The following is a 57,671-nucleotide window of genomic DNA, read 5'->3' as shown; positions in this document are numbered from 1 at the left end:
CCACGCGATGCGGTCCGGGAAGCCGGCGTCCGCCAGGTTCTTCCAGCACACGTCCTGGAATGCCTTGGACCGGTTGTTGGTGCCCATTCCGTCGATCTGAACGACGACGAATCCGAGTTCGGCGAGCGTTCGGGACGAGGCGGAGGCGTTGAACTGCTTGGGGACGAAGGAGCCCTGGGGACCGGCGTAGATTTCCTCCAGGACCGGGTACTTTCGGCGAGGATTGAAGTTCGAGGGCAGCGTGAGTATCCCGTAGATGGGCGTCTCCCCGTCCCGGCCCGGGGCCGCGAAGCGTATGGGGTATTTCCAGCCGGTACTCAGGAGCGCGGAGGCATCGCCGCGCTCAAGGTCCAGGACCTTCACACCGTCTTCCGCCCGCCTGAGAACGGATACCGGAGGCAGGTCCACGCGGCTGTAGGTATCAATCAGGTATTCGTTATCCGGCGAGAACACGGCGTTGTGATTGCCGTCGCCTTCGGTGAGCGTCACCAGCCCCGTGCCGTCGAAGTTCACGCGGCAAAGGTGGACATAGTATGGGTCCTGCGAAGGCACGATTCCGCCCGCGTGGAACCAGATGCGGCGCGCGGCGTCATCCACCCTGACGACGTCCCGAACCACCCATGAGCCCTTTGTGATCCGGCCGATCACGCTGCCTTTGGCCGTGTCATATAGATACAGGTGGTTCCAGCCATCGCGCTCCGACATCCAGATCGCCTGTTGAGCGCCATCCACGTGGTGGAGGTAGACCTTGTTCGTCCAATCGATGAACGTTTTGGCGCGTTCATCGATCACGGTAGCCGCCCTGCCGGAGTTGGCATCCACGGCGATGAGGCGCATCAACTGATGGCCGCGCTGGTTGTACAGGAAGGTGAATCGCCGGCCACTCGGATCCCAGCGCATCTCGCTGATCTCCCACGGGTTCGGGAAAAGGTCGTCTTTGACCGGGATTTCCTTCCCCGCCGCCACATCGAAGAGGTGAGGGCGTGGGTGGGCGATGACGTCGCCGGGCTTCAGATAGTCGTTCTCGTGCAGACGGGGCTCCAGCCGATCGGAGGGTGACGATTCAACGAAATAGACAGGATGTTTCTGGGCGGCTACGGTTTTCAGGGCGACGAGCCGCCGGCTGTCCGGCGACCAGTACACGGGCAAAGAGTAGGCGTCGTCGGGGGTTCCGTCCAGGGTAAGGGCCTTTTCCTCCCCTGTGTCGAGGTGTTTCAGGAAGATGTTGTTATCCCTGATGGCGGCCCTGAACTGCTTGTCGGGTGACTCGGGAGCCGAGTCCGCGGGGCGATCGGGCGCTTTGGGCGTAGTGCCGGTGATGGCCGCAATGTTGGCGGTACTATCGGCAACGAAAGTCACGATCGGCGACCCATCCGGCTTCGTAACGAGCCAAACGTGACCGACGAATGTGTGCTGCGTGCGTTCCTGGCCGGGGAGAATCGTGCCGTACGGTGTGCGTTTGCCGTCGGTGTCCAGCCAGAACAACGCCACGTCCGCGTTCGATCGGTTGGCAAACGTGAGATTCGTCTCCTCCGCCGAAGTGGGCGAGGAATCGGGCGCGAAGGCCGGATTGAGGGGCCGCGCGTCGCCGAAAGCCCCCCCGGATTTCCGCAGACCATAGGATTGCGGGTCAATATCATAGGCAACGCCGCGCACCTGGATGGTGATTGCGTTCGGGGTGTTGCCGATGTGGATGTCCTCGACCGGCAAGCGGTCGGCCGTCACGGGTTCATCGAGGATCGGCTTGAGCGACGCCGCCAACCGCGCGTGATCGAAGGCGGGACGTTTCGCGGGGACGGAAGGATCCACCATTACGAATTCCCATTTTCCACCCGGCAGGTCGCTCTTGTACCAGAAGCGATTGCCGGGGAGCCAATGCGGCTTCACGGAGGCGTGGGAGACCAATCCTGTCACCCGCTGCCTGAGCGAGTTGGCGCGGATATAATCGGCAGCCGTTCCCTGACCGTGAACGGCGCCCGCAACGGCGAGAGCCGAAGCCAGCGCGAGGGCAAAACGAGGATTCATACGGTTTGAGGCCATCCTTCTTCGTAGTGGAGTGCGCGGTACGCGGCCGCTCCCGCGATGATTATATATGCTTGTGCCGCATCACCGCATCCCGCGGCATCGACGAAATCAAAAACAGGCAAGCGCGCGAGAGAGTTATCCCCGGCGGGAGATCTCAAGTACAACCGGATGATCGCTCAGCGTCAGTTTGACCGAAACGGCGTTTCGGTTGGTCGCAGTCGGCGTCGTGCCGAGAGTTGGATCATAGACCTTGACCGATGCGCGCCTGGCGCCGAGTTCGACCTTGATGTTGTCCGAGCCTCCGGTGAACCGTTCATCCCATACCACCAAATCGAAGGTCCGGTCGCTCTTCTGAAGGAGCATATCGTGCACCGTCGGTGGCTGGTCCGGAATGAAGCAGGCGAGCGTGTCCGGTTGCTTCAGAGAGCCTGAATCGGCCAGGACCGTCGTCAGATTGTGGAGATAGCGCGCCGCCTGTCGCGGCGTGTAATCCTTCGCGTAAAGGCCGAAGCTCTGGTTCCCGGCCTCGTCCGAGCGATCCCTGAGCAGGTAGATCGAGGTGTACTTCCAGCCCCGCTTGAACTGATCCAGGTAGACGCTCAGATAGAGCAACGCCTGGACGTGTTCGGAAAACGGCCCGTCGATGGTGACTCCGGTTTCCGTCGTAACCTTCGGCAGCGTGGTGAGCGCGGAAAGAGGGTATCCGGAGAAATGGCGCGCCCAGGTCGATCCGTAGTTGCCGTACAACCCGTCCACCCTGCAGGCGGAGGAGGGATCCGCGGCAACCCACGTCTGGTTGTCATGCAGCCCGGCCCAGCTCGGGTGAATCATGTAATTGTGGCAGTTCGCGTAGTCGGCATACCGGGTCCCGTCCGGCATCACGGCCCCGGCGCCGTTCGGGATGGTGAGGAACTGGAGCCCTACGTTGTCCGTTTCGGCACCGTTCTCAGAAATGCTCCATACAGGAATCTGCTTCAACGCGGGATCGCTCTTCACCGAGCTGTAAAGGTCCCGCTGGAGTTTGGCGACCGCCAGCCACGACTTGTCGCGGCCACCGGCCTCGCCCTGGTAGGTAACGCCCCAGTTGTTCGACTCGTTGGCGCCCTCGAAGGCAAGCAAGGCGCCACGGGCGGCCAGCCGCCTTCCACCATCGAGGAGCCGGGCGAGATCGGAGCCGCCGCTCATCAATCCGAAACTGAAGCGAACGCCGGCCTGCCTGTGCAGTTCGAGCAGGTCTGCCAGGGGGATATCGCTTTCGTAGCCGGCCCGAATCCACCGCAACCCTGTGTATTTGACGGCCTCGGCGGTATGCGCCAGGTCTTCCCCCCGCCTGGAGACGGCCGAGACGACGCCGATGCTGTTGAGGAAATCGGACACCCTGACCGCGGCGACGGGGCGCCGGGCAGCCGAAACCGGCGGCGCGGCGAGTCCGGCGGCCAGAGCGAGACATGCCCGAGAGAAGAGCGCCTTCCCAGGGAATCGCAAGGCCGCGGTGTGCGCCGCTCGGATGTCCATCATCGCACCGTCTCCTTCCAACGGGAACGTGGTCGCCCGGAAGCCGGTCGTCCAGGCGCCGAACAGCCTAGCGGCCAGCCTCTTATATGATTTGGCACATTCATTGCCTAGTCGTATAGTATGGCGAGATCCTCTCGTCGATGTAAGAAAGCTCCGCAGAGAGCGAAGGAAGCGTGAACCATGAATCTATACAGAATGGCTACCCTGGCCGGCTTGGCGACGGTCGTTTTGACCTACACGGCAAGAGCCCAATCGGGATTCGGAGCGGTCCAGACAACGGATGTCACAGGCGCGCGAACGAACGTAAATGAGTATCCGAGCCTTGCCGACGTGTATTTGAACGGCGGCGGAGCGGGCAGCGGGAATATTCTGGACCCCGGCTGCTACGCTTATGCCATTACCAACACCAGCGAGAGCACGCTGGTGACCACGATCGGTGACTTCTACCGGACGCTTGCGCAAGGCAACGTGGACAAGGCGTTTTTCAACATCCTGAGCGGTGTTCCTTCACCGTTCGCGCCGTTAACCGAGCAAGGGGGCTCCGGCACGACCGTAATCAACGCGCCGACGCCCAACGGCGAATACAAACTGGTCGTCTGGCAACTCCTGGCCGGCGACCCGGGACCCGGCGGCATCAACTGCCCGACGACCCCCACTACGCTGGACGCTCTGCGTCAGTTCGGGAAGAAATCTGACAATTTCCGGATCAACGCGACAACCACCGGCACCGTTCCGGAACCCGCCAGCGCCGGTTTGCTGGCCGTGGGCGTCCTGCCCGTACTCGGAATGCTGCGACGCCGCAAGTAACCCGCTGCTCAACTCCGATTGTTCACCCCGGACGGGGCGCTGCCATTCGGCAGCGCCCCGCCTTTTTGTAAGGCTGTCCGGGCAGGCGGAACGAACATGAGTCATCCCGAATTTTGGGCGTACTCGGCGCTTGTCCCGGCGACTAAAGTCACGGCTATGAAGAGCACCAAGTCGGCCTTCGCCGACTGCGGAATCACCCTACGCAGGCGGGCTTCATGCCGGTCAGCGCCGCCCGTACGGGCCGGAATCAAAGTAACATCCCGTTACAACCCTCCCGGATTTCGAGTGCGTGACAGGACGTACTCGGCGCTTGTTCCGGCGACTAAAGTCACGGCTATGAAGAGCACCAAGTCGGCCTTCGCCGACTGCGGAATCAGCCTGCGCAGGCGGGCTCCGTGCCGGTCAGAGCCGCCCGTACGGGCCGGAATCAAAGTAATTACCCGTTACCACCCTCCCGAAAATTCAGGATGACTCTTGCCTAGCCCTTGACGCCACCCAGCGCGATGCCGCTAACGAAATAGCGCTGACCGAGCAAGAACACGACGATGACGGGGAGCGTCACCAGGACGGTGCCCGCCATCAGAAGATCCCACTGGGCGCCATATTGGCTCTGGAAGACCTGCAGGCCCACCTGGAGGGTCTTCATGGACTCGTCGCTCATGATGAGCAGGGGGCCGAGGAAGTCGTTCCAGCGGGCAGTGAACGCGAATGTGCCCAACGCTGCGAGCGCGGGCTTGGAGAGCGGCAGGATGATCCGCCAGAAGATGATGGACTCGGTGGCGCCATCGATGCGGCCGGCATCCTCCATCTCACGCGGGAGGGTTTGAAAGAACTGGCGCAGCATGAAGATCCCGAACACTCCGGCCGAGCCGGGGACGATGAGCCCCAGGAAATTGTTGAGCCAGCCGTGCCCCCCGGAACCCAGGAGGTTGTTCCCGCCGAACAGAGGTATGTGCCTCAGGATGATGAACGATGGGATCATCGTGACCTGGGCGGGAATCATCATCGTGGCGAGCAGCACGATGAAGATCGCCTGACGCCCGGGAAAACGGAGGCGCGCGAACGCGTACGCCGCCATCGACGAGATGACCAGCATCAACGAGGTCCCGCCCACCGCTACGACCACCGTGTTGAAGAAATAGCGCCCGAACGGGGCCGCCTGCCACGCGCGGCTGTAGTTATCCCAGCGCCAGTGCGAGGGCAGGATGTTGTGTAGTGTGATCGTCTTGGCGAAAATCTCCGACTCGGGCTTGACGGACGTGAGGATCATCCACAGGAACGGGAAGATCATGGACGCCGCGCCGGCGGTAAGTACCAGGTAGAAGAGGGAGGTCTTTACGGTTTTCATTTGGGGGAGGGAGGAGGGAGTAGTCAGTAGTCAGTAGACAGTAGACGGTAGACAGTAGTCAGTAGACAGTAGTCAGTAGACAGTAGGCAATAGTCAGTAGGCAGTAGGCAGTAGGCAGTGGTCAGTAGGCAGTAGGCAATAGGCTGTGGTCAGTGGTTGATAGGCAGTAAATTGCGGGAGGTAGGCGTTGGCCAGGGCGATAAACCGGATGTGGATGCTTTATCGATCGCCGGGCCTCGGTTGATTCTGCGGCGCGGCCTTCGGCAGATCCGCTACGAATGGGCTTGGCTTTCCCGACCACGTGACATATAGTTCATCGCGGGCGCGCGTCAGGCTTACGTAGAGGAGTTGCCGCTCCTGCTCCACCACGGCGCTCCGATCGGATTCGTCCAGGGCGTTCCTCAGCGCTTCGGGTTGCGGGAGAGCCGTGTTCGTGGCGTTCGCAACAAAGACAATCTTGAATTCGAGGCCCTTGGCCCTGTGCATGTTGCCGACGTTGACGAAACCGTCGGGCGCCGTCCCGTTCTCGTCCAACACATGGCAGCGCAGGCCGGCATCCTTCAACGACTGTGCCAGCCCCTTCGCCGCGCTGTTTGAACGCACGAAAACCGCAACCTCCTCCGGCGCAACGCCCGCTTCCAGGTAGTTGGCGATGCGGGCGGCAAGGAACTCGGTCTCCTGCTCCGTCGTCGCAAAGCCCTTTACCGTCGGCAGGGGGCCATGCACGAGGCTGCGTGTCCCATTGCGGCACTCGCGCCCGCCGTCCAGGTCGTCGGACTCTTCGCCCAGCAGGCGGTCGGCGGTGTGGCGGATTTCCTCCGTCGTCCTGTAATTGATCCGCAGCACATGGGATCGCCCTCGCACCTCGATCCCGAGCGATCGCAGGCTGCTCGCCCTGGCGTAGATGCGTTGGCCGCCGTCGCCCGCAAGCATCAGCCTGTCCGGCCCATCGCCCGCCAACGCGTGAAGGAACGCGATCTGCCGCGGCTGCAGGTCTTGCGTTTCGTCCACAATCACCGCGTCAAACGGACTCTCGATCCGTCCCGTCTGAAGCAGTTCGGCGGCCCGGCGGCACATCCCCTGCGCGTCCAGCCCATTGCGGTCGCGCATCGCATCAAAGACCCCCTGGAACACCGTCCAGAGCGGCTTCCGTTCTTTCACATCCAGGCGGGTTGCGCGTCCCGTACGCCGAGCGTTCCGGTAAGCATCCCACGAGGTGATGCCCTGGGCCTGGACCACTTGCTGCCATTCCGCAGCCACGAAACGGGCGTCGAAGGGGCAGCCCTGCGCCTGTCGGCAGCGTTCCAGAATCCCGGCGAGTTCGGCGTCTTCGATGAGGCCTATGCCTTTGTCGACCTTGGCCACTATGCGGCGCGCCTGGCTCACGACGGTATTCACCTTGATGTTCTGCAACTCCCCGGGCCCGCACAGCAGGCCGAGGTTCCGCTCCAGGATGCGGCACAGCGTGGTAACGTAGGTGGTGAAGAACACGCGCTTGCCCTGACGCGCCAGGTGGCGGGCACGGTGCATGGCAACGACGGTCTTTCCCGTCCCCGCCGAACCCGTCACCTTCACGGGGCCGTTGAACGAGCCTTCGGCGAGCAACCGCTGGGAGGGGTGCAGAAAAGTGATCCAGCGATGAAGGGGTGCGAGAAGGGCCTTTGCCAGGTCGTCGTCGTTCTCAACGACGATGAAGCGCCGCAGCGTGTCCGGGTTGCCCAGGGCCGGGCGAGGGGCGGCGGCCGGCTCCGGCGGCGCGACGACCTCGCCGGTGGCGACCATCAACAGCCGTTCCACAACCTCCTCGGGCAGTTTTCCGAGGAACCCCAGCACCTTCTCGACGTCGCGGACATAGCGGACAACAGGCAGCCAAACATCCGGCACGCCCAGGGCAAGGAGATAGGCGTCGGAACACCCGGCGAAGACGAGCGGAGGCGCTTCCATGCCGCGCGGCGCATCGGGCGTGTAGTCCACGGCATCCGGCAGATCGATCACCTGGATAGCACCGGTCATCGTGTCCCGCCGCACCGTCCTGTTCCTCGCCCACTTGTAGGCCGCGTCGTGGTGGGCGGCGAAGAGAAGCGCGTAGATGCCTTCGCCATTGTACACGATCGCGCGCAGATCGTCCGTGATCCGGCCCGACCATATATCGGGGTCCTTCATACTCTCCGGCTTTTTGAGCCGGATTCCGGGGTTCCTCGGGTCCTGCAGGAACTTCCCGATAAAGTCCGTCGCGCGGCCCTGGTCCTCGGCGCCGAGGCGTCGCACGGATTCTCCCCAGGAATCGGCAATCAGCACCGGCATCTAACAGTCTCCCTCCAAGGCGGACCTGATGGCTTCGTCGGCTCCCGCGATATCGCCCGCACTTACGGCGACGACCCGAGCGCCCCCCGCGATCAGAGCCTCGCCCATTTCGGCGCCTTCGGGACAATCGCCGTTCACTACGGCGATTCGGCGGCCCGCGTGTGATATGAGCGCGACGGTCGTCCCCAGGGAGATGTCACCCGCAACGATCTCCTCGCCGCCATCGACTACGAACCCGGCGTCGGCCAGCGCCCGAACGAGGGGCCGCCACTCGGGGCCGAACAGGTCGAAGTCAGGCTCCCTCAACCCGCGTTCCTCAGCGGCGCTCGCGCCGTTTTCCGCGTGCGGACAGACATCGCGGTGCGCGCAGTAACCGCACTCTCGCCCTTCCTTTGGAGCAGGCATCCCCGGACCGGCCAGCACGGTTGCGATATTCTCACACGCCTGCGCGAACCGGGCGTCCAAGCCCTCGCTAACAAGGTCGAGTTCGTGCTCTTCGCAGCCTTCCGGACGGATATGGATGATCTTCCCGGCCGATGAAGTCTCCAGGCCGTCGGCCGCAAGCGCTTTCCGGTATACCGCCATTTGCAGGGCGTATGCGTTCAGGTTTTCATCGCTCAATTCGCGATTGGTCTTGTAGTCCACGATCTGCAGGGTGGGTCCGTTCCATACCAGAGCATCGACGAAACCATTGAGGATCACGTCGCCCCGCGGAGTCGAAACTGCGAATTGCACCGCACGTTCCTTGTCAACCGCCGGCGGCGCGCCGTGCTCCCGAAAGGCCGTCCAGAGCGCGCGCACCCGGTCCCGCACGTCATCGGTGTCCCGTGGATCGAAGAGACGTTCAAGGTCCGGTTCGCCGCGCTCGATGGCTTCATGTACGAGTATGCCGATCCGCCTTCCGGAACCGCCACCTCCCACGCCCGCCGCTTCCGGCAGGCGCCAGTGACGGTCAATCCAGAGGGAGACCGGGCAGTGCTCCATCGCTTCAATCGCGGTGAAACTGGCGGTGAACGGCCCCGCGGCGGGCATGGGTGTTGCCGCAGATATTCGCGGCCTCGCAGGCTCCGGCCGGGAAACGTTCACGGTGCAGGTATCGAGCGAAACGAGCAGATCGGACAGGGTCGCGTGTTCCGGCAATTCCGGGGGACGCGCCGGGCGGCCCCTCTGATCGTTGATGCTGGTGACGACGAGGGTTTCCTTCGGGCGGGTTGCCGCAACGTACCAGCAGCGCGCCTCTTCATCGGCGCCCTCCTCCCGGCGCGGCCTCAGCCATTTGGCGATGACCGATTTGGCGGCCCCATCGGGTACCGCCGGGATGACCCCCCAGTTGTCGTCCCAGATCCAGCCGCTCCCCGCCTTCGGCTGCTCGCCCATTCCGATGACGAAGACGACAGGGAATTCCAGCCCTTTCGCCTGGTGGACTGTGAGCACGTGGACGCCGTCCATCACCGATTCCGACGACGCGGCGGCGAGGCGGCTGTCTGTGGCGTAGAACTCGATCGCGTCCAGGAAATCCCGGACGTCGAGACCGGCTCCGTCCTCCTCGAGCGCGTCGGCGATCGCCTGGAGTGTCGCAAGTGTGTTCGCCCACGCGGCCCTGTCGTCCGCCCCCCACGCGTCCCAGAGACCGGCTTCGAGCGGCAGGCGTTCCAGGAGATCGCGGACCGGGAGCGCGACCTGCAGAGCCGCCAGCGTCTCCAGACGAGCGCCGAGGGCGCACAGCCTTTCCTTTGGATCAGCGTCCAGGCGCTCGTCCTGAGCGCTGAGGATGAGCGGAAGGAACGCCCGCAGCGACGGCCTCGGACCCCGGCCGACCTGTGACAGCGCGTCTTCCGTGTAGCGCATCGACACGAGATCTCGGTCGGAAAGCCCAACCGGAGGACGTTTCAGTACCCGGACCAGATGCAGGTCATCCAGGGGATCGGCGATGGCATGCAGATACGCAAGGACGTCCTTGCAGGTAGGCTCTTCGAGGAGGCCGGTTGCGCCTTCGCGAACGTAGGGGATTCCGCGGTCCCGGAAGGCGCGGCGCAACTCGGCGAACAGGCTGTTCTTGCGGATAAGGACGCCGATGTCGGCATACCGTCGCGACGCGTTCTCCCGAATCAGATGCTGGATGCACTCGGCCACATAGTTCGCCTCGACCCTCCGGGCGTCGGCCTTTTTCCCGCCAGCGAACGATTCGGGCGCGTGGACAACGGCAGGCTCCGTCTTCGCGGTCCAGGTGTCGGGGTCGCCGGGTTCGATGCGAAGGCGGATCGCGTTGGCTACCTTGAGTATCCCGGGCCGTGACCGGTGGTTCTGGGTCAGGTTGACGACCCTCGTATGGGCGGCGCAAGGCAGGATATCGTCCATGTTCTCGCGTCTGGCGTTCCTCCAGGCGTATATCGCCTGCTTCTTGTCGCCAACGATCGTCAAGTTGGCCGGCGCCTCCGCCGGGCAGTTGCCACAGCGCGAACGTTCCGGCATCGGCGTGATGACGGCGCGGATGAGCTCCATCTGCATCGGCGATGTGTCCTGGAACTCGTCTACGAGGATGTATTGGTAACGCTGGCGCGCGCGGGCACGGATTTCCGGTTCGCGGAGGAGCGCGACGGCTTCATTGACCAGGTCGTCAAAATCCAACGCTCCGAGGGCCTTCCGCTCGGCCTCGTAAAGCCGATAGAATGCCTGGCCCGCATCGATGAATCGCTGGGTGACCTGCCGCTCGTTGTCCAGCGCGGCCGCGATGTCCGTCCGAGGTTCGCTTCTCAGGGGATTCGTGAACCAGAGCTTGCGAACGTCCAGGCAATCCTCGAGGTCCCTGCATGGGAACAGACTTGCCAGCCTGCCACGAATCGCCTCGCAGAGCGCCCCCTTCTTTTCGCCGCCGTATGACAAGGCATCGTCGGGCGCGGGAAGCGCGGTGTAAAACCGCCCCTCAACGGCCAAAGCGCGCTCGCGGAATTCGTCCGGCGACCAGCCTTTCCCCTTCGCCGTGTAAAGGATCCCCTGCAAGGCGGACTGAAGGTCCGCGAGGCCGGATGAGGAAAGCTCCGCGAGGCGTTCCGGCGCGAGGGACGGCTCATCAATTTCACCGTTGCAGAGGCGCTGGAACAGGCGGTCGAGGAAGAGGCGCTGGCGTACGTCCGAGAGCATTTTCGGGTTTGGCGGCAGCCCGAGACGGTAGCAGTTCTCCGTGAGGATGGTCCGCGCAAATCCGTGAAATGTGTGAACGGCGAGCGGCGCTTCCGGCTCCCGGTCGGCTTTGGTGAGGGCGGCGCGGATGCGCGATTTCATCTCGGCAGCCGCTTTCTCAGTGAACGTGACGGCCAGGATGCGCGCCGGGTCAAAGTGGTTCTCCTCCACGAGCCAGCGGAAGCGGCGCGTGAGCGTTTCCGTCTTTCCCGTCCCGGCGCCGGCGATGACCTTCACCGGCCGGTCGATTTCGGCGGTGACGATCTCACATTGTTCTGCCTGCAGTCCCTCGAGGATGTCCAGCGTCGTTCTCCTTCGTCAGTCGCAAATCGCCTCACAGGGGCATCCGGCGTTCCACCTGCCGCACGAACCGTCGCGCGGGGAATCGAGGAAGGTGCCGCTTTTGATGGCGCGGGACAGATCCGCAACGTGTCGCTCGAGCGTCGCCAAGCCTTCCGGAGTGAGAGCGCCGCCTTCTCCCGTTGCGAGCGTAACCGTCCTGCATCCCGAGTGATGAACGTACTCGAGGACGATGGCGCCCACTGTCACGGGATCCGCCTGCCGTCCGAGGCCGATGGCGTAGAGCGGGAGCTGAACAGACACATCTTTCCCGTTTGGAAGCGGTCCATCCTCAGTTTCCGACGGAATGCGGGTAAGCCATGCCTTCTCCGCTTTCGCGGCGCTGCCCTTGAAGTCCACGACTTCCACCCCGCCCGCCGTACTCCGCACAAGGTCAACCCGACCGACGAACGGATGCCCATCGCCCTCGGAGTCCTTGAGGGTGAAGCGCATGGAGCGCTCGGCCTGAAGCACCTCGTAATCGAGGACAAGTGCGGGGTTGGCGAGGAAGGTGTCGAGAGCAGAAAGGGTTTGCCGCTTCTGGAATCCGAACGCCGCCTTCGTTGAGAATTCGGCCTCCGAGTCCCGCAAGGCGGACTGGAAGCACGCCCGCAGCGCCTCCGGGGTGCGGTCCACACGCGCCAGCTTGTGGAAAGCCTCGAACGCCCTGTGCAAGAGGTTCCCGCGCGTGAGGTCGTCGCCCTCGATCTGGACCACCTTCAGGATGCGTCCGAGGAAGAAGCCTCTGGGGCATTCGCAGTATGCCTCGATATCCGAGGCCGACAGCGGCCAATCGGGCGTCAGAGCCGGAGGACCCGTTTGGGCGGACGGGACATCGTCCGGCCGCGCCTCGAATGCGTAGGGCGACGCGGCGATCGACCCCACCCTGCCTGCGCAACTCGCCACGAGGCAGTCAGCGCAGGAGGCGAGGCCCGCATCGGAATCGGGGAGAGAGCGGCCAAGCACACATTGCCAGGATCCGGCCATGTCCCGCGGCGCAACCGCCATCCCAGCTGGGAGGCAGTGCAGAAAGAACGCGGACGGAGCGGCATCGTTGGCGCCTTCGCGCAGGCGGCACGAGAGAATCAGGTCGCCCTTCGTCCGAGCCAGGGCGCTGTAAAAAAGCCGCCTTTCCTCCGCCATCGTTTCTGCGGCGCCACGCTCGAACCGGCCCAACGCGACACGCTCGCCCTCCGGGATCCTCGAACGCAGCCAGGCTTCCATCTCGGCGACGGTCTCATCGGTGAAGAACGGAGACGGAACGGCCCACTGGGGAAACTCCCCGTCGTTCAGCCCGGCGATCGCCACAGTGCTCCACCGCCGTCCGGACGCCGACGTCGGGACAAGCACTTCGACGGCGCCCCGGCTCTCTTGGGCATCCGGCAGCGTGAGCAGCGTGTCGAGGACGGCCAGGGCATCGCCCGGTGTCAGCACGTTTCCGCAGGCCGCGTGGACGGTCTGCAAGCGTTCCAACCGACCTAACGCGGCGCCATAACGCCCGACGATGGCATCGATGTTCAGGCCAGGCACGACGTGCGGGCGGACGGCAAGGAAGAGACGGTGCACCTGCGCGGCGACCCCATCTTCGAGCCGGGCGGCGGTGAGCCATTCCTTCACGGCGGAGAGGGGTGGCTCGAGGTGCAGGTCCAGAAGGCAGGAGGCGGTGCTGTCAGCCCTTTTCTGTTCTTCCACCGCCCGGGCGCGTGACTGGAGGTCGGAGCGGGTGGTGCAGAGGAGGCGGACCGTTGCAGCGTTCACGGCGGCGTGCTCATCGACAACCGAGAGCGGTTGGCTTGCGCCGTGTTTACCATCGCTCCGGTGGGCCAGCATCCGGAGGGCGTCCGCCACGAAGCGGCGGACGAGACAAGCTTCGGCCGTTTCCGGGGGCTCGACCGGAATGCCCCGCGCGGCGAGGCGCTCGGTCATCGACTGCACGGCTTGCGAAGATCGGACCAGGACCGCCACGGAATCGATCGTGCCTTTGAGAAGACCTGCGAGCCTGTCGGCCTCGTCGTCGGCATCCCGGGCGACGATGTGCCGGAGGCTTCCGGCCTCACCGGACCCGGCCGCCGGCTCTCCGGGGGTACCGTACGCATTATGGAAGCGCGCGAGCGCATCTACGGCCACGGCCGGCAATGCGCCGCCGCCGGCCGGGCGTCGCAAGGCCGCCGGAGTGCCCATGGCGCGTTCCAGCTCCGCGACGGCATCCTGGCAGGCGCCGCGATACGCCTGGGTTCGCTGCGATGGATCGACGGCGGCGAGGACCCGACCGGTGGCGCCGGCGGACCGTGCCAGAAGGGCCACCTGCAAGGGGTCCAGATTCTGCGCCTCGTCCACATAGAAGAGGGCGTGACGGGCCTGGACGCGGCCCAGGGACTCCTGATCGTCGAGGGATCGCAGGACGCCGCGGCCGAGGCTGTCGTAATCGTAGAGCGCCGCGGCGGAGAGCGCATCGGTGTATTCCCGGTAGATGCCGGCGAGGCGGCCCATGTCCTCGCGCTGGTGGGCCGCCGAATCGGCGAAGGCTTTCAAGTCATCCGGGCCGAGGTTGTGCCGTTGGAACACACCGATGACGGCGGCAACGTCTTCCGCTATTGAGTCCGCGATCCTCGCCCACGTCGATTCCGGATTTCCTGCGATCAGATGGGCGAGCAGCAGGCGCCGCTCCGCTTCGTCGAGGGGGCTCGGAACGTCGTTTCCACGCAGCAGGCGGAGGAGAGAGCCGGCGAACTGGGAGAACGATACGGTGCGGGGCATCGGCCGATCCGGCTGAAGTCCGCGGATCCAGACAGAGAGTTCGCGGGCTGCCGCAGGCGTGGCAGTGAGCAATACCGCTCGCCGCTGCTCCTCGGGCTGAAGCGCGAGAAAGGCATTGACAAGCGTCTGGGTCTTTCCTGTCCCCGGCCCTCCGACGATAATGCTGAGCCTGGCGCCGTCGTTCACAACGTGCTCTCCTGGTGGGATTCTCGGAACCGCCTCCGACATTCCTTTATTCGGCGATACGCTTATTAGCTTGCAGATGGCGGGCGCCTCAATGTCAATATCGAGCCGACCCCTCAGCGGCCGCACGACGAGGAGACTGCATCAGAAAGATCCTCCGGCCTCGGATTGGCCACCGGTTCACCAACGGCTCACCCTGTGCCACCGGAACTGCATCCTGCCCGCCTCTTTGCTACAATCCGGTTGGTGTTTTACAGTCAGGCAGGGCACTCGCCTTCTTTCGCGAACGCATTACGCAGGTCCGGCTCCCAGCCGGCATAAGGAGCGCCGATATGAACCGCACCGCCCGCATGGTTCTGACCGCCTTGAGGCCGGCGTGGTCGTCGCTGATCACGAGTTGAACACCGGCAAGCCCGCGTTCCGCCAGGGACAGCAGGAAATCCCGCCAATGCACTTCGTGCTCACTCAAGGATACCGAAACACCCAGTACCTGGCGGTAGCCTGAGTTGTCCACGCCTACCGCAATCAGCACAGTGGCGTCCTGCACACTGCCGTTGCGGCGCACCTTCTCATACCGGGCGTCCAGGAACAGGTACACAGACGTCCCCAAGGGTCGGTCTCGCCACGCCGAAAGCGCGGAATCCAGTTCTGCTGCGGCTCGGGTCACACTTCGGCTTCGCTCAGTACAGGTTCTGCGTGCTGGTAACTTCGACTCCGCACAACTCCTCGGTGATCCTCGCCACCTTACGCGTGGAAACTCCCTGCACATACATCTCCGCCAGCGCCAGCTTCAACGCACGCTCCGACCGCAGTCCTTTCTCAAGAGCCTATGGGTAGAAGCCGCCCTCCCGGACCTGCGGCACGGAGAACGTTACTTCACCCACCCGGGTCTGAACCGTCTTCGGCTTGTAGCCGTTCGCGTGACCCACCCGGCCCGCGTGACGCTCTTACAGACCGGCATTCACATGCCGCTCGCGCTCAGCTTGCATCGCCGCGTTCACCACGATCCGAATCGCTTCGCCAATCCCGTCCAATCCTTGTTCACAAATCTGTTCCAGAAACCCCTCTGGCAGGCTAAAATCCTCTCGGTAGGCTACGGGTGTACTGCTCCTTTCTTGGTCTCGATAACCGAAAGGATACACCCGGGCCTGCCACCTGGCGCTACCGGGCAGACCGCAATCCCAATTTGCAGCAACACTGTCGCACTACTGTCCCATATCAGCTCGGGAAGGAAAGGGAATGCTGTGACCACCACCGATCTGGCGACCGGTCTATTGAACGGGCTCGCATTACAGCCGGCTGACGAACGGCACCTTGTGGGGATTACCGGGTGTCCGGCCGCCGGAAAGAGCACTCTCGCATTATCCCTGGCGCGCGAGGTGAACCACATTGCTGGAGCCGAGATCGCCGCCGTTGTTCCGATGGATGGATTCCACCTACCGAATGACATCCTGGAATCTCGCGGCATCCGGCATCTGAAGGGGGTTCCGGAGACGTTTGACCCAGAAGCCTTCGGTCAACTCCTGCGGCGTCTGCGCCGCGAGACGCGATCCACCGTTCTGTGCCCGGAATACAGCAGGGTTTTACACGCCGCCGTGTCCGGCGCTATCTCCATCCGGCCCAATCACCGGGTCCTCGTTGTAGAAGGTAACTACCTCCTCCTTGACACCGGTAGATGGTCGGACATTCGTCCTCTCCTCAATGAAGTGTGGTATGTGGAAGTGGATGACGGGCGCATGCGAGAGCGGTTGCTGGAACGGCATATTGCCGGTGGCCGCACACTGGAGCAGGCTGTGGCCAAGATGGAGGAAACAGATATCCCCAACGCAGAAATGGTCCGTGCCAGAGCCCACTCGGCTGATCGCATCATTCGTCTAGTCGCCTAACCGAAGCAACCGGGCCATCTCCTGCGGTCTGTGAAGCAAGCCATCCGTATCAAAGCCATTGAACGACCTCCGATGCGCTCAAAGAGCACGTTGAGTAAGGTTAGTTCGTGCCCTGTCGGTTACCGGTTGATGACCGGGTGACTTGCGGCGGTATGGTGACGATTACGCCGTATTACATCGCCCGCAGCTCCTTTGCTCGACTCGGAACAACGAGAGGAGTCTGTTTTCCTGCGTATCACTTCCTTCGAGCTTTCACTGATTCAGACACTGTCGACCTTAAGCTAAACACTATGGGTTTCATTTGCTTATATGTGCTATAACTTCAGGTCAGCACCGGCTGAAGATGAACCGGCAGCCTGCCATCGCGGCGCTTGTGACTATAAGCCGCGTTCCAGCCATCCGGCTCAATTCCGTCGGGAGGGCGTTAGCGTGGAATAGATGGTTATTTAGCACTTTTCCCACAAACGTCTCACGTCTGGACAGTGATGCTCTGCCATGAAACTCGGAGAGCAGTACTCGAAAGGAGGTTCGCGAGGTGCGTATAACCAGATGGCCGGCCCTCGTTCTGGCCGGCGCGGCATTTTTCACAGTGTGCCGACCCGCACAATGCGGCACAGTGGGCGCCGAGTGGGCAAACTGGGACACTAACGGCGACCCATTTCTCCCCAACACCGGCAGTAATGCCTCCGACTTCTACTATACGATGTCCGCCTTCGGCCACGCCGGCAAGTTCCTGTCCGGCAACAGCAATTTCTGGAAAGGCGATACCGTCGATCCGAACGTTTCCGGTTCCTGGGACCAGTGGTACGCGGACAACGCAAACATCTACTTCTTCAGCACGCACGGAGGATCTAACCCCAACGCCTTCGTCATGTCGGCCGGCCACGACAACGTAGTGGACGGCGACGCAGGCCACCTGTCCTGGACCAACAGCGGAGGCCACCAGTGGTGGATACTTGGCAACAAGGACCTTCGCATCCTCGGCATGGTATCCTGCCATTCCCTTCAGTTGTCCGACATCCCGCATTGGGACCCCGTGGCGGCGGGGCTTCACATGATCACAGGCGGTGACGGCCTGATGTATGACAACGCCGGTCGCGGCCGTGCCTGGGCGCTCTGGGGTAACTTTCCGGGCATTTCTGTGAAGCAGGCGTGGTTCATGGCTTCGCCGGACAGCCGCGAGCGTCCCGTGGTTCTCGCCTACGGCGTTAACTCGGGAGACGCGTTGAGCCGCCTGAACAACGAGCGTTTCGGTTCCAGCATGTCGCGCCTCGGAACGCGTACCTACCGCTGGTGGGCCTGGGTGAGATAGGAGGATCCCACCGTGAAAATGAGATATGGCACGTTCGCAGCGGTCCTTCGTTGGAGCTTCGCCGCAGCCGTCCTGTCGGCGCCATTCACCGCGCGCGGCACTACGGTGGCGGCGGAGTATTGCACCACGGACGCGTGCGGTAACCCAACTCTCCCCAACGCCAGTGGCAACGCCACCGGCTGGATGGGCGTTATGCAGGGTTTCGGGTACACAAGACGGTTTGTCTATGGTAACTCCGCCTTCTGGCCGGACGACCTGGTGAGCTGTTCGGTGCCGGGCGGCAAGGCGTGCATCTACGACGATACTGCCAACCTGGTATTCCTGGAATCGCATGGTGGTTCCGATGCGGACAAGTTCCGAATCACCACCGGCGTTACGCATACGATCGACGGCGTGTCCACTTGCAGAGCTTGGACCCGAAACCCGGGCACCCTCAACCAGTGGTGGGCGATCGGCGCCAACAGCATGCGCATCCTGAGCATGGTGTCCTGCCACAGCCTGGAACTGACCGACCTGGCACATTGGGACGGAGTCACCCCCGGCCTCCATATGATTGCGGGCGGCGACGGCGAGCTGTACGACAACCCCGGCCGCGGCGGAAACTACGCCTTCTACGGCACCATGCCGTTCTTCACGGTGAAGCAGGCGTGGTTTGCAGCCCACGATTGGGGCCATGAGACCGCAGTTGTGATGGCGTACGGCGTGGACGCCGGCGATGCGGTGAACCGCCGGGAGAACGAGCGGTTCAACTGGGGCATGTCTCCTCTCGGCCCGCACACTTACCGTGCGTGGTCCTGGATCCACTAGGAGAATTCCCATGAGAAACCAGATTCTATCGCTGCTTCTGTGCGGTGCACTCGCCGGGGCCGCTTCGGGGTCCGGAATTCACTTCCTGGCCGACCCTCCTGCGGCTCCCACGACGGCTGCGGTCATCATGGTCGCCAACAACCCCCTGTCGGTCGACATGGTATTGCGGCGCGGGGCTGAACTGGGACAGACATCGACATTCCAGCGGGTCAAGACGCCATCAGGCGTTGGTGTTCAGTGGTCCAGTCCGGCCAGCGGCTTCACCACAACCCTGTATCGCGACCAGTTCGGAACGGATATATACGCTACCAGCCTGATGGCGGCGGAAACGCCCGGCGCGATTCCGCCCATCGCCGATACCGAGGCGACGCGGATCGCGCAAGACTTCGTGAACACGCACCCGGGTCTGTTGCAGGCCCGTGAGGCGGCGATCACCGACATCAAGCACCTGATCCATCAGGGCCAGGACCTTGACACCGGCGGGATAACCCCGGAAACGCAGGACGAGACCATCGTCCGGTTCTCCCGCACCTTGGCTGGAATCCTGGTAATAGGACCGGGAGACCAGGCAGAGGTGCATGTCGCGAACGACGGCAGCGTCACGGGAAGCATCGCACAGTGGCGAAAGGTGATGGTCGAGACGCCGACCCAGCAGATACTACCGTACAGCGCCGTGCAGAACAGCCTGATCGCCCAGTTGACCCGTGAACTGGGGAACTCGCCCGATGATGCGAACATTACGGAAATCCGCTTTGGATACTACTCGCGTGCGGGCGGTCAGCCACAGCGCTTCTATACGCCTGTGTATGACTTCGTTGTTTCGTTCTTCAATCCCGAACTCCAACAGGAAACGGGAGCACGACACGTCTACCTGCCCGCCGTGGATCCGGCGATGATGCAGGAACCGCTGGACCCACCATCCACCGTTGCGCCACAGGGCACCCCCGCCAGCATCACGTACCAGGCGAGCCCTCCCACCAACGTTCCGCAAGCCGTTCCGCTCTTCCAGGTGCTGCCCACGAACCTCAATTCTGACCTCATCTCAAGACGAGCTCAGGCCTTGGGACTAAAACTTCCGGCGATCCAATCCCAAGTCCGCGGCTTCCAGGCGACGGATGCCGCGAATATGATGCTCCTCGCACAGGATACGATGGGAGCGGAGTTCTTCGGGCATATGGACCGCTACTTGAGCGAAAAGCCGGGCGAGGCGAGCCCCATCGCCGACGGCGCGGCGCTGCAATTGGCATTGACGTTCCTCAACAGCATTGGCGGGTTTGATTCGTCGCAGTTCGGCCCGCCCATCTTCTCCCACTTGTTCAACCAGGGCTTTGACACTTCGGCGAACCGCCTGGACAACCAGACGCAGGACGAGACGATCGTCACGTTTCCCCGACAGATTCCCACTGACTTCTCACCTACGCCCGTTCCCCTCCTCGGCGCGAACAGCGGGATCCAGGTCCACGTTGACAACTCAGGCGTGGTCACAGGGCACCACGCTTTGTGGAGAGGCACTCAGATGATCGCGGGAGTCGTTGCCCAAGTGCAACCCTACGAAATGATACTGCCGCAATTCGAGCGAATCGCGGCGTCCCTGGCCGGGAACTCGAGGATGATCGTGACAAATATCGCGTTCGGCTATTATGAGCGGCCCGAGGGGGTTGCGCAGGGATTCCTGCAGCCGGCGTTCGTCTTCGACGCTTCGCTGATCGATCCCGATGATCCAAAAGGGCAGGCGACCGGGCACATCACGATACCGATAGCCGCCTCACCCACTCTGTTCGAGCCGTTGGACGATGAGACCTCCAGCCCCAATGACCCGATTCTGACCGACGACGCAAGGGATCAGGTCCCAACCGTTTACGGCGACTGGAACGGAGACGGGGCAGTCGATCTCAGCGACGTAATCGGCGCCATCCATGGGATTGGCGGGCTTTCGGACGGGATCGTAACGGCAACCCAGGTGGCGTCGTGCGACGTGGCTCCTTCATCGCTGGCCGCGTGGCCGGGTGGCGATGGAATCATCGGAGTAGATGACTGCCTGCGCATCCTCCGCAGCATCTACAAGCTGGACAGCATCGCGGACGGTCCGTAATTCCGCCGAAGCGCGCGGCACATCTGAGCCGCATGACTGGACGCGCGGGATTGCTTCAGGGGCGGGAAGCTCAGACTACCTGCCCCTGAAGCATCCGCCGGCCGCGGAGTTGCAGACGGGCGGCCGGCACCGCCGGAACGCAGAACAGCTCCCGCTGTCATTCGACTGGCTTGCGACGTGCCGGCGCGTTGTCTCGTCGTCATATCCTTGAGCAAGGACTCGAGCCCTCACGTCCCGGTCCCTTGACTCTCTTCTGGAGAATATGTGCGCTAGCCTGAATCGCGACTCATGAAGCGCTGGATAGTTCTTCCGATTCCCCTGGGACCAATGGCAGCAGGAGGCCTGAATTTATGGGATTTCGTCGTGGTTCATTGTTCGCCTTAGCCGCCGTTCTCGGTATGTTCAGCCACTGCGACGCCCGTGGCGCAATAGACCGCAACGGGATGTTCAGAGATCGAGCCCACCTGAATTCAATCGGCCGCACCACTGTCGCTCGGGGCGCAGCGGGCAATTCCCCCGGAGTCAGGAGAGGCACAACATTGATCGACACACCACTGACGGTCCGGTCGGAGCGGATGCCGGCCGTCACTCTGAACGGGCTGCTGCGCGAAATGGTGGATTATGACGCCGTCGCCCGCTGGCCGGAGCTGGCGTTCACCGTTCGCCAGGCCAGCAGTCATGACCGGGATCGCATTGCGCCGGACGCCGTGGTGGTTTCGGAGAAGTGACCGTTCCGCGGACGCGGCGACCGACAATTTCGGCGGTGGCAAACTGGCTGGCGACGCCATGGCGAAGGCGCTGAACGGCCGCGGCAAGGTCGCTATCATCTCCCACCCCGAGGTCGAGTGCGGTATCCAGCGCACCAAGGGATTCAAGGAGGCGTTGAGCAAGTACCCAGACATGAAGATCGTCGCAGAGCTGCCAGGTAAGGGGCAGCGGGATACGTCTTTCAAGGTGGCGCAGGACATCGTGCAAGGTCATTCGGACCTGGGTGGCCTTTTTGCAATCAACGACCCAACCGCATTCGGTGCCGTGGCGGCCATTGAGAAAGCCGGCTTGTCCGGCAAGATAAAGGTCATCGGCTTCGATGGAATGCCCGAGGCGAAGCAGGCGGTGAAGGACGGCAGGATCTACGCCGACGTGGTGCAGCACCCTGATATGATCGCCAAGATGACCATCGATTCCATACGGAGATACATGGCCGGCGAGAAGGTGCCGCACACAACCTGATCCCCGCGAGCGTTTACACTAAGGCCGACGCAGACAAGGACTCATCCCTGAAGTGAGCACGACACCGCGCCGCCTCCAGTGCTGATGCTGGAGGCGGCGCCCGAAAGGGGACCGGATGCGGGATGTTTACGAGGTCGCGCAAAGTGATGGCCGGGTTCTTTTCTGCATACGGCATGGTTGCGGTCCTGGCTCTCCTGTGCGTTTTCTTTTCCTGGGCCACCTATCACCGGGAAGCGCCGACCGGACTCGCCAGAGCGGATTCAGTGGCGGCGGTCGTGATAAGGACCACGCCGAAAACCTCCAACGTGGTGATCGTGTCGCAGGCAGGCGGCGCCGACGCGGAGTTCTCCGCGGCACTTCAGTCAGCGCTCCGGGGGGCAGGCTACCATATTCTGGCCGGCATCCAGGGAGACCCTCCCAGCGTCCGCGAAGCGATGGAGAAACTGACCGCATCCGGAAAGACCGTTCACATAGTCGCCACGACCGAGTCCTGCTGTGATTGGGCGGTCTGGAACGGCCTACGGAGCGCCTCGCCGTCCTTCGCGAAGCTCAGATCATCGCGCCGGTCAGCGAGGGACGCGCAACGTTTCTGATGCCGGGCAACCTTCGAAACGTGGCCGACCAGGTCTCCGTCATCGCAATCATCGCCGTTGGGATGACGATGGTCATCATTACGGGCGGAATTGACCTCTCCGTGGGCAGCCTTTTGGCCCTCTCCGCGGTGCTCACGGCGTGGCTCATTCAGCGGTGGAGCGGAATACACGCGTCCACGGGCGTCTTGCTGGGCGCCTCAATGTCAACATCGAGCCGACCCCTCAGTGGCCGCACGACGAGGAGACTGCATCAGAACGATCCTCCGGCCTCGGAGTAGCCACCGGTTCACCAACGGCACACCTTGTGCCACCGGAACTGCATCCTGGCCGCCTCTTTGCTACAATCCGGATGGTGTTTGACAATCAGGCAAAGCACTCGCCTTCTTTCGCGAACGCATTACGCAGGTCCGGCTCCCGGCCGGCATAAGGAGCGCCGATATGAACCGCACCGCCCGCATGGTTGTGGCCGCCTTCCTCGCGACCGCCCTCACCCTCCCTTCCGATGCCCGCATTTGGTACGTCGCGAGCCAGTATAGCGGCGGATCGTCGTCCGGCGAAACCTGGCGGGAGCCATCGGGAAGCATCGGCGCCGTCCTCGCCAAGGCCGCGCCCGGTGACGAGGTCCACGTGGCTGCGGGGACCTACCGCGAGAAAGTCGTGCTCCCGGACGGCGTTAAGTTGCTCGGAGGTTACCCCGCGAACGGAGACACGTATGGCGACGGGGATATCCGGACCCTGGACGGCGCCACCGTCATCTGGGGCGGCGATATGTGGGGCGGAATCGGAGGCATCGCCGTCACCATCGCGACTGGAGCGGGGGCCGGAACCGTCCTGGACGGATTCACCGTCACCGCCGGGTATTCCCCGACGGAGGGTGGCGGCATCTTATGCAGGTCGGCTTCCCCTGTCATCAGCCGATGCATCGTAATGGGAAACTCGGCCACGTGGGGCGGTGGCATCGCATGCCTCGGCATCGGCGCGCCCCACCTCGTGGGTAACACCATTACCGGCAACACCGCTGCCTCAGGCGGCGGCGGGGTGTATGTGTCGGGGACGTTGGTGAAGATCGAGGGGAACGTCATCAGCGGGAACACGGCGCCGGCGGGGGCGGGCGTATACCTCGACGGTGGTTCAGGCGCCGATATCACGAGTTGCGTGCTGACCGGCAATACGGCGACCGGAAACGGCGGCGCCTGCCTGGCGGCCGACGGAGCCACCGGGAACGTGGCGAATAACACCATCACCCGAAACACAGCGGCGCAAGGCGGCGCGGCGGACCTGGCCGCGGGTATATCGGTGCGAAACAACATCATTGCCGGCAACTCATCCGGCATCCGCGCCTCGGGCGCAAGCCTCCTGGTGGAGCACAACTGCTTTCACGCCAACGGGCCATACGATGCGCTGGGCATCCCGAACGCCGTGGGCTCGAACGGCAATTTCAGCGCGGACCCCGGATTTGCCTTACTCCCTCCCGGCGATTTCCACCTGGCCGACAGTTCGCCATGCCGAAACGCAGGCGATGACTCCGCCGTGGCGCCGGGAGCCATCGACATCGACGGCAAGCCACGCGTCCAGGGCGCCCACGTGGACATAGGCGCCGACGAGACCAGCGCCCTGGTGATCCGAGTGGGTCAGGGCGGCGACGACGCGGCCGACGGGCTGACCTGGGCAACCGCGAAGAAGACGCTTCAGGCGGCTGTAAACGCAGCCGCAGCCACGGGTGGCGAGGTGTGGGTGCAAAAGGGCGTCTACGCGGAACACATCGTCCTGGCCCCCTCAGTGGCGCTGTATGGAGGCTTCAACGGCGCCGAGACCTTCCGCTCCCAGCGGGATGCCGCCTCGCGAGCGAGCGTCCTCGACGCGGGGCACACCGGTCCGGGAGTCGTGCTGGGCGATGCCGCGGGACCGGAAACGGTACTCGACGGATTCACCGTGCGCAATTCCGATCCGACAACCGTGATGAGCGATCCGCCTTACAGCGCGGTGTATGCGATGAACGCTTCTCCCGTAATCCGGAACAATACCTTTCTGGACAACCACGCCGGTGTGTACATCTACAAAGGTATCCCGGTTGTCGCCGGAAATCGTTTCGTCTCGAACCAGGCGTACGCCATCGGCTTCGATTCAGTCGAGACAGGCTGGGTCCTGTCCAACGTCATCCTCGGGTCCCTCGGCACCGGTATTGGCACGGGAGGAGGGGCGGTCCGGGTCAGCGGAAATGTCATCCGCGGCTGCGGACAGGGAGCGGGTCTCTATGGCGGTGTTGCGTTCGTGAACAACACCGTTTACGGGAACAAGGTGGGCATCAACTATACAGGCCCGAACCCGAACCCCATCGCCAACAATATCGTCGCGTTCAACGGTGTCTCATTCTCCGCGGTACCGGGCTCCCCGGCGCCCAGGTCCAACTGCATCTTCGGGAATATCGGCGTCAGCGACGCCGGAACGGCGCTGATCGGGCAGAACGGCAACATCGGCGTTGACCCTAAACTGGTTGCGGCGGCAGACGGCACGCTGCACCTCGCATCCGGCTCGCCCTGCATCGACAGCGGTGACACATCGCTCGTCCAGCCGAACGATATCGACGTAGACGGGTTGCCTCGTGTATACGGCTCCGGGGTGGATATCGGCGCGGACGAGTATGACGGCACGGTCTATGCTCCCTTGCCGGCGGCGGTTCAGCGGGTGAAGCCCGGCGGCGATGACGCCCTCGACGGGGCCACATGGCCGACCGCGAAGAAGAGCGTACAGGCGGCCATTGACGCGCTCAAGGCCACGGGCGGCGAAGTCTGGGTCCAGGCCGGCACATACTCCGAAAACCTGGAGCTCGGTTCCGGCATCTCGCTGTTCGGTGGCTTTGCAGGAAACGAGACGGCGCGGGAGGCACGGGACTGGCGGAGTAACGTCACGGTGCTCTCCGCCGCGATCGCGCAGACCGTCATCACGGTCCGGTACGGCAGCGGTGCGACCGCGGAGGTGGACGGCTTCACCATCCGGAACGGCCGGACCACCTGGGGAGACGGCGGACGCTGGGCGGGCGGCATCGACTGCGACGGCGTGGTCGCGTTTATACGCAACAATACGCTTGCCGCGAACGGCAGCGCCGCGGATGGGACCGCGTTCGTGGGCGGGGGAATACGCTGCGTGAACGCCGGCGCGGTCATCACCGGCAATACCATCACCGGGAACGTCATCACCCCTAACAGCACATCTTCGAGCAGCGGAGTCTATGTCGAGGCCCGCAGCCCGCTCTACCCGGTGTCCATCGCCAACAACGTGGTCGTCGGCAATTCCGGCGGTATGGGCGCCGTGTATCTGGACGGTTACGCCGGGGCGCCGACGTCGGTCGTTCGCAACAACACCATCGTCGCCAACTCTCCGGGCCAGAGGGGGGCGCTCGTCTTCCCATCCTCCGCAATCGTTTCCGGCAACATCGTGGCTTACAATGGCCGGGGCGTGGACCTGCCCACAACAGGCTCCACCCTCTTCCAGCGAAACGACGTGTTCGGCAACACCCAGTACGATTACCGCGGCGGCGCTGTGCCCGCGGGATCGGGCAACATCTCGGCGGACCCACGCCTGGCCGCCGTATACGGGAACGTCCATATCCAGCCGGACTCCCCGTGCCGGAATGAGGGAGATTCTTTGCTCGTGGCCTCGGGTGAGACCGATATGGACGGCCAGGCCCGCGCAGCGGACGGGCTGGTCGATATGGGTGCCGATGAGAGCGACGGTACTGTATACGCGGTCGCGCCGCTGGTGCTGCGTGTGAGCCCGGGCGGCGACGACGCCAATACGGGCGCATCGTGGAGCGCCGCCAAGCGGACGGTTCAGGCCGCCATCGACGCTGCCAAGGCGGCTTCGGGCGGTGAGGTGTGGGTCGCCGCCGGTTTGTACACGGAGTCGATCACTTTGCCGGCCTTCGTGTATCTCTACGGCGGATTCGCCGGCACGGAAACGGCCAGAGAGCAGCGGAACTGGCGCACGAACGCGAGTGTCCTGGACGGCGCCGGGCTGGGCCGCGTGGTGACGGTGACCGGGGGCTCGCGTTACGGCGCGATCGATGGGTTCACGATACGGAACGGCTCCATGTCGGGCGGCACGGGTGGGGGCATCTACTGCAGCGCTTCGTTCCCGGCCGTCTCCAACAACACGTTCATCGGCAACGTGGCGGCAACCGGCGGTGCGATCAGCCTCTACGGGGGCGAGGGCGGCACGGCGACCGTAACCAACAATACCTTCATCGGCAACGTGGCACTGAACACCGCGGGCGCCATCTGGTGCGTCAACGGTGCTTCGACGCTCATCAGTGGCTGCCGCTTCCAGGGGAACACCTCCCCCGAAGGCTCCGCGGTGAGGCTCAACACGCCGGGCAGCGCCATCCTGCGGAACAACACCTTCGCCGGCAACCAGGGCGCCGGAGGGGCCGTCACCCTGTCCGGTCCGATGACCCTGGAAAATAACATCGTAGCGTCCAACGCGTCCGGGATAGCGCTCCTTTCGGGCGGATCCGCCACGTTCCGCAACAACTGCGTGTTCGGCAACGGCTCCGCGGGCTTCAAAGGCGTTACGGACCCTACGGGCACTGACGGGAACATCAGCGCTGACCCGCGCCTCGCGGCGCCGGCTTTCGGCAACCTTCATATCCAGCCGGACTCACCGTGCGTCGATGCCGGCGGCGGCGCCGTTCCTCCCGAATCCACCGATATGGACGGCCAGCCTCGCGTGCAGGGCGCGCGCGTGGACATCGGCGCCGATGAGAGCGACGGGACGGCGTGGCCCGTCATGGCGCCTGCGATTGTGCGCGTTTCGGCTGCGGGCTCGGATTCCGCGGACGGCTCATCGTGGTCACTCGCGAAACGGTCGGTCCAAGCGGCGATTGAGGCCGCGGCCGTCGCGGGCGGCGAGGTCTGGGTTGCCGCTGGTACCTATCCGGAGCACATCACTCTGCGCCCGTTCACGTATGTCTATGGAGGCTTCTCGGGTGTTGAGACGGCGCGCGACGAGCGCCGCTGGGGGGTCAACCGCGCCGTGATCGACGGCGGCGGCACGGGACCCGTAGTGACGGCCCGTCAGGGCGCCGTATACACCACTGTGGATGGCTTCACGCTGCGGAACGGCAAGGGGCTGGACTACGGCGGCGGAGTGGTTGTCCGCTACTCTTCTCCCACGATCTCCCATAACATCATCACGTCGAACACCGCCAGTTATGGAGGCGGTGTGTGGGGCGTCAACGCCACGGGTGTGATCCGCGACAACCTGTTCTATTCAAACTCCGCGACAAACGCCGGCGGGGGGCTGTACCTGAGCGGCGGGAGCCCGCACCTGGCGAACAACACCATCGTGGACAACTCTACCGTCAATACCAATGCGACGGGCGGCGGCATCTATCTGTATGCAAGTACACCGGTGCTGGCGGGCAACATCATCGCGCACAACACATCAGGGCTCTGCGGTTCGCAGTCGACTCCTGTCTCCCGGAACAACTGCATCGCCCTGAATGGCACCGCGGATTTCTTCGGTATCACCGATTTCACCGGCGCCAACGGGAACATACGCCAAGATCCGCGACTGGCCGACCGGGCGACGGCCGACTACCGGCTTCTTCCGACGTCACGCTGCATCGATGCGGGCGGCGACTCCGATTCACCGGCCGGTGACCTCGACCTGGACGGCGGGCCGCGGAGCCGGTTTGCCCACGTGGACATTGGCGCGTATGAATCGGCCGTGGCGTTTCAGCCCGGAGTCCTTCCCATCGTTCGCGTGAGCCCAACGGGCAGCGATGCCAATACGGGAGCGTCGTGGGGCAGTCCCCTCCGCACTCTGGCGACCGCGCTGGATGTCGTCGCGCCCGACGGTGAGATATGGCTGGCCGCGGGCACCTATGTGGAACGAAATACGCTGTTGTCTTCAGTTGGTATCTATGGAGGCTTCGCCGGCACGGAGACCGAACGCGTCCAGCGGGACTTCGTCGCGAACGTCACGGTTTTCGACGGGGCGAAAGCCGGTTCCATGCTGGTCATCCCCGCGTCCAGCGGCGGCTCCATCATCGACGGTTTGACCTTTGCGAACGGCTCCGGGACGTGGGTGATAGGTTCGCCCTCCAGCTCGGGCTATCTCGGCGGCGCGGTCTATTGCGACGGCTCGGCGCCCGTCCTCCGCAACAACACGTTCCGGAACAACTTCGCCTACTGCGGCGGCGCGGTGGCGGGCATGAACGGCGCCTCGCCGGAGTTGCGCTCCAGCGTGTTCACGACCAATGGGGTCTACACCGACGGCGCCGCCGTCTATTTCGTGGGCGGTTCGCCGGTCATCGCGGACAATACGTTCACGGCCAACAAGGGGGACGGAACGACCTCCTCAACGAGAGGGCCGTTGTACTTCCAGGACTCCGCTCCGGTTGTCCGCGGCAACACCATCGCCGACAACACAGCTCCTGCGATCACGTGCATCAACAGCGCCGCGGTCATCGAGGCGAACACGGTAACCGGTAACAAGAGGACGTCCTTCTCAACCACATTGGGCGGCGGCATCTACTGCACCGGGGCCGCGGCGCCGACCATCCGCCGGAACCGCATCTCCGGCAATTCGGCATCGTCCGGAGGAGGGATCTATATCGCGAATCCGGCTCTGGTCGCCAACAATATCGTCACGGGGAACACGGCAACCACCGGCGGAGGCGTGACGGTGTACAGCCAGGCTGTGCAGCCCGGCCCGCTGCCCGTTATCCGCAACAACACCATCGTTGGCAACTCTGCCGGTTCCGGAAGCGCCGGCGGACTGCTCGTGTCTTCCGCCACTGTGGTCGTGGAGAACAACATCTTCGCCTGGGGAACCGGGTACGGCGTTGCGCTGAGCGGCATCAAGCCTGTGGCGACGGTGCGCAACAACCTGGTGTACGGGAACTCGGCCGCGGATTTCAGCGGGTTTCCCAGCCCCGCTCCGCTCGGCCGCGATGGCAACTTCAAAGCCGACCCGCTGTTCATCGACCGTGCCGGCGGCGACTACCACCTGCAGGCCGCGAGCCCCGCGCTGGACGGCGGCGCGGACGGCGGCATTACTCCGGGTGACGTCGATTTCGACGGTCAGCCGCGTCTCCGAGGCCTGCACGTGGACATCGGCGCCTATGAACTCCCGCTGACCCCGTATACGTTCAACGACGTGAAAACGGCGCTGCGGCTCGCTGCAGGGCTCGCCGGCTCCTCGACGACCAACCTTCAGCGCGTGAACATAGAATCCGTGGCGCCGTCCGGGGATCGCGTGACGATCCTGGACGCCCTTCGGCTGGTGCGAAAGGCTGCAGGACTCGAGCTGAACCCCTGAGTCACAACTTGCGGGGAATGAACGCCAGCCGAACGTGTGGAACGAAGCGGCGTCACTATGATTGAAGCCCTCCAGGCATAGTAGCTGGAGGGCTGTCTCGCCGGCGAAAAGCGGCGGCGTCACGCTCAATTCCATTCGATCTGGTGGGCCCTACTGGATTCGAACCAGTGACCTCTTCGGTGTGAAGATAACGGTCAGAGGGCCGCGTCTTCCGGCGCATTTTGTGCTCAATCTGAGCGTTTTGGTTACCTACCGGGCTGCCCCGGTGTCATATACAAAAGCGGTGCAACCTTCGTGATCTCCCTGACTCGCCGCCAGAGGCTTTGTCACCGCTTCTGTTGCTAAACTGTAGCGTGTTGTTGATTCCTGCGTCATCCTGACTGCAATTCTCATTCGGGGTCACCCGATGCGGGTTGCGATAACCTGGACCGGCGTCTGGCCTGCTTAGAATTGACCGGCGCCGGTCCAGGTTGCCTCCCGCCACTCCGGCGCAAGGAGTCTTGGGTTCTCCCGTGCTGCCCGCACGAGGAGCTTTCGATATCCACCAGGAACGATTCTCGACTGGTTCCGTAGAGCTGTTCGAGACGCCTGGCCAGACGGCGCGGCACGCCGGTGCGAACAGACTCGACGAACCGCAAATAGTCCGGGCTGACGCCAAGCAGGCGGGCTGCCTCCGCGAGCGTGAGGCCCGACTTGAGCCGAGCCGACCGTGCTTCCCTCATAACAGCCCTCCTTTGCGCCGATGCGTGATGCCGCCAGGAATGCCCGGCGAATGTATGAAGGCGCGATCCGTGAATTCTCGCTGATCCAAATCGCGCTCTCGAGAGACCATGTTTGATGTCTCGTTTCGAAGAGTCGGCCTGCACGCTGTTCGCTGGATTCGGGTTCGTCACCCCAGACCCGCCGGGCTACACTCAAGTTAGGGCGCCTCTGTTTCGCATCGTCCAGCGTCGGACGCGCAAGATGGGGTGCAGAAATCGCAAGTTGGAAATGCACGTACGCAGGGCCGGAGAAACATGGCCATGACAAGGTTCGACGAACTCAAGGGTCCGCTCCACTTCGGCCTGATGGGACCCTTCGATGTCGTCTCCGCCGCGGAGCGCGAAGACGACAGGGAGAAGGACGCTCAGACGATCGCCTCGCTCCGCAGGAGCGAAATCCGATGGGACACGTTGGCGTTACTATCATTGCGGGCGCAACGCCCTGTCGAGAGCGATGAATTGGCGAAACACCTCGGCAAGAAGCCGGGCGACCGCTGGAGAGCGCTGACACAACTCAAGATGGCGCTTGGGGAGAGGCGACTGGTCAGAACACCAGAAAGTGCGGTAACACTCGATCTGAGCGGCGACGAAGTGGATCTCCGCCGATTCAAGGACGACATTGCCCGCGCCGAACGAGGTGACCTAAGCAGCCTGGCGCAAGCCGTGGAGAGCTATCGGCCAATCCTGCTTGGGATTCGTGACGGTTGGGCGAGCAACGCTCGAGTTGAAGCACACAACCGCTTCATCGTCGGCTGCGGGCTATTCGTGGCCGCGATGGTGGCCGAAGGCGATTGCCAGCCAGCCCTTGCCTGCCTCCAACGGGCAGCGGAAAGAGAGTGGGAGCAGTGGGGCACTGAGACTCCGCCTCCGACGACGGCCAACGAATTGCTCGTTGATACGCTTTGCGCGCTTCACCGGTACTCCCAAGCGTCGCGCGCCTGTGAGAGCGCACAGCGGCGCTGGCCAAAATCCGCAAAAGCAGACACTATCACTCAGCTCGCGAGCGAGGTCGACTCGCGTCGAGAGACAGCCGAGCGGAGGCGAAACTCAGGCCGGGCCTACCTTCCGCCTGGCCTAGCGGGCTTTGTCGGAAGGACCAGTGAAGGGCTCAGGATCCAGTGGAACATGTGTCTCGACGGGCGGCGGCGGGTGACCCTCTGGGGGCCACCCGGCTCGGGCAAGACCGAACTGGCCATTCTGGCGTCGAACGAACTGATCCCGCAGTTTGAGGACGGCGTCTGGTTTGTCGACCTCTCCCAAGTTGGCTTCGAGGACGGCACGGGCCTCGACCTTGAGAACACCGTGGCGGAGGAAATCGCGTCGGCCGTGGGAATTCCGCTAGCGCTGGACGCCCCGCGGATTGATTCGCTCCGCGAGTACGCCCGTACACGAAACCTGCTGATTGTCCTCGACAACTGCGAACACGTCGTCGCGGCCTGCCGCACCGTCGCCAACGCGCTTCTGCCATGCACGGGCCTGTCTCTGCTCGCGACAAGCAGGTCGGCAGTCGGAATGCGCGATGAGGTGCCGGTCTACGTGCCAGGGCTGCCACTCCCACCAGATGGTTTGTGGCATAACCTCGCGGCTTTTCGCGATACGGAGGTCGTGCGCATCTTTGAGGGAGCCGCCGGCAAGGCGAACCTCTTGTTCCGGATCGAGGAGAGTGACGCCGAATCCGTCGACTCGATCTGTCGTGCCCTGGATGGGATTCCATACCTCACAGTTCTGGCCGGGTCGCTGGCAGGAACCCTGGGCTCAGCGGCCGAGATTTCGGCTCGGTGGGATGAGTGGTTTGATATGCTCTCTCCGCGGCACCGAGGCGGGCGAGGTCACCAGGCATCCCTCGACCAGATGCTCTCCTGGAGCTACGAGCTTCTGGCCGACGAACCCGAAGCGCAGGCGCTCTTGCGCCGGGTTTCGTTCTTCGCGTCTGACTGGACCCTGGCGGACGCAGAGGCGGTCTGCGGAGACGGGACAAGTGCGCAATCCCCGCCGGACCGCGGGGCGATTGGATCGCGGCCCATAGCCCGTCTGCTTGCGAGGCTGGTCGAAGCGTCGCTGGTCCAGCAGCACGGGACTGCGACGGATGGGCGCTTCCGACTCCTTTCCTATGTCCGCGAGTTCGCCCGCCGGCGCCTGAGGCCCGACCACGACGACACGGCGGAGGCGGAACTCGTGAGGCGGCGCCATTTTGAGCACGTCTGCCACGCAGTCGAGGGAGAGTATGGCGGAGCCCAGGCGGCGCGATATGACTCTGGACTGGAGCGCGTCAGCCGGCTATATCCAGACATCCGCGTCGCGCTGGCGTGGCCGAAACCAGCCGAGTTCCGACTCGCTCAGGTACAGCTCGTGGCCTCCTTGTCCGGCTTCTGGTCTGTGAGGGGGTGGCTGGATGAGGGTCGGGCCCAGTTGAGATCGGCCCTCCGGCAGGCGGAAGGGCTGGAAGGATCCAAGCCCTTGGCCAAGGCCTACAACTGCCTCGGCGTACTTGCGTTCATTTCCCACGACTATCGCGAGGCTCGGATCTCGTACCTCCGGGCGCTTCGCATTGCCCGAATGCTCTCCCTGGAAGGGATAGCTGCCTCCTCCCTCGGGAACCTCGGCGTTCTCGCGGATACGCGCGGGCGTAGTCGGCTTTCCCGACGCTACCACGAAGCCTGCCTGTCCCTGCGTCTGAAGATCGGGGGCGCCGGCGGGATCGCAGCGGCGCTGAACAACCTCGCCAGGCAGGAGTCCAATCTGGGCAACTTCGACGGCGCCAGGACGTACGGAGTCTCGGCACTTGAGTACTACCGTGAGGCGGGTGACGAGGCGGGAGTGGCAACCGCAAGCAACAACCTGGCGGTCTATCTCATGCGCTCGGGGGACCTGGATGGGTGCCAAGCACTGCTGAGCGACGCGCTAACACGGCGCTACAACGCCGGGGATGAGCGCGGAGTCGCGGCTGTATTTGAGAACCTTGCCTCCCTGGCTGCCGAACGGCGCAGTGGGTATCGATCCGCATGGCTGTTCGGTGCCGCGGACAGGCTTCGCGCGAAAATCGGCGTGCCGGTTCCCGATTCGGACCTTCCTGATCAGGAATCGTCAGTGGCGAAGGCCAAGGAGGCTACCGGTATACAGGCCTTTGCTGCGGCGTTTGCTGCCGGTGCAGCGAGACCGCTTGACGAGGCGGTAAGGGATGCGCTGACAGACGACGCGTAGCCTGGACCGTCTGTCTTGGGCGATCCAAGCGCGCGTGTCGAAATGGTCGGGACGAAAGAAGGGCGCCCCGGAAGCTCGGGGCGCCAGTGTGCTCGCGTCAGCCGGCAGTGGCAGCCGGAGCGGTGGGATTGGGTGCCGGGGACGGCGGAACGTCCCTCGCGATTGCCGGCAGGACGACGAAATGCCGCGGGTAGAGCCGGGCGTAGTACTCGTGGCCCGGGAGGTGCGCGTACTCCGCCGCCGGCGTCGTCACCGTCAGTTCGACCGCGCGGCCGCGAAGGAGCTCCGTCTCCGCCTGGCCGTCGCTGATTGGCAGTTCTCCGTCGCCGGGTTCTCCCGCGGCAGCCTCGCGTGCCTCGCGGGCGCTGACTAGCGGCTCGTCGCCGGCTCCGGGTTCTCTCGCGGCGGGCTCGTCTCGGCGGCTGGTGGGTGCCAGCATTGAGGGATAGGCCGGATCGCGGCTGATGGAGTACGGCTTGTCTGCGGCGAGGGCAACGAGGATGTCTTTCCATCGGCCACAGCACACGGTGGCAACCGTCAGGATCTTCGCCTGCCCGGAGGGCGCGTCCCTCTTGCCGCGCCTGTGCGCCGGTTCCGCAACGAAGACGATCTCGATCACCGCGACGGTGACCGATCCGTCGCCTCCCTTTCGGAAGGCCTCCTCCCATAGCATCGTGCGACCTCCTTTCACCTTCGAATGGCAATGCCAGGGCAAGTTCAGTACAACAGAAAGCGCACCGGCGCGCCAGTAGCGCTGAGCGACGGCCAGTTGCCGCGGCGCAACGTCTGTTGCACCCCAGGTACCGCCGACGTACGCTGTCCCGGTAAGAGCACCGGCCCTCGGGCCGCAATCCCCGCTCTTTGACAAGGAGACAGCGTATGAAACAGGGACGCCCGCTGCCCGAACTGGCAGCGGAACTCGAACGACAGGCCAACGCCAAGCAGGACTACCTGGCCGAAGCGGAGGCGATGTGCCTCAGAAGCAACGGCGTGAGCCGCCTGGTCCTCGACGAGGCCGGACAGGACTACCAGCTGGCCGAGATCGCTCACGGACAGATCGCCGACTATCTCGGCATTCCCAAGGCCTTCTACGACAGGCTGCGGGGTGAGACCAGTACCCTCAGGATCCCCGTCGACGGCGTGAATGGCCACGACGATCTGCGAGGTAGCTACGAAGAACCGGACACCCCGCTCTTTGACGTGATGGTCAACACCCTGATGATGGGGAAGGGGACCGAACGGCGCCTCGTGCGGACATTGGACGGGAAGGCCCGCGCCTTTCTCTCTGACAGCTTTAATCCCGATATCGACAACATCGACGTCTTCACCGTCGTGGCCAGGATCCTCCTGGAAGCCGGACTTTCCCCCGAGACCGTCGTATCGTGCGAGGTGACGGAGCGCCGGCTCTACCTGAAGGTGATAAGCCCGGCGCTGGAGGCCATCATCCGGTTGGGAAACGGCAACGGCTACCTGAAGGAGCCGCAGGTCGTGCGGGCCGGGTTCGTCCTGATGAACAGCGAGGTGGGCTTGGGCTCCCTCATCGTCCAGCAGTACGTCTGCGTGCTCGTCTGCACCAACGGCCTGATTCGGGAGGACGCCTACCGTCAGCGCCACCTCGGAAAGACCCTCCAGTCCGACGAGGACGGCGGTATCTACCGCTCCGACACCCGCGTCGCCGACGCCAGGGCCCGGCTTCTCAAGCTCAGGGACCACATCGCCGACGCCCTGGACGAAACCCGATTCCGGGAGTTCACGGCGCGTATGCAGGAATCCACGGAGGTCAGGATCACGGGAAGTGTCGAGAAGGGCGTCGAGGCAACGGCCCGGAGGTTCGGCCTGATCCAGCACGAGAAGGACGCCGTCCTTAGGAACCTGATCGAGGGCGCGGACCTCAGCATGTGGGGCCTCAGTAACGCCGTCACCGCCGCTGCTTCTACGCTTAAAGACTACGACCGCGCCACTGAACTCGAAGCGATTGGCGGCCGGATCCTCAGCCTCACTCCCTCCGAAGCACGCGACATTCTCGCGGCCTGATCCCATACCGCTCGCTCTGATTGGAGGGACCAGCATGGAGCGCATTGTCGCCGTGGTGCGCGAGCACCTGGCCGACTACCCCTTACAGCTCTACGACATCATGCTGGCCTGCATCGAAGACCAGGGCCTCGCCGCCGTGCTCGATGCAATCGGCGAAGTCCACGGAAACGCCGGCCAGCGCTACTTCAGAATTGTCCACAGGAAACGGATCCCCTATGGCAGATCAGACAGCGACGCAGAGCCCCGGCCTGAAACGGCCAAAGTCCGCAAAGGCCGTGGCGCTTCCACGGACGTGCCTGTGCGGGCACACCGACGAACGGCACGAAAACGACACGAAAAGGAACCAGTTGGCGTGCACCGAGCAAGGGTGCGGATGCCTGCGGTTCCGCGAGTATGAGGAATTGGAGGAATAGCAAGATGGCATTTGACGTGAGGAAACACCTCATCAGGGTGCAGGGCGGCCGGGAGTACCTGCCGGTCGCGTTCCGTCTGGTGTGGTTCCGTGAGGAACACCCGGACTTCGGCATCGATACCCAGGTCGTCGAACTCGACCTGCAGCGCGGTATTGCTGTCTTCTCCGCAGCGGTTACCAACGAGCAGGGCCGGCTCCTGGCCGCCGGCGTGAAGATGGAGAGCGCCGCGAACTTCGCAGACTTCGTGGAGAAGGCGTCCACCGGCGCAATCGGCCGGGCACTCGGCGTGCTCGGATACGGCACCCAGTTTGCCCCCGAGTTTGACGAGGGCGAGCGGCTAGTCGACGCCCCGCGTGCGAACGGCAACGGCTATCGCGCTGAGCGGTCCGAATCCAATGGCAGCACCGAGTGCGACCAGTGCGGCCGGTTCCTTACCAAGGGACAGCGCGACCTGAGCGTTGCCAAGTTCGGGCGACCTCTCTGCCCGAAGCATCAGCAGCAGGCGGTGGCGGCGTGATGCCGGTATCGCAAGGAGAAGCAAAATGGCGAACACGAATGATATGACGCCGATCTCCGCCGTTCTGGAGGGACTGCCTCTTCCGGCGGCGGTGAAGTCGGTGCCGATAGCGCTCCACAGGGCGCTCAGCGAGACGGGCAGGCTCGACACGAGAATCCTTGGCCTCGAACGCGAATACGCCGTCCGCTGTGCCTACATCGCGGCAGACGTAGTCGACCGGCGCGGCTCGGACAACAAGCCCTTGGCCACGAACGACATGGCACGGAAGGCCCTTATCGAGCAGGAGATCGCCGAGGATTCCGAATGCCAGCGGCTCCTGACCGAACTGTCGGGCCTGAAGCGCGAGCGCTCCGCCGTCCAGGCTGACTCCGAGGTCCTGCGAGTGAGCGCCCGCCTGGTGGCGGCTGCGGCGGAGGTCGACCGCGGCTGACTACGCATGCGCGAATGACGCATCGCGCCCGGCAAGGTGCAAGACGGTGCGTCCACGACGTACTTCCCGAGGGGGCGGCCGCGCGCCGTCCCCTGTCTTTTCCTTTCAGAATTCAAGACCATCATCGGGACGCGTGCTCCGCCGGGGATTCTGGGGCGCATTCGCGGATTCTGGCCTGCCGCATTGACCCGCTGGCTCAGGGCGATCTCGGACGCCTGGCGTGCGCATTACTTCGCGAACCATTGCGGTGAAACGCGGATGAGCCACCCAGCCGCTAGCGCCGCCAACAACGCGGCGTCAGAGGGCAAAGTGATCTTGTTCCGCGACACCTGGAAGTCCAGCCCGCCCAGTTGCATGAGCGCATTATCGAAAACCATCAGTGCATATACTTCCGGACTGACGCGCTCAAGAACTCGTTGGCGGATCTCGTAAACCAGACTCGCGGAATTGCGCTGGCGCGAAGTGGCATCCTCTCGAACGAACCCCAGATCCGCCGGTAACGCCTGATTGTAGAAGGACCCGCAGTATTCAACCAGTCCTTCGTCAAGAGAGCCTACTGAGTGCAGAAGAGTTGTAACCTCCAGCGTGGCCAGATCCCACCCGCTGAAGCCTCCGCCGAACGCAGCAGCGTCAAAGATATAGCCGCGAACCACCTTCGCACCGACATCGAGCGCAATGTTCGTGATGTTGAGGTCTCCGTGGATACATGACTGGCGCGCTAGGCGAATGGGTGTCTGCTGCAATCGTAGAGTATCGTATACCTCGGCCGGATCTGAAAAGAGCGTCGGATCGAGAGCCGGCGGCGGACAACTATGCTTCTCGTACTGGTTGCGGATCCGTTCAAGATCGTGCCAAGACCATAAGATGGATGCGATGGGCAGCTCATCGGGTGACTCAGTCCCGAGTCTATCGGTTTGGCTGCAAACATCGTCGACGATCCCAGGCAGGAACGGTAAGGTTGATGATGGATCACGCATGAGAAACGACGCCAAAGAGGTGGGGCGACCAGACTCCTCGCCGACCTTCTCCGTTACGAGAACAGCAGCAGTACCTGACGAACACTTGGACCGGATGTTGATGTGCCCCAATTTGTGCTGCATCACGTCGGCGGCGCGGAAGACTGATTCTGCGCCGTCAGAGGGCCAGAGCTTGAAAAAAGTGGGGCGGGACATACCGGCTCCGTCATCCAGTACGAACTTTCCCATCAGGACCTTTGTCCACCCCGCGCCGCGGGCCTCCTGGCACGTGGGGGAACAGCTTTCCGCCGACCACCACTCTACGTCCACGCCTGAACAGCCTGATTGGTCGAGTACACAGCGCCGGAGCAGATCGTCGTCGCGAGGCGACAACGTAGGATACGTGAACGATCCACCGTTTCGCAAGTGAATGCCCACGTCGGTATAGCGGTGCGCGTTTCGTACCGCCGTCTCCAAGTCGTCGTCCAAGCCTACGCCTTTGGCGAGAACTCTTCCAAACGAAAACCCGCTTAGGACGCGCGATTGTAGCTCCGTCTGGCGCGCTTGGTCGAGGTGGCCGCTGATTACCAGCAGGACGGGAACGGGATAGGCGTCCCGGTTGGCACAGAGGTCCAACACCATGAGCCCGTTCTCCACAACCGTGGGCGGCGGGTGTCCGGGGTGATCCGGTATCAGCAGGTCCAAAATCACCAAATGGAATGCGGTTTCGGATGCCAAGGCCTCGACCGCGTCTTGAAGGCAGAAGGCGTACCGACAGTGCAAGTCGGCGCCTTTGCCGCGAAGCCTCTCAAACATTGCCTCATACGCAGCCTTTGCCTTTTGCTCATCTTCAACAACTAGTACTTCAAGTGCTCGTGGGTATCCCATCAGACCTCCAGCGGAAACACAAGACACACCCTATAATCTCCGGCGCCGCATTCGATGAGCGTGGCGGACCCTTGAAGTCTCTCGATCGCCTCCTGCACTTCGAGGAGGCCGCGCCCGCGTCCCGTAGCCTGTCCAGTAGAGAACTGCTCTCGGAACGCAACACCCACGGCCTGTTTCGGAAAACCAGTCCCATTATCCAACAAGATAAGGGATATGCGCCCCACATCGAGAGTACTCTCGATCGTGATTGAGCACCGTCCGTCTACCGCTTGGTGCGAGTTGATCCAGAGGTTCCAGAATATGGTGTCAAGGAGGAAGTCACTCGCGATTATGCGAGCTGTACGCGCGCGCCCATCCGGTAGGCGGAGATCGATGGGAGAGTACTTGATCCCATACGTCCGCGTCATATCCTCAATCCAGCCCAACAGGCAAACGGAGCGGAGGCGAAAAAACTCATCATTACCCTCATCGTATTCCACCACTCGTCCCAACGTCCGTAGTGCGTCTTTCAATTCGGCCATTGCCGAAAGCAACCCGGTTTGAGCCAGATCGTCTCGGGCGCCTGACGCGAGGTCTGATATCCGCATCACCGCGGCGTCAACCCCCATCAGCGAATTGCGAACCTTGTGGCTCAAACGGTTCGACACGTAACGATATGCCTCAACAAGGAGCGGTTCGGCCAACGATGCCGTTGGAGGAGACTTGTGGTCGACAAGATCAACGTCGGCCAAGGCCGCTACAATCGCACGTTTAGTGAACTCGTCTGTTTCGACCGCCCGCCATCTGACGAGATGCCCAACCACCTTCCCTTTGTCCGCGCGTTCGCGCACGGCGTTCGCAACCATTTGCCGGAGACGACCGTCTCCCGGAGCAGCGATGCGCGCCAGAAAATGCTCCAGGACGGGCACGTCCGCATCCAGGAGCTCGCAGAACAAAACGCGAGCTGACTTCGGATCCTCCACCACCAAACGCTGAAGCCGGGCATGCATTGGGGTACTATCGGACCCTGTCATACCGCTGCCTCCGGAGCTCAAATGCCTCGCGACCGCCCTCTAGCAGGTCTATGATCTCGTCTTGACACTCATCCAAGCTGCCCATCTTCTCGATGTAGCCTTTCCTACCATCGGAGTTCAGTACCACGACTAAATCAGCTTCTGCCAGCACTGGAATGTTGGCATTGTGGGTGATAAAGATCATCTGACGCGACATCTTCAGCCGCCGCACTACCTCCACGACCGTGGCGTAGATGAAGTGATTGTCGAGATTATCTTCAGGCTGATCGATTACAAGTGGCGTCTCGCGCCGGGCTAGAAGCAGTGGAAGAAGGGCTGTGCATTTCTGACCACGGGACAACTCGGAGGCATCTTTAAAGTTGGGATCTGCTCCACTCGATACGTTAAGCTCGATAGCTATACGATCTTCGATGGTGGATACCTCCAGGCTGAGTGGATCGATGCTTTGGCGAAAGGCGTCAAGTATGCGGCGTGATCGTTCAGTGCCGAGTGATACTTGGTGCTCAAATTCCATGAGATCATCGTTCAAAACAATCTGGGCCAACTGCTCGGGCCTGAGGCGCATTAGGGCACTCAAGATGTCTTCATGGTTCCTGACTCGAGCGCCTTTCAAGCCTTCCATTAGCATCTGCTGATAGCTCAATGCGTCAGCGTTCCGCAGTACCCGAATGCGAACACTGGTGCCAGCGTCGGCCTGTAGTTGGGTTGCTACCTCTTCCCTCAGGCACGAGATACGATCACGTTCTACCAAGTAATCTGCCTTGAGCGAAGACCTTCCTTGTAAGAGATCCGTTAGGCGTGCCCTAGCATTATCGCGTTCCCTCTCAAGGCCATCGAGATGCGCTACAGCTTGTTCTGCAAGCGAACGTTCTTGGACCGCGAGGCTGGCTGAGCGGTTCAGTTCCTGCATCTCGATTACAAGGGCGGTATCTCGCGCATTCAATTCGTCCATCTGGGATCGAATGACACTTAATGCATCGATGGCCACGTCCAGTCGCAGGGCCACAGCAAGTCCGGTGGTATTGGCTTCTTCCAAGGCGGCGGAGGCCACCTTCCATCCCTCCCGCAGCAGCGATGAGATCGGCGATTGAGCCTCTTCGGCCTGCGGCGAACGCCCGGGTAGCGTTCGGAGTGATGCTTCTCGGAAAGTGTCCTGGATCGACCTCAAAGCATTCACTAGTGACTCTAGTTGTTTAGTTCGGCTCTCGTTATCCTCGATTCCTCGTGTCAGCCGGAGAAGATCAGTGGAGGCTGCCGTTGTCACAGCCGGAAGCGAATCGAGTCGGGGCCGGGCCTCCGCGAGTTCCTCGATGCCCTCTGTAAAGTCACTGATGGACCGCCTGATCGCTCTGATCTGATCCGCATTTGCCTCGAGTAAGCGGCGGCAGGTTGCCAAGGATATCTGAATCTCCCCTAGTTCCCGGGCACGAAGATCATCAAGAAGAGAACGGCGTTTCTCGCCGACGCTTTCATCTGCTATGGCCTCGATCTCGGCGCTGCTGTATCCGTCAATCGGGAGAAAGGTGCCTCGGTCTAGGTCGATCGCCGTGACCGCGCCGTTGTCCGACGTTACAACGGCGGGTTTGCGAAAGCTTCGCTGGACGTGATACCCGGGTAGTTGTCCCTCAGCAGACGTCCGAAGTGACACGATCGAGTCGCCCAGGTTTGCCTGGATGAGATCCAGGCGCGGTCTTGTTGCACCGGTAATGCCGCCTATCCCGTACCGGATGGCTTCAGCAAGCGTGGACTTTCCGCTCCCTCGGGGCCCGATCACGCAGGTTAGGCCGCGCGGAAGGCGGAGCAAAAAGCCTGGTAAGAACCCTCCACTCACTTGGACTTCATCAATATACCACTTCGACATTTAAGTAACTCCATCGGTGCCGCTGGAACGCACCGCCCAATTTCGACTGAGCGATAGGCTGAGTACCCTGTCCCAAATCTAGGCAGTCGGGCTGCGCTTAGCGCAGGTAGGTGGGTCCTCGTAGCTAATAGGCAATCTTGGTTGAGTCCCTCACGGGGATATGCACCTGAAACGCGGTGGATATGCCAGGGGAAAACTGAGTATTTTATCTGTATATCTACTTAGTGTGCGAGCCCTACACGGTTCGGAGACATCGTTTCACCTACGCGAATCGGTCAAGCGCAGTCCGTACGGTGTTGCCACGAGACACAAACTCAAATCTTGGACAGCATCATACACAACGCCCATAGGTCACCCTGTCCGGTGAACCCAAGGGCAGACGAAGGGTGCAGTTGACCCAAGATGACAGGTGGTTGACACCACGAAAAGGCATGTCTGCATCGCCAACGGTCACGGCTCACACAGAGCCGCTCTGGCGATGGCCTGTTTGTGGCGTCACCCAATCACCTGAAGCTCAATAAGCAAATCTGCAGAAGTACTTGTGACAACAAACGATAAATGTCGCGGGATCACGTTCAACATATCTGACAGAATACTCACCAGCCCCTCTTTAGGGAGCCCACCCGAAGGTGCCCTCCACGAGCGTGTCCTCGCCGTCCGAGACCCATCCTAAGCGCATCCCCCTCCGGTGGCCACAGAACGACTCCGCGTACAGCTTCAGGAGCGCCGAACCCCGCAGGATCTCGGCGTCGCCTGCAAGATGGTCGATCACCTGCCGAGAGACCAGCACGATCAGCTTGGCTCGGGCACGCGAGGCCATCACGTTGAAACGGTTCAGGCTCATCAGGAACTGCTCTTCGTCCCGGATCGCGTCCGGATCGCCAAGCGCGAAGGACGCGATGATGACGTCTCGCTGCTGCCCCTGGAATCGCTCGACTGTGTCGACGGCGTCGCGGATCGTCTGCGCCGCCACTCCTCGCGGCGCGAAGATGCCTTGGAGGCGTCCGACAATGAGCCCCTGCTGGGCGCGGTGGGGCGTGACGACGCCAATGCCTGACTGCCAGAAGTACTCGGACGAGCATGCTGCGGAGTCCGTCGGCAGGACGTTGCCGGTGCGCGGATCGCGCTCATTGAGGAGCTGCCCCCCGACGTTCCCGTGGAGAAGCGCCACGAGGGAGGCGACGGCGTCGGCTTCGAAGCGGTTCCACTGGCTGCTACGGTTCTCGTCGTAGAGGAAGCAGCAGGCCGGGCGGCCGGGATCGAGAAACGCGGCCCACTCCCGTGTCCAGAAGAGGGTGGGGGGCCAGTCTGCCGGTGCTTCGGCAGGAAGCGCGGACACGAGGTCCAGCTCCAGGTCGGGGGAATATGCGCTGAGCTCGCGGCGGTATCCGGCCCGAAGCGAGAACCCCACGAGGGTGGCGTTCGAGCGGTAGTTGAGGTCAAGCATGACCGAGGGCACTCCGTGCCTCAGCTCGCAGTAGGTATAGACGGATCCGACGTGGTCCTCCAGTCCCTTGGGCGGCTCGGCCTTGTGGATCGGCGGCAGCTGCTTGCTGTCCCCTGCCAGGACCACCGCGCCGCCGGTGGCAAGGGAACAGAGCGCCACCGCGGCGTGCGCCACATCCATCTGGGACGCCTCGTCGATGAGCACCAAGTCAAAGAGCCCTTCGACCGCACTGCCGGACCCGGCAAGCATCAGGTTGTGCACCTGGTCCGCCGTCCCGCCGACGATCGTAACCCCCCGACTGGCTAGCAGGCGGGCGTGAAGCGCAAGGAGTTCCTGGCTCGGGTTCCGCTGGTTCACTGGGCGGTCGATAGAAGCCGGGACCGATGCGTCGACCGGGCTGCGGTAGGATCGCAGGCGGTGGACCTCGACATCGCCGGCAAGCAGGCCTGGTGCCTTGGCGTTCACGCCCAGTAGGACGTTATCCGTCGCCCGGTAGGTGAACGCGCATACGAGGATCCGGAAGGGCCGGCCGGTCCGGAGGGCCTCGTAGGCGGCGCCGAGGACGATCGCTTGTGCGGTCCGGCTCTTTCCCGTGCCCGGCGGACCCCAGATGAGCTGGAGCCGGCGCGTGAGCGCCTGCGACCACGCGTCCCACTGGGCGGGATTGAGGTCGAGGCCGCTCGCTACCAGCTCCGCCCTGGCCGCCGGGAGCTCCCTCGCCACTGGACTTCGGTGCAGGTCGGCCGCCGTCCAGAGCACCTCGGCTGCCGGTGACATCGGCGCGGGACGGGCCCCGCGGCCCGTCAGCCCGACCGCCCTGCGCACCGCTGCGGCCGCTACGGCCACCTGAGGGTTGCCGATACCCTGCAGGGCCGCCAGGAGCTTGCGGCTGAAGTAGTCGTGTTGCACCGGGTCCAGGGTCACCTCGGTCGTCAGGTTGGCGCGGCCGAAACGCTCGAGGTCGTCTAATCCCTGCGGCCAGCGGGTGTTCGGGTCGAGGGCGATGGCGGCGTTGTCGCGGTCGATGCCGACGACCGCAACCGCCGTCACGTCCCCCATCAGCGTCCGGTCGCCGCTCCCGTCGCCCGGGTCGGGAGGACTTCCCAGCGCTACCGAGGACAGCGTGCGGTCAAGGAACGTCGGATCGCTCTCGGGGGCGAGCGCGCAGGAGAAGTCTCCTTCGCGGAACTTCACCTCGCGCGAACCGTGACGCAGCCGGTAGACCCGACGGCCGGGCCTGGCAGACAGCCCCATTGCCTGCAGGGCTTCCAGCTCTCCCGCCCCGGTGAGCCGCGCGATGAGGCGCGCGCTCCGGAAGCGGGCTTCGCGCTCGTGCGCCGGCATGGCCCGAATCTGCTGCACGTCCAGTTCCTCGAGCGCCTGGTTCAGCTTTGTATACGCGTGCCAGAGCTGGCCGTCGTCGCTCACCCGGTTCTGGCGGGTGGGCGGACCGATGCTGATCGGTGGAGCGTGCTGTACAAGGTGGGCGCGCAGATCCCGTTCGAGCCGCTTCGTCACCGATTCGAGGGCGCGCAGCCGCTTGACTACTGTCTCGCGCAAAGTCGCCACCTGCTCGGACCAGTTCGGCCTCGAGGAGTGCGACCAGATCTCGTGGGCCCGCTCGGAAGGTACCTGGTCGCTGAGCGCGGTCTCGAAGTGAGGGTGAGTGCTGAAGCCTGCCAGGTTGTCCGGCAGCCCCGCGTCGTGGTAGTGGCGGGCGACGTTGAGCAGGGTGTAGTAGTGGGGCACCGGTGCCGCCAGGACTGCCTTGGCCACGTCGCCGACGATCGTGACCGGGGAACGCCGGACCGTGAGCGTCGGGTTCGGCAGCAACTCCTCCGGCGGGAAGAGCCAGGCGAGCTGCTGGAGGTTCCCGTCTTGCAGGATGGAGTCTAGGTGCCGCCCGACGATGCGCGTGAGGTGCTCGTATGCGAGGCGGTCCCATAGGTACACCTGGTATGTCGTGCCGGTGTTTCGCCCCCGCGCGTCCGCCAGGATGCGCTGCAGGTGGTCCAGGAAGGCGAGGAGTTCGCGGCGTTCCCTCTCGACGTCCTTCCCGTCGACGACGAAGACCTGGTCCCGCCACGCATGGGTCGCCCGCCCGCCCGCGCCATGCCCGGCAACCCAGGGCTCCACCCAGAAAGCCTTGATTCCGAGCGCGAACGTGATGGCGCTTCCGACGTCGAAGTGGACGTCCAAGTAGATACGCAGATCGGCCCATCCGGGCATGAGCGCCGACGTGCCGCCATTCGGGGGAAGGCCGGCACTACCACTACCCAGCGAGCGGGCTCTGCCGGCGACCACCGTGCGCGTCGCGCGAAGCGCCTGGTGGCCGTCGAACGCCACGTGATCCGGCTCGCACTGGGCGAGGGATGGCACGTCGGCGATGCCGGCTTCCTTGAGTGATAGGGTGGCGCCGCGGCTGACGAACGCGACGCGGCTCAGGTGGCCGTCCCGCTCCGCCATCGGCAGGCAGTGGTCGGGAAGCTCGGTAGGCCGGCCTTGGGCGTCCAATCGCGGTTCGCCAAGGTATTCGCAGCTCTGGCAGCGGTTCCCAACGTGCCACGGCAGGCTCCTCCAGTCTGCCTCGGCCAGGACCGGCGGGACCTCGTCCTGAAGGAAACGGCGCAGGCGTATGGCGAGCACGTCGAATGCGCCGCCAAGGAACTCCAGGTCCCCTTCAAGAACATCCATGAGTTGCTGGGTTGTCAGGGCGGTCCCCTCGGCTGCGGCCTCCCTTCGCGCAGAAGCGAGAGCAGAGGCTTCGTGGCTGCCAGGCCATACCGCCCCGTCCGGGACCACGACGAATCGGTTATCCAGGCCATTCTGCTGCAGCCAGGCCGCCAAGGTGAGCATGTAGTACACGACTTCGCCGAAGTACCCGACCGACGGCTCGGAGGCGAGCTTGATATCGATCACGCGGAGTTGCAGTCGGCCGTCTTCGGGTGGCAGCACCGTACGGCTCCCGTCAGCTCGGATTCCTTCGACGCTGGTCCGCGCCGGCAGCACCTGGACGAGGTCCGGACGGACGTCGGAGTACCGGAGCCCCAGGCCCGCCCGGTGCCCCGCGATGAAGAGGGCGTCCTCGAAGGCCGACGTGACCTCATACTGGGCTTCGACGAGAAAGGTCCCGGGAACCGCCCGCCCGAGCAGGTCGCGCAGCGGCTCGGCGACGTAGAGGGTGCGTCCGTCGGGGAGCGCTTTCGGCGATCCCACGAGGGCGGCGGCCCCGAGCGCTTCGGTCAGATCGCCGAGCTTTTCGGCCTGCCAGTCCTCACCTTCCCGCCGGATGTGGTGAAGGCCCGGACGCGGAGGCTGGGGGGCTGGCATGCCCTGCGCTTCCCGTTGAGCCCGGTAGGATTCGTTGTCGGGGTATAGGGTGAAGCGCAGTTGCCGCTGGCACTCGGTGCGGAAATACTGCGATATCGCTGTTTTGGAAAGTAGCGGCACGGTCATTGCCTCCTATGGGACGGGCGCGCCTCCGTGGCCGCCGGAATCCTTCTCCGATATCAGAGCCGGCGCCGCCTGGAGCGCATAGCTGAGGGTCATGGCATCCGGCGATAGGGCGCCCTCGGTGCAGCGAACGGCGAGATTGGCGCACAGCAGGTTAACCATGTCCGGATCGCTGAAGCCGAGTTCGGGCGCGATTAGGCGGGAGCCCCATCCCCGTACGTCACGGACGGCCTCGTCGACCGATTCGGCGCTGACCATCAGCTCGGTCCCGGTCGTACGCGCATGCTCGGTTCCCTTGCGGCAGGTGACGACCGCGTCCCACTTGATCGTGCCGGCAAAGGTATGGAGGCCGCCGCGCCCCTCGCCGCGCATAGGAGTGACCCCGGTGCAACGCCAGCCCGCCCAGTGCAGGGATCCAGCCACGGCCAGCCATGCCTTGGGAGAGCGGTGGTGGTAGGTGAAGACCATTATTCCGGCGTCGCGAACGACGCGGCGGCACTCGCCGAAGATCGCCGTCAGTGCGGAGAGGTATTCGGCAACCGCATCCTCGCTGTGTGAGGACAGCGCTAGATTCTCAGCCAGTGGAGCAGGCCGGCGCGGATCCTCGTACGGCGGCTCGGCGATGCCGAGTTCCTGCTGCCAGGCGAGATAGAAGTCCGAGAGCTCGGAGTAGCACACGTTGTCGAAGTACGGCGGGTCCGTGAGCACCAGGTCGACGCAGCAGTCCTTCACGGTTCGCAGCTCGGTGGCCGAGGCGACGACGACCGCAGCCCGCGCGCTTCCCGAGGTGACCTCCTCCGCCGTGCGGGCGACGCTGCCGTCCGTGGAACCGATGGCATAGGTCGAAGGACGGCAGCCTCCCGCAGGATCGAGATCGGTCGGATTGGCTGCGAACTGGATGGCGTCGCGGAGCTTGGCGACCGCGTTCGGAAATGTACCGCGGCCGACCGGCGCCCACGGGTTGAGCTCCACCGGGCGCACGATGTGCCGAAAAGCATGGATGGAAAAGAGCGGCGCCAACCTTCGGTACCCAAAGGCGTAACCCGCGTACATGCAGTTCGTCGCCAAGTGCTCGCTGTACGCCAGGCCGACCAGCAGGCGGTCATTCCCCGGAAGAGCGAGCACCTCGCGACCCAGCAACGCTAGGTGGAGCCGCTGCCGGGCGTTGAACAGGTCCGTGTAGAGACGGACGCCGTGGATGAGCGGCCGGCGGTCGGAACGGCCCTCGGCCGGAATGGGACGCACCGGCGACAGCGGCCGGTCGATTCCGGCGAGGCGCCGTCTGGCGCTGTCGAAGAGTTCTCGGTCCGATGCGCCCGCAGCCTTAAATCGCCGGATAAACCCGCGGCCGGTAGAGTCCAGGTATTCCTGTGCGAACAGCGACCATCGGGGCGGTTCTTCCGCCGGCGCGAGCGGCTGCTCGTGACGGCACTTCGGACAGGTAAGCCTGTTCCGGTCCAGCGTCCCTATCGCCGGACGGGTCATGGTTCCGCAGGAGCAGGCGATCTCGACGGAGCTGGCTGGCACCTCCCTCACCGCGTGGCAGCCGCTGCAGAAGGTCCACTGCGTTCGCTTGTTCCACGCGAGGCGGAAATGGGGATGGACCTCGATCCCTTCGCCGCATTCGCGGCAGGGTACCACCTGGACCCAGAAGTGGTGGAGCACCTCGCGCTCCGACCCGTCCTCCGCGACCGTCACGTGGAAGGGGCGGACCTGGGTAGAGACGGCGCACTGGACGCGTTCCGCGGCCGCGAGCGACTCCGCGAACCCTGCCGCCCCGAGTTCGAAGCGGGTGATACCGACGGCGACGGGGTCTATGTCGAAGCCTATCACCCTCGCCCCGCAGCGAGTTGCCTCCACGAGGCTCGTGCCACCGCCGACAAACGGATCGACCACCACCGCATTCTCCAGCTCAACCTCGCCGAAGTACGTATTCCAGAACGAATCCGCAGCGCTCTCGGGCAGAACGAGGCCGGTCAGTATGGCACGGAACTGCGAGCGCACGCGGCGGGCGAACCACCTGTGGACGCGGAAGATTGGACTTGTGCGATGGCTCTCGCGCAGGGCGAGGCCGGCAAGCTCGGCAACGGGTATAATGCCGGCTTCGAGAAGCGTGCGCGCCGGGAACCCGGCGAAGGGGGTTTCTGCGGGCACGCTGGAAGCTGATTCGCCTTGGTTGTCCGGACGAGACTTGTCTGAACACCGAGACTTTACCCAAACGGGCATACTGTCGCTCCTGTCCGCCTGGATTTTCGGGCGCGGGCCATTTTACACCGTGCCACCACGATGGCCCGTCCCGAGGCCGATGCGATTTCGCTGGCGGGTAATGTCCCCGCGAGCTCCGAGAACCCCAGGCGCACTACCGAGGGCTACAAACATTATGGACAGTGTACGCCTGTGTGCTCAACTCGCCTCGCTCTCGCCGCCGCCAGCAGTAAGCGCATCTGTTAGCTGAGCGTGGATTCTGCTAAGATGCCAGTAGATAAGAACTACGCGAAGGGCGCGTGGGGACGTTACAAGCGCTACATATGACACAACTTGAGAACATCGAAGCGATTGAGCGGCGGCTTTGGAGCGCGGCCGACCAACTCCGGGCTAACTCAAACCTCGCCAGCAACGAATACTTCATGCCCGTTATGGGGCTCATTTTCCTGCGCCATGCTTACAGCCGGTTCCTGGCCGTCAAGCCTGAGATCGAAAAGAAGCTTCCTTCGCGCGGGGGCGTGACGCGGCCACTTACGAAGGAGGACTTCTCGGAGCGTTCCGCCATATTTCTCCGGCCGGAAGCGCAATTCGACTACCTGGTCGCCAATGCTGACAACGCCAAGCTGTCCGATCTTGTCGTCTCGGCGATGGAGTCGATCGAGCAGGACTACAAGGGTCTCGAGGGCGTACTGCCCAAACAGGAGTACCAGGAGCTCGACTACGCGATCCTCGGCAACCTGCTTCGCACGCTCAACCCCGAGGCTCTCAAGCGCGCCAACGGGGACATCTTCGGCCGCATCTACGAGTACTTCCTGACCCAGTTCGCCGACCAGGGCGCGCACGACGGCGGCGAGTTCTTCACGCCAATTTCGCTTGTCAGCTTCATCGCCAACGTCTTGGAGCCGAAAAGTGGTATCGTCGCCGATCCCGCCTGCGGATCGGGCGGCATGTTCGTGCAGTCTGCCCACATCGTGGAGCGAAACCACGAAAACCCGGCGGAGAAACTCACCTTCAGGGGCTACGAGAAAAACAAGACCACCGCCAACCTTGCCAAGATGAACCTGGCCGTTCACGGACTGGAAGGAACGATTACCTCCGGCAACGACGCCAACAGCTACTACAACGACCCCCAGAACCTGCTCCACGCCTGCGACTACGTCATGGCCAATCCACCGTTCAATGTGGATGAGGTGGACGCCGACAAGGTCAAGAACGACCCGCGGATCACGTTCGGCCTGCCGGGAGTCAACAAGGGCGGTAAGGTCAGTAACGCCAACTACCTGTGGATCCAGTATTTCTACAGCTACATGAACGAGTCGGGGCGGGCCGGATTCGTCATGTCCTCGCAGTCCTCGAGCGCCGGCCGGGACGAGGCCAAGGTGCGGCAGCGCCTGGTGGAGACCGGCCACGTGGACATAATGGTCTCGATCCGTTCGAACTTCTTCTACACGCGGTCTGTCCCGTGCGAGCTCTGGTTTTTCGACAAGGCGAAATCCTCAACGCGGACCGACGCGGTGCTGATGCTGGACGCGCGGAGCATCTTCCGCCAGGTTACGCGTAAGATCTGTGACTTCAGCCCCGAACAGCTCCAGAACCTACTCGCAATCGTGTGGTTGTACCGCGGGGAGCGAGCGCGGTTCCTCGAACTGGTGGAGGATTACCTTAGAAGTATCTGTACCGAGAGCGCGGCCGTTCCGGCGGAGCTTGCCGCTTTCGACGCTACGCTTGCTAATCTCTCTGGACACTTCGACGGCCTCTCGATGGCGGTGGATGGGCACGCCGACCCCGAAGGCGTCAAGAAGCAGGATATCGCAGGGTCCGTGGCCGAGTTGTGCGCGGTTGTCTCGCTCTACAAGGCCGACGAGGAGGAGCTTATTCGAACCCTTGACGCTTACAGAGGGAACTATGCAGCTACGTTGCCTGATACCAACGATTCCCAACACGCGGCTCGGGTGGCTTTCAGTCCCATCGCCGAGGCGGTCCGCGGCCTCGTGAAGCAAGTTGACCTAATCTACAAGCTCGCCGCCCGCGTTACCGACATGGCTTCCGGGTTCACGGTAGATGAAACGATCAGTTGGGCTTATGATCGTCGAGGTGCCGCGAAACTCGTGAAACGTCTAGATGCGGATCGCAAGTCGGCCGTTGAGCAGTTGAAGCGGACCAACTACTTCTACCGTCAGGTCGCTTGGTTGCAGGATCGCTTCCCGGATGCCGAACTGGTGGCCGTCCCCGGTCTCGTTACGCTCGCAAACCGGGCTCAGATCGAGGCAGCCGACTGGAGTCTCACCCCCGGTCGCTATGTTGGTGTCGCCTCAGTTGAGGAAGACGATGACTTCGATTTCGAGCAGACGGTACGCGATATTCATGTTGAGCTGGCTGACCTCAACAAAGAAGCCGCTGAACTGGCGGCGCAAATCCAGGTGAATATCGAGGAACTTGGAGTATGAGCTGGCGAGCGCTTACCGTTGGCGAATTGGTAGATGCTGGACTCGCTGACATCCAGACGGGACCGTTCGGAACCCAACTGAAGGCAAGCGCCTACACCAGCGAAGGGACGCCTGTCATCAACGTCCGCAACATCGGCTATGGCGGCCTGCGGACAGAAAAGCTCGAATTCGTCGCAGGCGTAACAGCGGAGCGGCTGGCAACACATCTCCTCGTGCCACAGGACATCGTGTTTGGCCGGAAGGGGGCCGTCGATAGACACCTCTACGTAACCGCAGGGCAAGATCATTGGATGCAGGGGTCGGACTGCATTCGCCTCCGCTTTATGACCGACGAAGTCATCCCCCGGTTCATTTCCTATGGGTTCTTGGCTGCCTCTCACCAAAAGTGGATGCTGACTCAGTCTGGGAATAAGGCTACGATGGCCTCCCTCAACCACGACATTATTCGACGGATCAGCCTACGTTTGCCGGCACCTTCCGTGCAAACCGCAACGGTGGACGTTCTCTCGGCCTACGACGACCTGATCGAAAACAATCGGAAGCGAATCGTTCTACTAGAAGAGTCGGCGCGGCTGCTATACCGGGAGTGGTTCGTTCGGCTCCGTTTCCCCGGTTACGAGCATGCCCGTATCACCAACGGCGTACCAGAGGGATGGGAACGAGTACCAACGCCGAATGCAATCGAAATAAACCCATCGGTAAGACTCTCAGATGCGGCCGAGCATTGGTCGGTTGAGATGGCCGATCTTCTCCCTGGTAGCATGTTGATTCAGCAGGCAACCCGGCGGGATGGACGATCCGGGAGCAAGTTCATGAACGGTGACACGCTCTTTGCTCGTATCACACCCTGCCTGGAGAACGGCAAGACCGCCTTTGTTGCTTTCCTGGAAGACGGTGAAGTCGCACGCGGTTCGACCGAGTTCATTGTGCTTCGATCCAGGCGCCTGACTCCGGAATTCGTGTACTTGCTTGCGCGAACCTATGACTTCCGGGAGAACGCCATCAAGAGCATGATCGGTTCCTCCGGGCGGCAGCGTGTCCAGGAGAGCTGTTTCCAGAAGTACCCGGTCTTCGTTCCCTCGGCCACGATCCTCAGCGTCTTCACGGAAACGGTGCGCCTGCTATTCCAACAGGTAAAGACACTTCATGCGCAGAACCAGAAGCTTCGCGCTGCCCGTGACCTACTACTGCCGCGCCTGATAAACGGGGAGATCGTCGTATGAGCCTCAACGAAGACACCCTGGTCCAGCAGACCTCTGCCGACTACCTGCGCGATGCCTTGGGCTGGGATTCGGTCTTCGCATACAACCAGGAAGACTACGGCGACGGCAGTCTGCTGGGCCGCAAGGACCAGCGCGAAACGGTGCTCACCCGCGACCTCGAGGCTGCCCTCCGGAGTCTCAATCCCGAACTTCCCGATGCCGCCTACCACGACGCCATCCGGCAGCTGACCGAGGCCAGCGCCAGCCTCTCGCTCCTGGCGATGAACCAGGAGAAGTACGCCCTGGTCCGGGACGGCGTCCAGGTCACCTTCAAGGACGCCAACGGCGCCGTGCAAAAGAAGCGCCTGGCCGTACTCGACTTCGACGATCCCGAAAACAACCGCTTCCTCGCGGTTCGGGAGCTGTGGATCCAGGGCGACATCTACCGCCGGCGCGCCGACATCGTCTGCTTCGTGAACGGCCTGCCGCTTGTCTTCGTCGAGTGCAAGGCGATCCACCGGGACCTGCGCCGTGCCGTCAACGAGAACCTCGCCGACTATCGCGACACGATACCCCTCGCCTTCCACCACAACGCCCTGCTCCTGATTGGCAACGGCGACAAGGGCAAGCTCGGGTCGCTGGGGAGCCGGTACGCCTTCTTCCATGAGTGGAAGCGCCTGGAGGAACGGGAACCGGGCGTCGTGGACATGGAGACGCTCCTTAAGGGGGTCTGCGACAAGCGGACGCTTCTCGACATCGTCGAGAACTTCATCCTATTCGACGACAGCTCCGGCAAGCTCGTCAAGATCATCGGCAAGAACCACCAGTTCCTCGGCGTCAACCGGGCGGTCGAGGCGGTCCGGGAGCGGGAGGCCCGGGCGGGCAAGCTGGGCGTCTTCTGGCACACCCAGGGTAGCGGTAAGAGCTACTCCATGGTGTTCCTAACCCGCAAGGTCCACCGCAAACTCGGCGGCAACTTCACCTTCCTCGTGGTCACCGATCGGGACGACCTCGACGGCCAAATCTATAAGACCTTCGCCGGCTGCGGGGTGGTGAGCGGGGAACCCGATCAGTTCCGGGCCTCGTCGGGCGCCCACCTCAAGCGCATGCTCAAGGAGCACAAGAGCCACGTCTTCACCCTGGTGCAGAAGTTCAACCGGGACGTCAAAGAAGGAGAGCCGTGGTCGGAGCGGAGCGACGTGATCGTGATCAGCGACGAGGCACACCGTACCCAGTACGGCCGCCTTGCGCTCAACATGCGCAACGCCCTGCCGGCCGCCAGCTACATGGGCTTCACCGGCACCCCGCTGTTCAACAGCGACGAGATCACACGGCAGGTCTTCGGCGACTACGTCTCGACGTACGACTTCCAGCGGGCGGTCGAGGACGGGGCCACGGTCCCCCTGTTCTATGACTCGCGCGGCGAGAGACTCGGGCTGGCGCACACCGAGCTCAACGAGAGGATCGCCGAGATCCTCGAGAAGCTCGACGAGTACGACCTCGACGCCGCCCAGCGGGCCCGGCTGGAAAGCGATCTGCAGCGCGACTACCACGTGATCACGTCAGAGGCACGCCTGGCCCAGGTCGCCGACGACTTCGTCTGGCACTATTCCACTGCGTGGGAAAGCGGCAAGGCGATGCTGGTCTGCGTCGACAAGGTCACCTGCGTGCGGATCTTCGACCTGATCGTCCCTCGCTGGCAGAAACGGATCGCGGATCTCGAGTCTGAACTTGGGCGCCTCGGCGACGAGCAGGAAGTCGTGTTCCGTATGCGCCAGGTAGCCTGGATGAAGGAGACGCTCGCGGCGGTGATCGTCAGCGAAGAGCAGGGCGAGGTCGCCAAGTTCCGCGCTGCCGGCCTCAACATCGAATTCCATCGCAAGCTGATCAAACAGGGGTTCACGCTCGGCGACGGAAGCACCCTTGAGGTCGACGCCGCGTTCAAGCGCGAGTCGCACCCGTTCCGTATCGCCATTGTCTGCGCCATGTGGCTCACCGGATTCGACGTACCGTCGCTGGCCACGCTCTATCTCGACAAGCCGCTGAAGGCGCACACATTGATGCAGGCCATCGCCCGCGCCAACCGCGTGAACGAGGGCAAGAACAACGGGCTGATCGTCGACTACTGCGGCATCCTCAAAAACCTCCGGCGCGCCCTGGCGACATTCGTGAGCGAAGGCGACTCCGGTCGTGACGGCATCGGTCCGGACGAGACCGATCCGACGCGTCCCGAAGAGGAGCTGTTGGATAGCCTCGTCGAGGCCATCACTTTGGTTGGGGGCTTCCTCACCGAGCGCGGAGTGTCCCTCGAAGCGATCACCTCCGGAACCGGCTTCGGGCGCAACGCGGCCATCCTGGCGGCGAAGGAGGCGGCGAACGAGACCGACGAGACCCGAAAGCAGTTCGAGGTAATGGCTCGCGAGGTGTTCAGCAAGTTCAAGTCATGCATCACGATCCCCGGCCTCAACGAGCACAAAGGCGCCTACGATGCGATCAACGTGATCTACAAGAGCCTGCAGCACGATCGCCAGGAAGCCGATATCAGCGCCATCATGCGCGATCTCCACGCCGTCGTCGACCAGGCGATCCGGCCTGTTACCGACTCCACTTCCGGAGACTTGAGCAAGCCTTACGACATCTCGAAGATCGACTTCGAACGGTTGCGCCAGGAGTTCGTCAAGAGTCCGAAGCGGAACTCAACCGTCCAGGAACTCAAGGCCGTCATCGAAAAGCGCCTCGCCCGGCTCCTGAGCCAGAACCCGCTGAACGCCGACTTCCAGGCACGGTACGAGGAGATTGTCGAAGGTTACAACCAGGAAAAGGACCGGGTGACGATTGAGAAGACGTTCGAGGCGCTGATCCGGTTCATAGGCGAGCTGGATTCGGAGGAAGAGCGCTACGTCCGCGAAGGCCTGGACCCGGAGTCACTGGTCATATACGACTTGCTCAAAAAGCCCGAACTCTCGGCCAGGGAGATCGGCCGGATCAAGGACGTGGCGGTCAAGTTGCTGGCGATGCTGAAGACGGAGAAGCTGAAGGTGGCGCAGTGGCGCGAAAAGGAGGCCACACGCGACGCCGTCCAGCGCTCGATATACGACTTTCTTTACAGCGATTCCACCGGCCTGCCGGAAGCGTACGCACCGACCGAGATTGCGGCGAAGGTCGAAGCGGTGTACCGCCACGTCTATTACGCGTATCCGACAGTGCCCTCGCCGGTCTTCGCTCTCGCTTAGGAGTGCCGCCTAACGCTTCGCGCACGCTCTGGGGATCTGTTTGCGGATGCCCGTCATCCGACAGCGAAACTCAACCATCTGTTCGCTCGCGCCAAAATGAAGCGCCATCGCCTGCTTGTCCATCTTCCGGACCATCGCCCAGACCAGGCCGGCCCGCGGCACCTGCAGCGCTCCTCCGAGCCAATTCGCCTCATCCTCCTGCGCCTGGTCGTATGTCCTCAGGAAGAACGGACAGTCCCGTAGGTCCAGGCGCGTGGCGGGATCGTGCCTGCAAATGAGGTGGGCAAGCTCATGCATGATGTCGCTCTCCTGACGGCGAAGGCTGTGGCTCGGGTTGCATATGATGATCGAGAAGCCGGCGCGCGTCAGCGTTACGCCAGACCAGCTTCCTTCGTCGGCTTCAAGGAGCCTGCTCAAATCCATCGCTGATAGCCCGGGCACATCGCGCGGCGTAATGATGCGGATGCCAAGGTGCTTGGCCAAGTCAGCGGCTGGGAGTTTCATGTGGCCAGCAAGCGACAGCGTCTTCCGGTAGGCCAACGCTTCGCGCTCAGCATCCTGTTTGAACCCTCTTCTCATCGCTGCGTCACTCTCCTTTGCCGATCTCACCCTTTCCCATCGCTTCGTAGGCGAACCTGATCATCTTGATGAGCGCCTCGGACGTATCGGGGTCGAGCGTACGATCCGCCTTCAGGTGTGCGGCGACCATATCCCTCGTGCTCATCTCGCTGGCGTGAGCAGGGGCTTCCTCCCCGCCCGTCCTGCGCCGAAAGTGGTCGGCCGGCATCCCGAGCCAATGACAAATCCGCATGTATGAGTCCAGATCGGGAATCTTCCCCTGCTCTACTCGCGAGAGCGTGGACGCGGAAACCTCGCCGATCTCCTCGGCTACTGCCCGGAGACCGCGGTTGCCCCGCTTCGCCTTCACGGCGGCGGCAAGTTCGCGGATGTCTATCTGAGTGGCCATGACGTCCTCCTTCCTATGGTTGTTGCGTTAATAATACACTATTTCGCACTTGCAACGCCAGCCGACTTGCTGTACAATATGTAAGACGGTGTATGACTTGTAATACACCCGGGTCGGATCCCTGTCAACCCACTTGGGGGATACAGGGTGGACCGGTCCATCGCGGGTCCGGCGACGGCGGGGCCGACACCCGTGCATACAAATCATCCGCCAAGAAATCGAGGTTGCTATGGACACGGACGAACTAAAGCAGAACGGCGGTGCGAAAGACGCATCGCATCCCGAGACCGGCCCGACGGTCTCTATCACAGTCAACGGGAAGAGGGTTGAGATCCATCGCGGCCGCCAGACGGTCGCGGAGATAAAGGGACGAGGCGGCGTTGCCCTCTCCGACGTGCTGGAGCAGGTCGTCGGCGGCGTCCTCACCCCGCTACCGGACGACGGCGCCGTCACCATCAAGGGTGGCGAGGCTTTCGTCAGCCACGTCCGCGACGGCAGTTCCGCCTAAGGATGGAAACAACGGAAATGGACTTCAACGAAAACGAAATCCAGGAACTCCGCCACCTGTGCGAGAAGGTGGAGCAGCACGAGGAGGGCGGGGTCAGGTACCTGCTCTTGCGGCAACTCCACCTTCCCGCCGGGTGTAGCCCGGATCGGTGCGACGCGCTCTTCTGTCCAAGCGGCGCGCACGGCTACGCGGCCAGGCTGTTCTTTCCGCAGCAGATCGCATCCGGCAAGACGCTGAACTGGAACGCGCAGCACCGCATGCTGGAGTGCAACTGGCACGCCTTCTCCTGGCAATTGTCAACGGCGCCTGAAAAATCCCCAATTGGGCGCGGGTGAAAATTCCCCACCTGTCTGACCTTGTGGGTCAGTTCTTTGGTTTGCTGTCTTCCAGCGCTATCGCCGGAGCGGACAACAGTCCTGCCTTCTTGCGTTCCT

The 57,671-nt window shown here is 63.2% G+C and carries 35 protein-coding genes and 1 pseudogene (1 of these 36 running past the window's edge); 20 read left to right on the top strand and 16 right to left on the bottom strand.

The window, feature by feature from the left end:
• Both VGM51_02610 and VGM51_02605 read right to left on the bottom strand, forming a co-directional pair.
• Positions 1-2,025: the 5' portion of a DPP IV N-terminal domain-containing protein gene (locus VGM51_02610; protein ID HEY3411927.1), read on the bottom strand. The gene continues 468 nt to the left of window position 1, outside the view; 2,025 of the gene's 2,493 nt are visible here — the first part of the coding sequence; the start codon lies at positions 2,023-2,025; its stop codon lies beyond the left edge, outside the window.
• A 135-nt stretch (positions 2,026-2,160) separates the two neighbouring features.
• Positions 2,161-3,543 carry a glycosyl hydrolase gene (locus VGM51_02605; protein ID HEY3411926.1) on the bottom strand — a complete coding sequence of 461 codons (1,383 nt, stop codon included), beginning with the start codon at positions 3,541-3,543 and terminating at the stop codon, positions 2,161-2,163.
• A 177-nt stretch (positions 3,544-3,720) separates the two neighbouring features.
• On the opposite strand from VGM51_02605, the gene VGM51_02600 reads away from it, so the two are divergent.
• On the top strand, positions 3,721-4,347 hold the full coding sequence (locus tag VGM51_02600; GenBank protein HEY3411925.1) for a PEP-CTERM sorting domain-containing protein: 627 nt from the start codon (positions 3,721-3,723) through the stop codon (positions 4,345-4,347).
• Positions 4,348-4,825: 478 nt separating this feature from the next.
• Here the strand turns inward: VGM51_02600 and VGM51_02595 are convergent, their stop codons facing one another.
• The 6 genes and pseudogenes from VGM51_02595 to VGM51_02570 all read right to left on the bottom strand — a co-directional run bounded on the left by VGM51_02595 (position 4,826) and on the right by VGM51_02570 (position 15,342).
• On the bottom strand, positions 4,826-5,695 hold the full coding sequence (locus tag VGM51_02595; protein HEY3411924.1) for a carbohydrate ABC transporter permease: 870 nt from the start codon (positions 5,693-5,695) through the stop codon (positions 4,826-4,828).
• A gap of 219 nt (positions 5,696-5,914) precedes the next feature.
• A complete protein-coding gene (locus VGM51_02590) occupies positions 5,915-7,999 on the bottom strand; it encodes a 3'-5' exonuclease (protein ID HEY3411923.1) in 2,085 nt (694 codons plus the stop codon).
• Positions 8,000-11,464: an ATP-dependent DNA helicase gene (locus VGM51_02585; protein ID HEY3411922.1), complete on the bottom strand. Its 3,465-nt coding sequence runs from the start codon at positions 11,462-11,464 to the stop codon at positions 8,000-8,002. It lies immediately after the preceding gene.
• Between the two features lie 33 nt (positions 11,465-11,497).
• Entirely contained in the window at positions 11,498-14,461 is a 2,964-nt protein-coding gene (locus VGM51_02580; protein HEY3411921.1) for a PD-(D/E)XK nuclease family protein, read from the bottom strand.
• 229 nt (positions 14,462-14,690) lie between these two features.
• Complete coding sequence (locus tag VGM51_02575) at positions 14,691-15,125, bottom strand: transposase (protein ID HEY3411920.1); 435 nt, start codon at positions 15,123-15,125, stop codon at positions 14,691-14,693.
• Positions 15,126-15,138: 13 nt separating this feature from the next.
• Positions 15,139-15,342, bottom strand: a pseudogene (locus VGM51_02570) (transposase).
• Positions 15,343-15,702: 360 nt separating this feature from the next.
• Here VGM51_02570 and VGM51_02565 point away from each other — a divergent pair.
• From VGM51_02565 to VGM51_02520, 10 genes are all read left to right on the top strand, one after another.
• A complete protein-coding gene (locus VGM51_02565; GenBank protein HEY3411919.1) occupies positions 15,703-16,344 on the top strand; it encodes a nucleoside/nucleotide kinase family protein in 642 nt (213 codons plus the stop codon).
• A 535-nt stretch (positions 16,345-16,879) separates the two neighbouring features.
• Positions 16,880-17,656: a DUF6345 domain-containing protein gene (locus tag VGM51_02560; protein HEY3411918.1), complete on the top strand. Its 777-nt coding sequence runs from the start codon at positions 16,880-16,882 to the stop codon at positions 17,654-17,656.
• 18 nt (positions 17,657-17,674) lie between these two features.
• Positions 17,675-18,463: a DUF6345 domain-containing protein gene (locus VGM51_02555; protein HEY3411917.1), complete on the top strand. Its 789-nt coding sequence runs from the start codon at positions 17,675-17,677 to the stop codon at positions 18,461-18,463.
• 10 nt (positions 18,464-18,473) lie between these two features.
• On the top strand, positions 18,474-20,555 hold the full coding sequence (locus VGM51_02550) for a hypothetical protein (GenBank protein ID HEY3411916.1): 2,082 nt from the start codon (positions 18,474-18,476) through the stop codon (positions 20,553-20,555).
• Between the two features lie 539 nt (positions 20,556-21,094).
• Positions 21,095-21,283, top strand: coding sequence for a hypothetical protein (locus VGM51_02545; protein HEY3411915.1), 189 nt, complete (start codon positions 21,095-21,097; stop codon positions 21,281-21,283).
• A complete protein-coding gene (locus VGM51_02540; GenBank protein ID HEY3411914.1) occupies positions 21,234-21,785 on the top strand; it encodes a substrate-binding domain-containing protein in 552 nt (183 codons plus the stop codon). The genes VGM51_02545 and VGM51_02540 overlap by 50 nt, the downstream gene beginning before the upstream one ends.
• 122 nt (positions 21,786-21,907) lie before the next feature.
• Positions 21,908-22,378: a hypothetical protein gene (locus VGM51_02535; GenBank protein HEY3411913.1), complete on the top strand. Its 471-nt coding sequence runs from the start codon at positions 21,908-21,910 to the stop codon at positions 22,376-22,378.
• The gene (locus VGM51_02530) at positions 22,378-22,656 is read left to right on the top strand and encodes a hypothetical protein (protein HEY3411912.1); all 279 of its coding nucleotides are present in this window, start codon (positions 22,378-22,380) and stop codon (positions 22,654-22,656) included. Before VGM51_02535 ends, VGM51_02530 begins: the two co-directional genes overlap by 1 nt.
• 160 nt (positions 22,657-22,816) lie before the next feature.
• Positions 22,817-29,701: a right-handed parallel beta-helix repeat-containing protein gene (locus VGM51_02525; protein ID HEY3411911.1), complete on the top strand. Its 6,885-nt coding sequence runs from the start codon at positions 22,817-22,819 to the stop codon at positions 29,699-29,701.
• Positions 29,702-30,723: 1,022 nt separating this feature from the next.
• Positions 30,724-33,663: a tetratricopeptide repeat protein gene (locus tag VGM51_02520; GenBank protein HEY3411910.1), complete on the top strand. Its 2,940-nt coding sequence runs from the start codon at positions 30,724-30,726 to the stop codon at positions 33,661-33,663.
• Between the two features lie 97 nt (positions 33,664-33,760).
• Here the strand turns inward: VGM51_02520 and VGM51_02515 are convergent, their stop codons facing one another.
• Complete coding sequence (locus VGM51_02515; GenBank protein HEY3411909.1) at positions 33,761-34,336, bottom strand: hypothetical protein; 576 nt, start codon at positions 34,334-34,336, stop codon at positions 33,761-33,763.
• A 206-nt stretch (positions 34,337-34,542) separates the two neighbouring features.
• On the opposite strand from VGM51_02515, the gene VGM51_02510 reads away from it, so the two are divergent.
• The 4 genes from VGM51_02510 to VGM51_02495 are packed head-to-tail and all read left to right on the top strand — an operon-like array spanning position 34,543 to position 37,057.
• Positions 34,543-35,697 carry a DUF932 domain-containing protein gene (locus VGM51_02510; protein HEY3411908.1) on the top strand — a complete coding sequence of 385 codons (1,155 nt, stop codon included), beginning with the start codon at positions 34,543-34,545 and terminating at the stop codon, positions 35,695-35,697.
• Positions 35,698-35,731: 34 nt separating this feature from the next.
• Entirely contained in the window at positions 35,732-36,094 is a 363-nt protein-coding gene (locus VGM51_02505; protein HEY3411907.1) for a hypothetical protein, read from the top strand.
• Positions 36,095-36,114: 20 nt separating this feature from the next.
• A complete protein-coding gene (locus tag VGM51_02500; protein ID HEY3411906.1) occupies positions 36,115-36,627 on the top strand; it encodes a hypothetical protein in 513 nt (170 codons plus the stop codon).
• Positions 36,628-36,652: 25 nt separating this feature from the next.
• Positions 36,653-37,057, top strand: coding sequence for a hypothetical protein (locus VGM51_02495; protein ID HEY3411905.1), 405 nt, complete (start codon positions 36,653-36,655; stop codon positions 37,055-37,057).
• Positions 37,058-37,284: 227 nt separating this feature from the next.
• Here the strand turns inward: VGM51_02495 and VGM51_02490 are convergent, their stop codons facing one another.
• The 5 genes from VGM51_02490 to VGM51_02470 all read right to left on the bottom strand — a co-directional run bounded on the left by VGM51_02490 (position 37,285) and on the right by VGM51_02470 (position 48,829).
• A complete protein-coding gene (locus tag VGM51_02490) occupies positions 37,285-38,262 on the bottom strand; it encodes a hypothetical protein (GenBank protein ID HEY3411904.1) in 978 nt (325 codons plus the stop codon).
• 638 nt (positions 38,263-38,900) lie between these two features.
• Positions 38,901-39,890: an ATP-binding protein gene (locus VGM51_02485; protein HEY3411903.1), complete on the bottom strand. Its 990-nt coding sequence runs from the start codon at positions 39,888-39,890 to the stop codon at positions 38,901-38,903.
• Positions 39,891-39,897: 7 nt separating this feature from the next.
• Entirely contained in the window at positions 39,898-41,775 is a 1,878-nt protein-coding gene (locus VGM51_02480; GenBank protein HEY3411902.1) for an AAA family ATPase, read from the bottom strand.
• A gap of 610 nt (positions 41,776-42,385) precedes the next feature.
• Positions 42,386-46,678, bottom strand: a complete 4,293-nt coding sequence (locus VGM51_02475; protein HEY3411901.1) for an AAA domain-containing protein — start codon at positions 46,676-46,678, stop codon at positions 42,386-42,388.
• A gap of 6 nt (positions 46,679-46,684) precedes the next feature.
• Complete coding sequence (locus VGM51_02470; protein HEY3411900.1) at positions 46,685-48,829, bottom strand: DNA methyltransferase; 2,145 nt, start codon at positions 48,827-48,829, stop codon at positions 46,685-46,687.
• 374 nt (positions 48,830-49,203) lie between these two features.
• On the opposite strand from VGM51_02470, the gene VGM51_02465 reads away from it, so the two are divergent.
• The 3 genes from VGM51_02465 to VGM51_02455 are packed head-to-tail and all read left to right on the top strand — an operon-like array spanning position 49,204 to position 55,762.
• Complete coding sequence (locus VGM51_02465; GenBank protein HEY3411899.1) at positions 49,204-51,327, top strand: N-6 DNA methylase; 2,124 nt, start codon at positions 49,204-49,206, stop codon at positions 51,325-51,327.
• On the top strand, positions 51,324-52,550 hold the full coding sequence (locus tag VGM51_02460; GenBank protein ID HEY3411898.1) for a restriction endonuclease subunit S: 1,227 nt from the start codon (positions 51,324-51,326) through the stop codon (positions 52,548-52,550). Before VGM51_02465 ends, VGM51_02460 begins: the two co-directional genes overlap by 4 nt.
• A complete protein-coding gene (locus VGM51_02455; GenBank protein ID HEY3411897.1) occupies positions 52,547-55,762 on the top strand; it encodes a type I restriction endonuclease subunit R in 3,216 nt (1,071 codons plus the stop codon). Before VGM51_02460 ends, VGM51_02455 begins: the two co-directional genes overlap by 4 nt.
• 9 nt (positions 55,763-55,771) lie before the next feature.
• On the opposite strand, the gene VGM51_02450 is transcribed toward VGM51_02455, so the two are convergent.
• Positions 55,772-56,341, bottom strand: coding sequence for an ImmA/IrrE family metallo-endopeptidase (locus tag VGM51_02450; GenBank protein HEY3411896.1), 570 nt, complete (start codon positions 56,339-56,341; stop codon positions 55,772-55,774).
• A 7-nt stretch (positions 56,342-56,348) separates the two neighbouring features.
• On the bottom strand, positions 56,349-56,729 hold the full coding sequence (locus VGM51_02445) for a helix-turn-helix transcriptional regulator (GenBank protein ID HEY3411895.1): 381 nt from the start codon (positions 56,727-56,729) through the stop codon (positions 56,349-56,351).
• A 229-nt stretch (positions 56,730-56,958) separates the two neighbouring features.
• On the opposite strand from VGM51_02445, the gene VGM51_02440 reads away from it, so the two are divergent.
• Both VGM51_02440 and VGM51_02435 read left to right on the top strand, forming a co-directional pair.
• Positions 56,959-57,237 carry a hypothetical protein gene (locus VGM51_02440; protein ID HEY3411894.1) on the top strand — a complete coding sequence of 93 codons (279 nt, stop codon included), beginning with the start codon at positions 56,959-56,961 and terminating at the stop codon, positions 57,235-57,237.
• 17 nt (positions 57,238-57,254) lie between these two features.
• Positions 57,255-57,572, top strand: coding sequence for a hypothetical protein (locus VGM51_02435; GenBank protein ID HEY3411893.1), 318 nt, complete (start codon positions 57,255-57,257; stop codon positions 57,570-57,572).
• Positions 57,573-57,671 lie beyond the last annotated feature (99 nt).

The sequence above is a fragment of the Armatimonadota bacterium genome, assembly GCA_036504095.1.
In the GTDB taxonomy this organism is placed as follows: Bacteria; Armatimonadota; DTGP01; order JAKQQT01; family JAKQQT01; genus DASXUL01.
Note: the sequence above shows the minus strand (reverse complement) of the source record. Positions and strands in the feature narration are given on the sequence as shown.

What these genes read in the sequence shown, in the direction of transcription:
- VGM51_02510 (HEY3411908.1), top strand. Translation starts at nt 34,543, where the DNA reads ATGAAACAGGGACGCCCGCTGCCCGAACTGGCAGCGGAACTCGAACGA.
- VGM51_02600 (HEY3411925.1), top strand. Translation starts at nt 3,721, where the DNA reads ATGAATCTATACAGAATGGCTACCCTGGCCGGCTTGGCGACGGTCGTT.
- VGM51_02555 (HEY3411917.1), top strand. Translation starts at nt 17,675, where the DNA reads ATGAGATATGGCACGTTCGCAGCGGTCCTTCGTTGGAGCTTCGCCGCA.
- VGM51_02525 (HEY3411911.1), top strand. Translation starts at nt 22,817, where the DNA reads ATGAACCGCACCGCCCGCATGGTTGTGGCCGCCTTCCTCGCGACCGCC.
- VGM51_02530 (HEY3411912.1), top strand. Translation starts at nt 22,378, where the DNA reads ATGCCGGGCAACCTTCGAAACGTGGCCGACCAGGTCTCCGTCATCGCA.
- VGM51_02540 (HEY3411914.1), top strand. Translation starts at nt 21,234, where the DNA reads ATGACCGGGATCGCATTGCGCCGGACGCCGTGGTGGTTTCGGAGAAGT.
- VGM51_02440 (HEY3411894.1), top strand. Translation starts at nt 56,959, where the DNA reads ATGGACACGGACGAACTAAAGCAGAACGGCGGTGCGAAAGACGCATCG.
- VGM51_02435 (HEY3411893.1), top strand. Translation starts at nt 57,255, where the DNA reads ATGGACTTCAACGAAAACGAAATCCAGGAACTCCGCCACCTGTGCGAG.
- VGM51_02455 (HEY3411897.1), top strand. Translation starts at nt 52,547, where the DNA reads ATGAGCCTCAACGAAGACACCCTGGTCCAGCAGACCTCTGCCGACTAC.
- VGM51_02590 (HEY3411923.1), bottom strand. Translation starts at nt 7,999, where the DNA reads ATGCCGGTGCTGATTGCCGATTCCTGGGGAGAATCCGTGCGACGCCTC.
- VGM51_02475 (HEY3411901.1), bottom strand. Translation starts at nt 46,678, where the DNA reads ATGACCGTGCCGCTACTTTCCAAAACAGCGATATCGCAGTATTTCCGC.
- VGM51_02450 (HEY3411896.1), bottom strand. Translation starts at nt 56,341, where the DNA reads ATGAGAAGAGGGTTCAAACAGGATGCTGAGCGCGAAGCGTTGGCCTAC.
- VGM51_02500 (HEY3411906.1), top strand. Translation starts at nt 36,115, where the DNA reads ATGGCATTTGACGTGAGGAAACACCTCATCAGGGTGCAGGGCGGCCGG.
- VGM51_02515 (HEY3411909.1), bottom strand. Translation starts at nt 34,336, where the DNA reads ATGCTATGGGAGGAGGCCTTCCGAAAGGGAGGCGACGGATCGGTCACC.
- VGM51_02595 (HEY3411924.1), bottom strand. Translation starts at nt 5,695, where the DNA reads ATGAAAACCGTAAAGACCTCCCTCTTCTACCTGGTACTTACCGCCGGC.
- VGM51_02535 (HEY3411913.1), top strand. Translation starts at nt 21,908, where the DNA reads ATGTTTACGAGGTCGCGCAAAGTGATGGCCGGGTTCTTTTCTGCATAC.
- VGM51_02495 (HEY3411905.1), top strand. Translation starts at nt 36,653, where the DNA reads ATGGCGAACACGAATGATATGACGCCGATCTCCGCCGTTCTGGAGGGA.
- VGM51_02445 (HEY3411895.1), bottom strand. Translation starts at nt 56,729, where the DNA reads ATGGCCACTCAGATAGACATCCGCGAACTTGCCGCCGCCGTGAAGGCG.
- VGM51_02550 (HEY3411916.1), top strand. Translation starts at nt 18,474, where the DNA reads ATGAGAAACCAGATTCTATCGCTGCTTCTGTGCGGTGCACTCGCCGGG.
- VGM51_02465 (HEY3411899.1), top strand. Translation starts at nt 49,204, where the DNA reads ATGACACAACTTGAGAACATCGAAGCGATTGAGCGGCGGCTTTGGAGC.
- VGM51_02520 (HEY3411910.1), top strand. Translation starts at nt 30,724, where the DNA reads ATGACAAGGTTCGACGAACTCAAGGGTCCGCTCCACTTCGGCCTGATG.
- VGM51_02480 (HEY3411902.1), bottom strand. Translation starts at nt 41,775, where the DNA reads ATGTCGAAGTGGTATATTGATGAAGTCCAAGTGAGTGGAGGGTTCTTA.
- VGM51_02460 (HEY3411898.1), top strand. Translation starts at nt 51,324, where the DNA reads ATGAGCTGGCGAGCGCTTACCGTTGGCGAATTGGTAGATGCTGGACTC.
- VGM51_02485 (HEY3411903.1), bottom strand. Translation starts at nt 39,890, where the DNA reads ATGCATGCCCGGCTTCAGCGTTTGGTGGTGGAGGATCCGAAGTCAGCT.
- VGM51_02490 (HEY3411904.1), bottom strand. Translation starts at nt 38,262, where the DNA reads ATGGGAAAGTTCGTACTGGATGACGGAGCCGGTATGTCCCGCCCCACT.
- VGM51_02505 (HEY3411907.1), top strand. Translation starts at nt 35,732, where the DNA reads ATGGAGCGCATTGTCGCCGTGGTGCGCGAGCACCTGGCCGACTACCCC.
- VGM51_02605 (HEY3411926.1), bottom strand. Translation starts at nt 3,543, where the DNA reads ATGATGGACATCCGAGCGGCGCACACCGCGGCCTTGCGATTCCCTGGG.